The organism is Arthrobacter sp. UYEF20 (assembly GCF_040546335.1).
In the GTDB taxonomy this organism is placed as follows: domain Bacteria; phylum Actinomycetota; class Actinomycetes; order Actinomycetales; family Micrococcaceae; genus Arthrobacter.
Genome location: NZ_JBEPNP010000008.1, coordinates 1 through 57,671 on the forward strand (window position 1 = coordinate 1; position 57,671 = coordinate 57,671).

The 57,671-nt window shown below is 68.2% G+C and carries 38 protein-coding genes, 1 tRNA gene and 1 pseudogene (1 of these 40 running past the window's edge); 17 read left to right on the forward strand and 23 right to left on the reverse strand.

Annotated features, from left to right (window positions below):
- Positions 1-295: 295 nt before the first annotated feature.
- Positions 296-2,038 carry a phospho-sugar mutase gene (locus tag ABIB26_RS10700; RefSeq protein WP_354242449.1) on the forward strand — a complete coding sequence of 581 codons (1,743 nt, stop codon included), beginning with the start codon at positions 296-298 and terminating at the stop codon, positions 2,036-2,038.
- A 21-nt stretch (positions 2,039-2,059) separates the two neighbouring features.
- Here the strand turns inward: ABIB26_RS10700 and nirD are convergent, their stop codons facing one another.
- On the reverse strand, positions 2,060-2,437 hold the full coding sequence (nirD, locus tag ABIB26_RS10705; protein WP_354242451.1) for a nitrite reductase small subunit NirD: 378 nt from the start codon (positions 2,435-2,437) through the stop codon (positions 2,060-2,062).
- A 269-nt stretch (positions 2,438-2,706) separates the two neighbouring features.
- On the opposite strand from nirD, the gene nirB reads away from it, so the two are divergent.
- The 6 genes from nirB to ABIB26_RS10735 all read left to right on the forward strand — a co-directional run bounded on the left by nirB (position 2,707) and on the right by ABIB26_RS10735 (position 9,707).
- Positions 2,707-5,376, forward strand: coding sequence for a nitrite reductase large subunit NirB (gene nirB / locus ABIB26_RS10710; protein WP_354242453.1), 2,670 nt, complete (start codon positions 2,707-2,709; stop codon positions 5,374-5,376).
- A gap of 2 nt (positions 5,377-5,378) precedes the next feature.
- Positions 5,379-6,413 (forward strand): uroporphyrinogen-III C-methyltransferase, encoded by a 1,035-nt coding sequence (gene cobA, locus ABIB26_RS10715; RefSeq protein WP_354242456.1) that lies wholly within the window; start codon positions 5,379-5,381, stop codon positions 6,411-6,413.
- Positions 6,414-6,427: 14 nt separating this feature from the next.
- Positions 6,428-7,573 carry a uroporphyrinogen-III synthase gene (locus ABIB26_RS10720; protein WP_502913656.1) on the forward strand — a complete coding sequence of 382 codons (1,146 nt, stop codon included), beginning with the start codon at positions 6,428-6,430 and terminating at the stop codon, positions 7,571-7,573.
- A gap of 147 nt (positions 7,574-7,720) precedes the next feature.
- Positions 7,721-8,581, forward strand: coding sequence for an FAD-dependent oxidoreductase (locus ABIB26_RS10725; RefSeq protein WP_354242459.1), 861 nt, complete (start codon positions 7,721-7,723; stop codon positions 8,579-8,581).
- Between the two features lie 110 nt (positions 8,582-8,691).
- Positions 8,692-9,429, forward strand: a complete 738-nt coding sequence (gene deoC / locus ABIB26_RS10730) for a deoxyribose-phosphate aldolase (protein ID WP_354242462.1) — start codon at positions 8,692-8,694, stop codon at positions 9,427-9,429.
- Positions 9,430-9,482: 53 nt separating this feature from the next.
- Positions 9,483-9,707, forward strand: a complete 225-nt coding sequence (locus tag ABIB26_RS10735; protein WP_354242464.1) for a hypothetical protein — start codon at positions 9,483-9,485, stop codon at positions 9,705-9,707.
- Positions 9,708-9,999: 292 nt separating this feature from the next.
- Here ABIB26_RS10735 and ABIB26_RS10740 read toward each other — a convergent pair whose 3' ends face one another.
- Positions 10,000-10,827 (reverse strand): metal-dependent hydrolase, encoded by an 828-nt coding sequence (locus ABIB26_RS10740; protein ID WP_354242853.1) that lies wholly within the window; start codon positions 10,825-10,827, stop codon positions 10,000-10,002.
- Positions 10,828-10,833: 6 nt separating this feature from the next.
- A complete protein-coding gene (gene mfd / locus ABIB26_RS10745; RefSeq protein WP_354242467.1) occupies positions 10,834-14,562 on the reverse strand; it encodes a transcription-repair coupling factor in 3,729 nt (1,242 codons plus the stop codon).
- A gap of 260 nt (positions 14,563-14,822) precedes the next feature.
- Between mfd and ABIB26_RS10750 the strand changes: the two genes are divergently transcribed.
- From ABIB26_RS10750 to ABIB26_RS10770, 5 genes and pseudogenes are all read left to right on the forward strand, one after another.
- Positions 14,823-16,352: an SDR family oxidoreductase gene (locus ABIB26_RS10750; protein WP_354242469.1), complete on the forward strand. Its 1,530-nt coding sequence runs from the start codon at positions 14,823-14,825 to the stop codon at positions 16,350-16,352.
- Positions 16,353-16,398: 46 nt separating this feature from the next.
- Positions 16,399-16,896, forward strand: coding sequence for a DUF2505 domain-containing protein (locus ABIB26_RS10755; protein WP_354242472.1), 498 nt, complete (start codon positions 16,399-16,401; stop codon positions 16,894-16,896).
- A 4-nt stretch (positions 16,897-16,900) separates the two neighbouring features.
- Complete coding sequence (locus ABIB26_RS10760; RefSeq protein WP_354242475.1) at positions 16,901-17,122, forward strand: SCO4848 family membrane protein; 222 nt, start codon at positions 16,901-16,903, stop codon at positions 17,120-17,122.
- A gap of 145 nt (positions 17,123-17,267) precedes the next feature.
- Entirely contained in the window at positions 17,268-17,714 is a 447-nt protein-coding gene (locus ABIB26_RS10765) for a VanZ family protein (protein ID WP_354242477.1), read from the forward strand.
- 27 nt (positions 17,715-17,741) lie between these two features.
- Positions 17,742-19,054: pseudogene (locus tag ABIB26_RS10770) on the forward strand (UDP-glucose dehydrogenase family protein).
- Between the two features lie 23 nt (positions 19,055-19,077).
- On the opposite strand, the gene sufU reads toward ABIB26_RS10770, so the two are convergent.
- From sufU to ABIB26_RS10860, 18 genes are all read right to left on the reverse strand, one after another.
- Positions 19,078-19,533 carry a Fe-S cluster assembly sulfur transfer protein SufU gene (sufU, locus tag ABIB26_RS10775; protein ID WP_354242479.1) on the reverse strand — a complete coding sequence of 152 codons (456 nt, stop codon included), beginning with the start codon at positions 19,531-19,533 and terminating at the stop codon, positions 19,078-19,080.
- A 12-nt stretch (positions 19,534-19,545) separates the two neighbouring features.
- The gene (locus ABIB26_RS10780) at positions 19,546-20,853 is read right to left on the reverse strand and encodes an aminotransferase class V-fold PLP-dependent enzyme (RefSeq protein ID WP_354242481.1); all 1,308 of its coding nucleotides are present in this window, start codon (positions 20,851-20,853) and stop codon (positions 19,546-19,548) included.
- 914 nt (positions 20,854-21,767) lie between these two features.
- Positions 21,768-24,446, reverse strand: a complete 2,679-nt coding sequence (locus tag ABIB26_RS10785; protein WP_354242483.1) for a LuxR C-terminal-related transcriptional regulator — start codon at positions 24,444-24,446, stop codon at positions 21,768-21,770.
- A 59-nt stretch (positions 24,447-24,505) separates the two neighbouring features.
- Positions 24,506-27,244, reverse strand: a complete 2,739-nt coding sequence (locus ABIB26_RS10790) for a helix-turn-helix transcriptional regulator (protein WP_354242486.1) — start codon at positions 27,242-27,244, stop codon at positions 24,506-24,508.
- Between the two features lie 335 nt (positions 27,245-27,579).
- Positions 27,580-30,294 (reverse strand): LuxR C-terminal-related transcriptional regulator, encoded by a 2,715-nt coding sequence (locus ABIB26_RS10795; RefSeq protein ID WP_354242489.1) that lies wholly within the window; start codon positions 30,292-30,294, stop codon positions 27,580-27,582.
- Complete coding sequence (locus tag ABIB26_RS10800; protein ID WP_354242492.1) at positions 30,272-33,028, reverse strand: helix-turn-helix transcriptional regulator; 2,757 nt, start codon at positions 33,026-33,028, stop codon at positions 30,272-30,274. Before ABIB26_RS10800 ends, ABIB26_RS10795 begins: the two co-directional genes overlap by 23 nt.
- Before the next feature lie 204 nt (positions 33,029-33,232).
- Entirely contained in the window at positions 33,233-33,820 is a 588-nt protein-coding gene (gene pth, locus ABIB26_RS10805) for an aminoacyl-tRNA hydrolase (RefSeq protein WP_354242494.1), read from the reverse strand.
- A 142-nt stretch (positions 33,821-33,962) separates the two neighbouring features.
- Entirely contained in the window at positions 33,963-34,565 is a 603-nt protein-coding gene (locus ABIB26_RS10810; RefSeq protein ID WP_354242497.1) for a 50S ribosomal protein L25/general stress protein Ctc, read from the reverse strand.
- 252 nt (positions 34,566-34,817) lie between these two features.
- Positions 34,818-35,798 (reverse strand): ribose-phosphate diphosphokinase, encoded by a 981-nt coding sequence (locus tag ABIB26_RS10815; protein WP_354242500.1) that lies wholly within the window; start codon positions 35,796-35,798, stop codon positions 34,818-34,820.
- A gap of 5 nt (positions 35,799-35,803) precedes the next feature.
- Entirely contained in the window at positions 35,804-37,294 is a 1,491-nt protein-coding gene (gene glmU, locus ABIB26_RS10820; RefSeq protein WP_354242503.1) for a bifunctional UDP-N-acetylglucosamine diphosphorylase/glucosamine-1-phosphate N-acetyltransferase GlmU, read from the reverse strand.
- A gap of 336 nt (positions 37,295-37,630) precedes the next feature.
- Positions 37,631-37,702, reverse strand: a tRNA-Gln gene (locus tag ABIB26_RS10825).
- 891 nt (positions 37,703-38,593) lie between these two features.
- Positions 38,594-40,423: an ABC-F family ATP-binding cassette domain-containing protein gene (locus ABIB26_RS10830; protein ID WP_354242506.1), complete on the reverse strand. Its 1,830-nt coding sequence runs from the start codon at positions 40,421-40,423 to the stop codon at positions 38,594-38,596.
- Between the two features lie 76 nt (positions 40,424-40,499).
- Positions 40,500-41,462, reverse strand: coding sequence for a 4-(cytidine 5'-diphospho)-2-C-methyl-D-erythritol kinase (locus ABIB26_RS10835; RefSeq protein ID WP_354242509.1), 963 nt, complete (start codon positions 41,460-41,462; stop codon positions 40,500-40,502).
- Between the two features lie 94 nt (positions 41,463-41,556).
- Positions 41,557-42,396: a 16S rRNA (adenine(1518)-N(6)/adenine(1519)-N(6))-dimethyltransferase RsmA gene (rsmA, locus tag ABIB26_RS10840; protein ID WP_354242856.1), complete on the reverse strand. Its 840-nt coding sequence runs from the start codon at positions 42,394-42,396 to the stop codon at positions 41,557-41,559.
- A 281-nt stretch (positions 42,397-42,677) separates the two neighbouring features.
- Entirely contained in the window at positions 42,678-43,880 is a 1,203-nt protein-coding gene (locus ABIB26_RS10845; RefSeq protein WP_354242512.1) for an IS30 family transposase, read from the reverse strand.
- Between the two features lie 82 nt (positions 43,881-43,962).
- Positions 43,963-44,286, reverse strand: coding sequence for a transposase (locus ABIB26_RS10850; protein WP_354242859.1), 324 nt, complete (start codon positions 44,284-44,286; stop codon positions 43,963-43,965).
- Between the two features lie 162 nt (positions 44,287-44,448).
- Positions 44,449-45,603 carry a resuscitation-promoting factor gene (locus ABIB26_RS10855; RefSeq protein ID WP_354242515.1) on the reverse strand — a complete coding sequence of 385 codons (1,155 nt, stop codon included), beginning with the start codon at positions 45,601-45,603 and terminating at the stop codon, positions 44,449-44,451.
- 305 nt (positions 45,604-45,908) lie between these two features.
- A complete protein-coding gene (locus ABIB26_RS10860) occupies positions 45,909-46,796 on the reverse strand; it encodes a TatD family hydrolase (RefSeq protein WP_354242518.1) in 888 nt (295 codons plus the stop codon).
- A 245-nt stretch (positions 46,797-47,041) separates the two neighbouring features.
- Here ABIB26_RS10860 and ABIB26_RS10865 point away from each other — a divergent pair, with 245 nt between their 5' ends.
- Genes ABIB26_RS10865 through ABIB26_RS10875 form a run of 3 tightly spaced genes read left to right on the forward strand, consistent with a single transcriptional unit; the run spans position 47,042 to position 52,170 of the window.
- A complete protein-coding gene (locus ABIB26_RS10865; RefSeq protein ID WP_354242862.1) occupies positions 47,042-48,190 on the forward strand; it encodes an AAA family ATPase in 1,149 nt (382 codons plus the stop codon).
- Between the two features lie 12 nt (positions 48,191-48,202).
- Positions 48,203-49,639, forward strand: a complete 1,437-nt coding sequence (locus tag ABIB26_RS10870) for a DUF58 domain-containing protein (RefSeq protein ID WP_354242520.1) — start codon at positions 48,203-48,205, stop codon at positions 49,637-49,639.
- Positions 49,636-52,170, forward strand: a complete 2,535-nt coding sequence (locus ABIB26_RS10875) for a transglutaminase TgpA family protein (protein ID WP_354242523.1) — start codon at positions 49,636-49,638, stop codon at positions 52,168-52,170. Before ABIB26_RS10870 ends, ABIB26_RS10875 begins: the two co-directional genes overlap by 4 nt.
- Positions 52,171-52,521: 351 nt before the next feature.
- Here the strand turns inward: ABIB26_RS10875 and ABIB26_RS10880 are convergent, their stop codons facing one another.
- Both ABIB26_RS10880 and rsmI read right to left on the reverse strand, forming a co-directional pair.
- Positions 52,522-54,021 carry an NAD-dependent succinate-semialdehyde dehydrogenase gene (locus ABIB26_RS10880; RefSeq protein WP_354242525.1) on the reverse strand — a complete coding sequence of 500 codons (1,500 nt, stop codon included), beginning with the start codon at positions 54,019-54,021 and terminating at the stop codon, positions 52,522-52,524.
- Between the two features lie 217 nt (positions 54,022-54,238).
- Positions 54,239-55,060 carry a 16S rRNA (cytidine(1402)-2'-O)-methyltransferase gene (gene rsmI, locus ABIB26_RS10885; RefSeq protein WP_354242865.1) on the reverse strand — a complete coding sequence of 274 codons (822 nt, stop codon included), beginning with the start codon at positions 55,058-55,060 and terminating at the stop codon, positions 54,239-54,241.
- Between the two features lie 223 nt (positions 55,061-55,283).
- Here rsmI and ABIB26_RS10890 point away from each other — a divergent pair, with 223 nt between their 5' ends.
- A complete protein-coding gene (locus tag ABIB26_RS10890) occupies positions 55,284-56,996 on the forward strand; it encodes a dolichyl-phosphate-mannose--protein mannosyltransferase (RefSeq protein WP_354242528.1) in 1,713 nt (570 codons plus the stop codon).
- Positions 56,997-57,054: 58 nt separating this feature from the next.
- Positions 57,055-57,671: the 5' end (the start) of an AMP-dependent synthetase/ligase gene (locus ABIB26_RS10895; protein ID WP_354242530.1), read on the forward strand. Its footprint extends 1,213 nt past the window's final position; the window shows 617 of its 1,830 coding nt (coding positions 1-617); its start codon is at positions 57,055-57,057; its stop codon lies beyond the right edge, outside the window.

The following is a 57,671-nucleotide window of genomic DNA, read 5'->3' on the forward strand; positions in this document are numbered from 1 at the left end:
GTGAAACGCCGGCGTGCTGCAGTCATGCTGATCTCTACTTTCAGTAGACCCCCATTTTAAGAGGGCCCACTGTCCGAGAACTCCGCGGCAGCTCAGTTACGTGTCCGGAAAAATCGGTGTCAAGGGTGGGTGCGCCCCCGAGTTGGCAGCTCGCGGCAGTGCCAGATGCGAACATTGCCGCGTACTGCCAACTCGGGCACGGGGTTCGGCCCACGCCCCCGGCGTGACCGAACCGTAAGGCCCACCCGCTCGTCGGGGCGACGATTCCTCCGCGATTGCGGATAGTTTGGTACCCATGACGTCTTCTGATGCCGGACTTTCACGACTGTTGAGCGATGCCCGCGCCTGGGCTGCCCAGGACCCGGATCCGGCCACCGCCGCCGCCCTCACCGGACTGGTCCAGCTCACGGACGACGGCGACGCCGCTGCCCGGCAGGAACTGGCGGACAGCTTCAGCGGCACCCTGCAGTTCGGCACCGCAGGCCTCCGGGCAGCCCTCGGACCGGGCCCGAACCGGATGAACCGCGCAGTCGTGCGCCGCGCCGCGGCCGGCTTCACCGCCTTCCTGGCCGGCGCCGTCGCGCAAGCCGCCCCCGGCACCCGGCCGCGCGCCGTCGTCGGCTACGATGCCCGATACAACTCCGATGTCTTCGCCCAAGAGACCGCGGCAATCCTCACCGCCGCCGGCGTTGAAACCTTCCTGATGCCGGCCGCGCTCCCGACGCCGCTGCTCGCCTACGCGGTGCGGGCCCTGGAGTGCGACGGCGGCGTGATGGTGACGGCCAGCCACAACCCGCCGCAGGACAACGGCTACAAGGTCTACCTCGGCCGGCATGCCGTCGAGGAGAGCGGCCGGGGCGCCCAGATCGTCGCGCCCTACGACGCCCTGATCGCGGCGGAGATCGACGCCGTCGGCACCCTGGACTCCGTGGTCCTGGCCACGGACGGCTGGACGGTGCTGGACCGCTCCATCGCCGCCGGCTACGTGTCCGCCGTCGCAGCCCTGGCGGTTCCCGCGCGCTTCCCGGCCCGGGACCTCAAAATCGTCCTCACCCCGATGCACGGCGTGGGCGGGGAGACGGCGGTGGCGGTGCTCAACGCTGCCGGCTTTGCCGACGTCACCCTGGTCACCGAGCAGGCGGAGCCGGACCCGGACTTCCCCACCGTGAACTTCCCGAACCCCGAAGAGCCCGGCGCCCTGGACCTGGCCCTCGCGACCGCGGCGCGGGTGGACGCCGACATTGTGATCGCCAACGACCCCGACGCCGACCGCGCCGCTGTTGCCGCGAAGGATCCGGACACGGGCGCCTGGCGCATGCTGCGCGGCGACGAGGTGGGCGCCCTGCTCGGCGCGCACGTCGTGGCCCGCCTGGCGGCCGCCGGTGATGAGGCGTCAACGGGCGTCTTCGCGAACTCGATCGTGTCCTCGCGGCTGCTCGCGAAGATCGCCGCCGCGGCGGGCTACGCCCAGGAGGAAACCCTGACCGGCTTCAAGTGGATCGCGCGCGTCCCGGGCCTGCTCTACGGCTACGAGGAGGCACTGGGCTACTGCGTCGCACCGACCCTTGTCCGGGACAAGGACGGGATTTCCGCCGCGGTGCTGATCGCGGAATTCGCCGCCGTGGCCAAGGCCGGGGGCAAGACCATCTTCGACACCCTGGATGAGCTGTACCTCGTGCACGGCCTGCACGCGAGCGACCAGCTCAGCATCCGGGTGGCGGACCTGGGCCTGCTGGACGCCATGATGAACCGGCTGCGCGTCTCCCCGCCGGAATCCTTCGGCGGCTCCGCCGTCGAAACGGTCACGGACCTGGCCGAAGGCAGTGAGCAGCTCCCGCCGACCGAAGGCCTGCTGTACCTGACGAAGGACCTCAGCCGGGTCATCATCCGGCCCAGCGGGACGGAGCCGAAGCTCAAATGCTACCTGGAGGTCATCCGCAGCGTCGGCTCCGCGGCCGAGCTTCCCGGGGCCCGGCTCGAGGCGCGCGCCGCCCTGGACGGCGTCCTCGCCGACGTCCGCGAGGCCCTGGGGCTCTAAAGCTTCCCGGCACCCAGCGGCCTAGAGTTCCACCTCAATGTACCCGCCCACAATCCGGGTACCGAAGGTGGCGAGACGGAGTCCCGGGGTGCCCAGGCACTCCCCCGTTCCGAGGTCGTAGACCTCCTTGTGCAGCGGCGAGGCCAGCGTGGGGCGTGCCCCGCGGGAACCCGTGATGCCGCGGGCCATGACATGCGCCCCGGTTGCCGGGTCTTCCTGCCCGACGGCGAAAACCTCACCGGACACGGTGCGGATCACGGCCACCTGTCGGCCGGCAATCAGCGCCGCCTCGCCCCAGGCCGGCTCCAGCTCCTCCACGGCGCACACCCGGTGCCAGCCGGTGCCATAGCTGGGGTGTTCAACAAAGTTCCGTGCTGCGCTCTCAAGTACGGCAGTCATAGCGGCCCCTCTCTGATCCATCTCTCACGGGCTCGGCCGCTCCTGCGGCCACATACCCAAGCTAGGGCCGCGGTGTTTCAGCGGCGTGCAGCGAATGTGTCCGGCGGGTAAAAGAGAACTCACGCGTGCGGAAACGCGTTCGTGATGCAGAAGTTAAGATCACGAAACAAAAGGGAAACTGACGCGAAACTGCGGTTGCCTAGTCTGGAGGGACACTTCGATTCAGAAGGTCGCGGAGCACCGACTGCGGCCCATGCGAAAGGCCCACAGTGACCGGACAGACTTCAAGCCCCCAGAACCAGGGCACAGAGCGCGCCTTTTCACCGCGCCGCATCGTGGTTGCCGGCGGCGGTCCTGCCGCCCACCGCTTCGCCGACGCCATGCACTCCCGGGGCCTCGACGGCTGGCACCTGACGGTCCTCACCGAGGAAGCGCACCTCCCCTACGACCGCGTCGCGCTGAGCAGGGCCCTCACGGACAGCGGCGCCGACCTCACCCTCGGCAGCGCTTCCATGTGGGATCACGAGGCGCTCACGCTGCAGACCGGCGAGCGCGTCACCGGCGTCGACACCGCCGGCAAAAACGTCACCACCGCGGCCGGCACCGTGTACCCGTACGACGAGCTGGTCGTCGCCACCGGCTCCGACGCGGCCCGCCTGCCCATCCCCGGTTCCGAACTCACCCACGTTTACCGCACCCTGGAGGACGTCCGGGCCATCAACAAGGCGATCGCGGAGCTGACGGCCAAACTCGGCCGCCGGGTCAACGCCGTCACCATCGGCGGCGGCCTCCTGGGCCTCGAGTCCGCGGCCGGCACCGAGCAGCTCGGCGCCAATCCCATCGTCATCAACGGCTCCCCCTGGCTCATGAACACCCAGCTGGACGAGGGCGCCGGGCAGGCCCTCGGCCGCCTGATCGAGGCCAAGGGGTTCACCGTCCACGGCGGCGTGTTCCCCTCCGAAGTAATCTCCGACGAGCGCGGCCAGGTCACCGGCGTGCTCATGGCCGACGGCCGCACCATCGACGCCGACCTCGTGATCGTCGCGATCGGCGTGAAGCCCCGCGACGAACTGTTCCGCGCGGCCAACGGACCGGAAACCGAAGGCACCGCCCCGCAGTTCCAGCTCGGCCCGCGCGGCGGCGTCGTCATCTCCGACGACTGCTCCACCGAGGTGCCCGGGATCTGGGCGATCGGCGAGGTGGCCAACTTCGGCGGCATGTGCCTGGGCCTCGTGGCACCGGCCAACACCATGGCGGAGATCGTCGCGGACCGGCTGCACGGGGGCGTTGCGACCTTCCCGGGCTTCGACACCGCCACCAAACTCAAGCTCTCCGGCGTCGACGTCGCCAGCTTCGGTGACGCCTTCGCCAGAACGGAGCACGCCCTCGAGATCGTCTACGCCGACCCCGCCCGCGGTGTCTACCAGAAGATCGTCACCACGGACGATGCCAAGACCCTGCTGGGCGGCATCTTCGTCGGGGACGCCACCCCGTACACTTCCCTGAGGCCCATGCTGGGCCGCGAACTGGCCGCCGAACCCGGCGCCTACCTCACCGCGGCCGGCGGCGGGGAGGCCCCGGACACCGAACTCCCGGACGACGCCATCCTGTGTTCCTGCAACAACGTGGCCGCCGGCAGCATCCGGGATGCCATCAACGGCTGCGGCGCCTGCGGCGGCAACGCCCCCGTCCGGGAGCTCGGCGAGCTGAAGGGCTGCACCCGCGCCGGGACCAGCTGCGGTTCCTGCGTGCCGATGCTGAAGAAGCTGCTCGAAACCGAACTGACCAAGTCCGGCGTCGCCGTCTCGAAGGCACTCTGCGAACACATCGGGCTGTCCCGCCAGGAACTCTTCGAGACCATCCGCGTCCTGGAACTCACCTCCTTCGAGGAGGTCATGGCCAAGTACGGCACCGGCGCAGGCTGCGACATCTGCAAGCCGACCATCGCCAACATCCTGGCCAGCCAGAACAGCGCCTACGTCCTCGACGCCGGCCGCGGCACCCTGCAGGACACCAACGACCGGGCCCTGGCCAACATGCAGAAGGACGGCACCTACTCGGTGGTCCCCCGCATCGCCGGCGGCGAGATCACGCCGAAGAAGCTTGGTGTGATCGCCGCCGTCGCCGAGAAATACAAGCTGTACACGAAGATCACCGGCGGCCAGCGGATCGACATGTTCGGCGCCCGGCTGGAGCAGCTTCCGGAGATCTGGAAGGAACTGGTGGACGCCGGCTTCGAGTCCGGCCAGGCCTACGGCAAGAGCCTGCGCACCGTGAAGTCCTGCGTCGGTTCCACCTGGTGCCGCTTCGGTGTCCAGGACTCGGTGGCCATGGCCATCCAGCTGGAGCTGCGCTACCGCGGCCTCCGCAGCCCGCACAAGCTGAAGATGGGCGTCTCCGGCTGCGCCCGCGAATGCGCCGAGGCCCGCGGCAAGGACGTCGGCGTCATCGCCACCGCGGACGGCTGGAATCTGTACGTCGGCGGCAACGGCGGTGCCACCCCGGCGCACGCCCAGCTGCTGGCCAAGGACCTCGACGACGAAACGCTGCTCAGGTACATCGACCGCTACTTCATGTACTACATCCGCACGGCCGACCGGCTGCAGCGCACCGCCCGGTGGCAGGAGGAGCTCGACGGCGGCATCAAGCACGTCGAGGACGTGGTGGTGCACGACACCCTGGGCATCGCAGGCGAACTCGAAGCCGCCATGGCCAGGCACGTTGACACCTACGTGGACGAGTGGGCCGACACCCTGAAGGATCCCGAGCGGCTGCGCCGGTTCCGCTCCTTCGTCAACGCCCCCGACCAGAAGGACGATTCCATCTCCTTCGTCCCGGACGAGCGCGGTCAGATGCGCCCGGCCACCGCAGAAGAAAAGGGGAAGGTCCTGATCGGCGCTTCCATTCCGGTCCGTGCCCGCGACGAGAACGAGGTATAGCCATGCAACTCAACATTGATCTCAGCGGCCGCGAAGTTCTCGTCACCGGCTCCGACCCCGCCGCCCGTCAGGCGGTCCGGCGCTATGAAGTCGCCGGCGCCATTGTCTCCCGGCTCACCACTCCCGGCGGCTCGTCCAACGACGGCCCCCTGCCGGAACGGCCCTTCCTCGTGGCCGCGGTCGACGACGGCCAGCCCGGCTGGGATCCCCTGCTGGAGCGGTGCCGGGCGGCCGGCATCCCCGTCTCCGCCGAGCCCGCCGCGGGTCCCGCCGGCCACGTCACTCTCGTGGGCGGCGGCCCCGGAACCACCGAACTGCTGACCGTGGCGGCCGCCAAGGCACTGCGGGACGCCGACGTCGTGTTCTACGACCGGCTCGCCCCCTACCAGGAGCTTCCCTCGCTGAGCACGGCCGAACTGGTGGACGTGGGCAAGCGGCCCGGCCACCACCCGGTCAGCCAGTCCGGGATCGAGGAGCTCATGGTGCAGGCGGCCCTGGGAGGCCGGAACGTGGTGCGGCTCAAGGGCGGCGACCCGTACGTGTTCGGCCGTGGCGGCGAGGAAGTGGCGGCCTGTGTGAAGGCCGGCGTGCCCGTCCGGGTCATCTCCGGCGTCACGAGCGCCATCTCCGTCCCCGCCGCGGCCGGGATCCCGGTCACGCACCGCGAGGTCAGCCACCTGTTCACCGTGGTCTCCGGCCACGCCCCGCTGACCGAGAAGGAACACACCCACCTTGCCGGGCTCGGCGGGACGATCGTGGTCCTGATGGGCATCGGCACCCTGCACCAGCTCGCCGCCGGGCTGCGCCGCGCCGGGATGCGGGCGGACATGCCGATGGCCGTCGTCGAACGCGGTTACCGTCCCGGCCAGCGCACCACCATCGCCGAACTCGGCACCATCACCACCGCGGCCGCAGACTGCACCAACCCGGCCGTGCTGGTGATCGGCGACGTCGTCCGCGTGGCCGAGGCCAACCGGGGCTGCGCCGAAGCCACCGCCGAACTGGACCGCCTCGCCGCGTCCCTGATGGGGGCGTGAAAGCCGTGAGTGCGTTGAACGCAATCGCCCCCGCCGCCGTCGTCCCCGAGGAGACCCTGGCGAAGGCGGACCTGCCCCTCGAGGGGTTCCGGATCGGTGTCACCTCGCACCGGCGCTCGCAGGACCTGATCGAGGCCCTGGAACGGCGGGGCGCGGAGGTGCTGCACGCGCCGGCGCTGAAGATCGCGCCGGTGCAGGAGGACCTGCGGCTGATCGAGGACACCCGCGCCATCATCGAGGCCCGGCCCGAGCTCTGCATCGCCACCACCGCCTACGGGATGCGCCGCTGGTGCGAGGCTGCGGACACCTTCGGCATCGGCGAACAGCTCCTCGAAACCCTGGGCGCCACCCGGATGTTCGTCCGCGGCCCCAAGGCCCGCGGTGCGGTCCGCGCGGCCGGACTGGCCGACGTCGGGATCAGCAGCGACGAAACCACCGCGACCCTCGTGGACATGCTCCTTGCCGAAGGCGTGCGCGGCAAGACCGTGGCCGTCCAGCTGCACGGCTACACCGATGTGCGCCAGCTGGAGCGGCTGCGGATGTCCGGTGCCACCGTCCTGACCGTCACCCCGTACCGCTGGGTCAAGCCCGACGGCGCCGACCGGCTGCCGCGGCTGATCGAGGCCGCCTGCAGCGGCAACCTGGACGTGCTGACCTTCACGAGCGCCCCGGCCGTGGACGCGATGTGGAGCACGGCGCACGAAATGGGCGTGTACAAACAGCTCGTGGAGAGCCTCAAAACGAACGTCGCCACCGCCGTCGTGGGTCCGGTCACGGCCCAGCCGCTGCTCGACGCCGGCGTGCAGCCGCTGGTCCCGGAGCGGTTCCGGATGGGCGCCCTGATCCGGCTGGTCTGCGAGCACCTGGCCCTGAACCACGTCCGCCGGCTGGACACGCTCTCGGGCAGCGTGGAGCTCCGCGGCCGCTCGCTGCGGATCGACGGCGAGGCAGTGGACATGGCGCCGTCCCCGCTGCTGCTGCTGCGGGCCCTGCTGGGCGCCGGCGGGGCCGTGCTCTCCCGGGAGGCGTTGTCCGAACTGCTGGAACTGCGCGGATCCGTCCACGCGCTGGACATGACGGTCAGCCGGCTGCGCTCCTCGCTGCCGGACGGCAGCCTCGTGGAAACCGTGGTGAAGCGCGGCTACCGGATCCGGGTGTGACGCCTTTTGTTACCGGCGGGTAAACATTGGCGTACGGGCACCGAAAAAACCGCAACACCCGGGAAACACGCCGGAAAAACAGTACGCCTACGCTGGGTGCATCAAGCACGAAGGCCACACCACCGGCCACCAGCGAAAGGGCCCACCATGTCCGCCACCTCCACCGCAAGGCCCGATTCCCAGACCCGGCCCCGGATCGTCATCGCCGGGGCCGGGCCGGCCGCCCGGGCCCTCGTCCGGCAGCTCACCCGGACACCCTTCGCCGGCGGAATCACGGTACTGAGCAACCGGGACAACGCCCCCGCCGAGCTCCTGGAGCTCGCCGCCCTGCCGCAGGTTTCGGTGCGATTCGGCCAGCCGGTCAGCTACATCGATCCCGGCAGCCAGCGAGTGACCACGGCGGACGGCCTGGAGTTCGGCTACCACCAGCTGGTCATCGCCACCGGTTCCTCCCCGGCTGGACCGCCACTGGAAGGCGCCGGCCGGTGCCTCAGCTACTCCACGATCGACGACGCCGCCCGGCTGGGCGAGGCCGTCAAGGACGTCACCCGGGTCCTCGGCAGGCGGCCCCTGGGCATCCTCGTGGGCACTGGAACTGCCGCCGGGCAGGCGGAAGCGGTGCTGCGCGCCCGGGGCGTCCGTCCCGTCCGCACCACGCAGCGACCCGCCGCCGTCATTCCGAACCTTGCCGGCTCACTGCTGCCGGCCGCCGGCGTCGTCTTCGAAGACGGTTCCCGCATGAAGGGCGACCTGGTGGTCCTGGCGGAGGAACGGATCCCCCGCGACGCCCTCTCGGTGAGCGCCGGGCTCAAGACCGCTCCCCGGGGCGGCATCGTGGTCGGCCAGGACTTCCGCACCTCGGTGCCGGGCATCTGGGCCATCGGGGATGCTGCCGCATTCGACGGCGTGCGGCTGGGACTGCTCGTGGCCGCCGCGTCCGCCGCCTCGGTCTGCGTCTCGCAACTGCTCCAGGCCACCCTGGATGACCCCCTGGTCAGGGCAGCCTAGCCGCACGCGCCGGAGCCGCCTAGCCGCTCGCATCCGGGCGGCTGGCGGAGCCGCCGGAGCGTGTTCCTGTTGTGGCAAGATGGACACCGAGAAGCCACGAAGGGACCACCATGAGCAACGAAGCCCCCACCGCCGCCGGAAGCGCCGCCCCCGCCAGCCAGGAGTCCGGGGACAGTACGGTCAGCATTGCCTCCTATATTGACCACACCCTGCTCAAGCCGGAGGCCAGCGAGGCCGAGATCCTCAAGGTCTGCGCGGAGGCCGCCGAATTCGGGTTCAAGTCTGTCTGCGTCAACCCCATCTGGGTCAAGACGGTCAAGACAGCGCTGAAGGGCTCCGGCGTGCTGACGTGTTCCGTGGTCGGCTTCCCGCTCGGCGCCACGCCGAGCGACGTCAAGGCCTTCGAAGCCCGCGGTGCAGTGCTGGACGGCGCGGAGGAAGTCGACATGGTCATCAATATCGCCGCCGCCCGCGCCAACGATCAGGGCGCTCTGGTCGATGACATCGCCGCCGTCGCCGAAGCCGTCCACGACGGTGGGGCCATCCTCAAGGTCATCATTGAAACCGCCCTGCTGGATGATGCACAGAAAGTCCTGGCCTGCGAGGCCGCGGTGGAAGCCGGTGCCGATTTCGTGAAGACCTCCACCGGTTTCAACGGCGGCGGAGCCACGGCCGAGGATGTCGCCCTGATGCGCCGCACGGTGGGCCGCACGCTCGGCGTCAAGGCCTCCGGCGGCGTGCGTTCCCGGGCCGATGCGCAGGCTATGATTGCTGCAGGTGCAACACGTATTGGCGCCAGCTCCGGCATCGCGATCGTCAAGGGTGAACAGGGTTCGTCCGCTTACTGATCCGCTCCGGCAGCCGCCACAGGTTTGAGCCCCCCGGGGCCGAGGAGGAACGAATGTCCAGCAACACCGCAAAGACCCCGCAGGCCGAGAACAGCCTCGGCTCCACCATTGTCATCTTCGTTCTCATGATGGCCTTGTTCCTGGGCTGCTTGTACTCGCTGAACTTCCTGACGCTCGGCAACCCGTGGCCCATGGCCGCCTGCCTGGCCCTGTTCGCCGGTTCGTTCTGGATCCCCCAGACCATCCTCGGCCGCTCGGACTCGGCCGGCGAGAGCTAGGCACCGCAACAATCAAACGAGTGAAGCTCCGGATTATCTTTCCGGAGCTTCAGTCATTTAAGGACCGCGGACCGACCCCGACGCGCCCGGCGGAGCCACCGCACGTGCCCCCGCATCAGGACATGCCCCGCGCGGGGGCCGGCCGATGGACATAGTCCGGATATGCCCTGTCCCCGGCGCGACGACTGGGCATGTCCTCCCGGCGCGAAGACTGGGCATGTCCCCCGGGCGCGAAGACTCACCGGGCGCGAAGACTGGGCCTGAACCCCCGGCGGACCAACGAGAATGCCCGCTAGCCGTGGGACGGCCCGAACACGCTGTTGACCAGCGCGCTAACGAGTGCGACGGCGGCCGGGAAGTGTGCCTTGCCGAGGGCCAGCGCCGCGCCGACCATGCCGATCATGGCGTAGGCGCTGACCGGGATCAGCACGAACCATTCCCGCCGTGACCCGGCGCGGCCCAGCAGGGGGATGGAGAATGCCCCGTTGGCCTTCCAGACGTCCTTGACCAGCGGCACCTTCCGGAGGAACTTCTGCGGTTTGATCACCAGCGGCCACAGCAGCGGCACTCCCCCGGTGGTGATCATGTCCCCCACAATGTGCACCAGCACCCCGGTGAGCATCGAGACCGGGAGCCAGGTCCACTGGTGCGGCGCGAGCCACGTCACCAGCCCGGCCATGGCCAGGGCGAAGACCCAGTTGCTGATCCAGCCGTACTTCGGGAAGAGCTTCAAGGCCTTGGCGGCGATATTGATCATGAACATGCACAGCAGGCCAGCGCCGAGGGAGAGCAGTCCCCAGTCCGTCTGCAGCTGGAGCTGCCCGGCCATGGCCGCGAGCAGCACGAAGCACGCCGCGCCGAGCAGGGAATGCGTGCCCTGCCGGTGCCCGCCACTGGCATTCTCGATGCCGACGGCGATCACATTGGACAGCGGCGGCAGCGAATGCGCAACCGTGCTGGAGCGGTGGTCCCAGTCGCAGACCAGGGCCGTCCCCGCCGTCGCCATCCCGCCGATCACGATCCCGGTGGCGTCCAGCGGGTACCAGCCCAGCGCGTAGGGCCCGGTCGAGGCAATAGCCACCCACGCCGCGGCTCCCGACGCGGCGTGGTGTCCTCCCATCACGGGCTAACTCCTCGTCTGTTCGGCAGCAACAGCGGCGTCGGAGAAGATATTGCGGATGACGCCGTTGGCCCACTCAAGGATCTCGGCGTCCTGCAGGTCCCGGCCGCCGATCCGCGCCGTCTTCGGCTTGGGGATGAGCACCGCGTCCAGGGCCGGCTTCGCCTGCGCGCCGGGGTACATCCGGGTGAGCCGCATGAGCTTGGACTCCGGCAGATCGGCCGGGGAGAACTTGATGAAGTTGCCCTGCAGGGCAACGTCGCTCAGGCCGGCCTCGCGGGCGCCCACCCGGAACCGGGCGACGTCGATCAGGTTCTTCGCGGGCAGCGGCAGCTCGCCGTAGCGGTCAATAAGCTCCGCGAGGACCTCGTCGATCGCCTCGTAGGTGATGGCGCCGGCCAGCTTCCGGTACGCCTCGAGGCGCAGCCGTTCGCCCGGCACATAGTCATGGGGCAGGTGCGCGTTGACCGGCAGTTCGATCTTCATGTCGGCGGCCTTCTCCTCGGCCTCGCCTCGGTACTCCGCCACCGCCTCGCCCACCAGCCGGATGTAGAGGTCGAAGCCGACGCCCTGGATGTGGCCGGACTGCTCGCCGCCGAGCAGGTTGCCCGCGCCGCGGATCTCCAGGTCCTTCATGGCCAGCTGCATGCCGGCGCCGAGTTCGTTGTGCGTGGCGACGGCCTTGAGCCGTTCCAGCGCCACCTCGCCCAGCGGCTTCTCGGCGGGGTACAGGAAGTAGGCGTAGGCACGTTCGCGGCCGCGGCCGACGCGTCCGCGCAGCTGGTGCAGCTGGGAGAGGCCGTACTTGTCCGCGCCGTCCACAATCAAAGTGTTGGCGTTGGAGATGTCCAGGCCGGTCTCGATGATGGTGGTGCAGACCAGCACGTCGAAGCGCTTTTCCCAGAAGTCCACGATGATCTGTTCCAGCCGGCTCTCGGACATCTGCCCGTGGGCCACCTCCACCCGGGCCTCCGGGACCAGCTCGCGGATCTTCGCCGCCGTGCGGTCGATCGTGGAAACCCGGTTGTGGACGAAGAACACCTGGCCTTCGCGCATCAGTTCGCGGCGGATCGCGGCGGAGGTCTGCTTGTCCGTGTACGGGCCCACATAGGTCAGCACCGGGTGGCGTTCCTCCGGCGGGGTGGCCAGGGTGGACGTCTCGCGGATGCCGGTGAGCGACATCTCGAGGGTCCGCGGAATCGGGGTGGCGCTCATGGCCAGGACGTCCACGTTGGTGCGCATCTTCTTCAGCGCCTCTTTGTGTTCGACGCCGAAACGCTGCTCCTCGTCCACCACCACGAGGCCGAGGTCCTTGAAGGCGAAGTCCTTGGACAGCAGGCGGTGGGTGCCGATCACGACGTCGACCGAGCCGTTCTTGACCCCTGCTGCGGTCTCCTTGGCTTCTTTGGCGCCCTGGAAGCGGGACAGCGGCTTGACCACCAGCGGGAAGCCGGAGAACCGCTCGGTGAAGGTCTCGTAGTGCTGCTGGGCCAGCAGCGTGGTGGGCACGAGGATGGCGACCTGCTTGCCGTCCTGGACCGCCTTGAAGGCCGCCCGGACCGCGATCTCGGTCTTGCCGTAGCCCACGTCGCCGGAGATCAGCCGGTCCATCGGGATCTCGCGCTCCATGTCCGCCTTGACCTCGTTGATAGTGGTCAGCTGGTCCGGGGTTTCCACATAGGGGAAGGCTTCCTCGAGTTCGCGCTGCCACGGCGTGTCCGGGCCGAAGGCGTAGCCGCGGGAGGCCATCCGGGCCGAGTACAGCCGGATCAGCTCGCCGGCGATTTCCTTGACGGCCCGGCGCGCCTTGGACTTGGTGCTGGCCCAGTCCGAGCCGCCCATCTTGCTCAGCGCGGGAACGTCCCCGCCGACGTACCGGGTGACCTGGTCCAGCTGGTCGGTGGGCACGAAGAGCCGGTCCCCGGGGGCGCCGCGCTTGGCGGGGGCGTATTCCAGCACGAGGTACTCCCGCATGCCGTCGCCTCCCCCTGCGATCTTGCGCTGGATCAGCTCCACGAACCGGCCGACGCCGTGCTGCTCGTGCACCACGGAGTCACCGGCCACCAGCTGCAGGGGGTCCACGGCGTTCCGCCGCTTGGACGGCATCCGGCGCATGTCCTTCGTGGAGCCCGGGGACGTGCGCCCCAGCAGGTCAGCCTCGGTCAGCAGCGCCAGCTTGAGCGTGTCCAGGACAAAACCGCGTCCGACGGCGGCAGTGGTCACCTCGATCAGCCCGGGCTGCGGGTCCTCGTCGAGCGATTCCACCCGGGCGCACGGGATGTCGTTGTCGTGGAAGAGTTCCGCGAGGCGCTGCGCGGGGCCGGGGCCCTCGGTGACGACGACCATCCGCCACTGGTCCCGGATATGGGAGCCGATGAAGTCCATCATTTCGGCCACGTCGCCCTGGTAGCCGCGGGGTTCCCGGGCGTGCAGGTTGAGCACGTCGACGTCGGGCAGCAGCTCCTCGTCGGTGGCCAGGGACGTAATGGACCACCAGGAGACGCCGTGCGCGAGGGCCGCAGAGCGGGTCTCGGTCAGCGAACGGAAGCTGGCGGAGTGCAGGGCTTCGGACGCCGCGGCACTCAGGTCAAGAGGTGCCGTGCCGCCGTCGGACGCCGTGGACCACGCCGCCTCCAGGAATTCCTCGTTGGTGGCGGCCAGGTCGTGGGCGCGGGCGCGGACCTTCTCGGGTTCGATCAGCACGGAGATGGAGCCGGCCGGGAGCTGGTCCAGGAACGGGACCATGGCGTCCACCAGCACCGGTGCCAGCGATTCCATGCCCTCGACGGCGATGCCACCGGCGATCTTTTCCAGCATGTCCGCGGCTGCGGGGAGCTGGGACTTCAGCGTCGCGGCGCGGGACATGACGGAGGGGGTGATCAGGATTTCCCGGCACGGCGGGGCGTGCAGTTCGGTGGGGTGGTGCAGCCCGGGCGCGGTCAGCGAGCGCTGGTCGGCGACGGCGAACCAGCGCATCTGGTCCACCTCGTCGCCGAAGAACTCGACCCGGACGGGGTGGTCCTCGGTGGGCGGGAACACGTCGAGCATGCCGCCGCGGACGGCGAACTCGCCGCGCCGGGTCACCATGTCCACCCGGGCGTAGGCGGCGTCGGCGAGGCTCTTCACGACGCTGCTGAAGGGGACCTCCTGGCCCACCTTCAGGGTGACCGGCACCAGTTCGCCCAGGCCCGCGACGATCGGCTGGACCACGGCGCGCACCGGGGCCACCACTACGCGCAGGACGCCGCTCGGGGACGATTCGGGGTGGGCCAGCCTGCGCAGCACGGCCAGCCGCCGGCCGACGGTGTCCGAGCGCGGGGAGAGCCGCTCATGCGGCAGGGTTTCCCAGCTCGGGAACTCGGCCACGGCGTCGGCCGGCAGGAAGGCGCGCAGGGCCGCGGTCAGGTCCTCGGCCTCGCGGCCGGTCGCGGTGACGGCAAGGACCACGGGGGTCCGGCGGCTGTCCCCGGCAGCGCCGGTGTCTGTGGCTGCTTCCTTGGCCGTCGCGTCCGCCGTTTCTTGGGCTGTTGCGTCCGCTGTTTCGTCCGCTAGGGCGGTGAGTCCGTCGGCCATTTCCGCGAGCAGCGCGGATCTCATCCCGGCCGGGGCGCTGATCTGGTAGTCCTCGCTGCGGGCGGCGAAACCGCGCGCGGCCTCGGCCTGGATCCGGGCGTAGTTCCGGTCTTCGGCGAGGACGCGGCGCAGACCGGTGAGAGAGGGGCCGTTGAGGCTCATGGCTGTTGCTCCTGATGGGATCACGGGGGTTGCAGGCAACACGAATACCCGAAATTCGTGAGAATCCCGGGCATTCCAAGCCTACCGCGGGGCCGGGGACGGGACCGCACGCATCCGCCAGGCACGCATCCAGCCTGCCGTCCACCGGGCGGCGCTACGCTGGCAGGACGGGGCCATGGCAGTCCGCAACCGCTGCGGCTCCGCACCGCAGACCTGCGCACTGACAAGCGCACTGACAAGCGCACTGACAAGGAGCCCCCATGAACGGCACGCCCCAGGCCGCGGACCCGAGCCCGGACCCCCGCCCGAAGACCGTGCTGGTCACCGGCGCGACCGGCTACATTGGTGGCCGCCTGGTCCCGCGGCTGCTGGAGGCCGGGCACACCGTCAAGGTCCTGGTCAGGACGCCGGCCAAGATCGCCGGGGTGCCGTGGCTGGATCAGGTGGATGTTGTCCAAAGCAGCCTCGACGACGGCGCGGCCCTCCGCGGCGCGCTCGACGGCGTCCACGTCCTCTACTATCTGGTCCATTCGATGGCGACCGGATCAGGGTTCGAGGCCAAGGAAAAGGCGATGGCCGGGACCGCCGCCTCGGCAGCCGCCGCTGCCGGGGTGGGCAGAATCGTCTACCTCGGCGGCCTGCACCCGGCCAACACGGAACTGTCCACGCACATGCGGTCCCGGGAGGCGGTGGGCAAGGTCTTCCTCGACAGCCCGGTAGACGCCGTCGTGTTCCAGGCCGGCGTGGTGATCGGTTCGGGGTCGGCCTCGTTCGAGATGATCCGGCACCTGACCGAGACGCTGCCGGTGATGCCTGCCCCGAGCTGGGTGCGGAACAAGATCGAGGCCATCGCCGTGCGCGACGTGCTGCACTACCTCGTGGGCGCCGCGTCGCTGGACGGCAAGATTGACCGGAGCTTCGACATCGGTTCGCGCCAGGTGCTCAGCTATGCCGGCATGATGAATGAATACGCCGCCGAGGCCGGCCTCCCCCGGCGCTGGGTTCTCGCCCTGCCCGTCCCTGCGCCCAAGTTGGCCGGGCTGTGGGTGGCGCTCGTGACGCCGATTCCGCTGTCCATGTCCCTGCCGCTGGTCGAATCGCTGCAGCACGACGCCGTCTCACGCGAGCACGACATCGATTCGTACATCCCGCTGCCCGACGGCGGCCTGACGCCCTACCGTCGCGCGGTGTCACTCGCCCTGGGCAAGGAGCGCGACGGGCAGGTGGAAACCACCTGGGCCAGCGCCGGCGCCGACGCCGATCCGCTCCCGTCCGACCCGGACTGGGCCGGGCACCGCGTGTACCTTGACGAACGCACCTACACCAGCCCGGTGGATCCCCAGTACGTCTGGACCATCATCGAAGGCATCGGCGGACGCAACGGCTGGTATTCGCTGCCGTTGGCCTGGCGCGTCCGTGGCTGGCTGGACAAACTCACCGGCGGAGCGGGACTGCTGCGCGGACGCCGGCACCCGCACCGGCTGGCCGAGGGGGAAGTGGTGGACTGGTGGCGGGCCGAACGGATAGAGCAAGGACGGCTGCTCCGGCTGCGTGCAGAAATGCGGGCACCCGGCCGGGCCTGGCTCGAACTTTCCGTGGAGCCCGACGGCGCAGGGAGCCGCTACCGGCAGCGGGCGATCTTCTTCCCCAAGGGCCTCAGCGGACGCCTCTACTGGCTCGCCGTATTACCGTTCCACAGCCTGATCTTCCCCGCCATGTCACGGAATATCACCGCCGCGGCCCGGGATCTCCAGACCCTCGAATCGGAGCCGGGCAGCTACACCCCTTAGAATATTGGGAGCCCGAATCGTCCAGTACAACAGCTTTGGAGATCCCATGCCCCTGAGTGCATCAACCACCCTGCCCCACAGTGTTGACCGCGTTACCGCTGTTCTCGTGAACGAGGACTTCCTGCGCGACACGAGCGAATACGTCGGCGGCAGCCTGGAATCGTTTGCCGTGGACGGGGACCCTGCCGGCGCATTCGTCACCACCACCGTCCGGACCATCCCCACCACCCGGATGCCGGACATCGCCCGGAAATTCGTCGGCGAAAGCCTAAAGGTCACCCAGATCGAAACCTGGGCAGCACCCGCCGCCGACGGTTCACGGCAGAGCAGCATTTCGATGAAGGTCGCCGGGGCCCCGCTGGACGTCAACGCCGTCCAGCGCCTCGTGTCCGAGGCCGGAAGCACCCGGATCGAGCTCGAAGGCACCGTCACGTCCTCGGTTCCGTTCCTGGGCGGCAAGATCGCCGAAGCGGCCGAGCCGATGGTCGGCAAGGCCCTGAACATCCAGTCGCAGCGGGCCCAGGCCTGGCTCGAAAGCCACTAGCAGGGTGGAACTGCCCGTTCTCCTTGCGATCGTCCTGATCGTGGCCGGCATCTGGTCCCTCGCCGTCTGGCCGCAGTTCCTGCGCCGGGTGATGAAGGACCCGCGGGCCCGCGACGCCGGCGGCAAGGCCACCCGTTTCCTGACCGTCCACATCGTCCTCGTCAGCATCTCAATGGTGCTGGGCGCGGCGACGGCGGCCATCGGGATTGCCGGGCTGCTGGCCTAGCCCGAAGTTACGCAGCCGAAACCGCGGCGGCGCGGCTGATGCCCGGAGCGCGGCGGCGCGGCAAACCCCAAGCGCGGTGCTGGCCTAGCGCTCGGGGCGCTAGACTCAGGGGAAATCCGCGCGACCCACCGAAAGGCGTTGCCCATTGCGACCCCGCCGCCGCGTGGCCAAGTGGGAATTCACCACCTACGCGATCATCCTGGCCGCCATAGCCCTGTGGCCCACCCCCGTGGACCGTGCCGGAGCCGGGCTGCTGGTGAAAGCGCTGAAGGAGCTGCACCGCTGGGGGTTCCCGGGGTGGATTGACTACGCCTTCGTGGAGTCGGCGTCCAATGTGATCTTGTTCGTTCCCTTGGGCGCCCTGGTGGTCTGGTTCCTTGGCCGGCGCTACTGGTGGGCAGGCGTGGCCGCCGGAATGCTGCTGTCCGGTCTGATCGAGCTCGCTCAGCTCCTCTTCCTGCCGGCCCGCTACCCCACACTTCTTGATGTCGCCGCCAACACCGCAGGGGCCACGCTCGGGAGCCTGCTCGCGCTGCTGGTCACCACTCTCCGCAAGCCCGTGCCAAACACGTCCCCAACCCGTACTCTGTGATCACACCCTTTGCGGGAGGACCACGGAATGCGGATCTCGGTTATCGGCTGCGGGTATCTTGGCGCAGTCCACGCGGCGTGCATGGCGAAGCTCGGTCACGATGTGGTCGGCGTCGACATTGACGAAATCAAAGTGGCGCAGCTGTCCAGGGGCAGGCGCCGTTCTACGAACCCGTATTGGACGAGCTGCTGTCCGAGCTTGAGGAATCGGGGCGCTTGAGGTTCACCACTGAAATGTCGCATGCCCATGGATCCGAGGTCCATTTCATCTGTGTGGGCACTCCGCAAAAGCGCGGCGAAAACGGCGCCGACCTGCGCTTCGTTGATGCCGCGGTGGCGGCATTGGCCGCCCACGTGTCCCCGGGCGACATCATCGCCGGCAAATCCACCGTGCCGGTCGGGACCGCGGCGCGGCTCGCCGACATCCTCGCCGCGACCGAACCGGGCGCCACGCTGGTATGGAATCCCGAATTTCTCCGCGAAGGCCATGCGGTTACCGACACGCTGAACCCCGACCGCTTTGTCTACGGCGTCCCGGACGGAAGCGAGGAACACACCGCGGTGGCTGTCCTGGACCAGGTCTACAAGCTGCCCCTCGCCAAGGGGACGCCGCGGCTGATAACCGACTATGCCACGGCCGAGCTCGTGAAGACCGCCGCCAACTCGTTCCTCGCCACCAAGATTTCCTTCATCAATGCGATGGCCGAGGTCTGTGAAGCCACCGGCGCGGATGTCACCCGGCTGGCCGACGCTATCGGCCTGGACGAACGGATCGGCCGGAAGTTCCTCGATGCCGGCATCGGCTTCGGCGGCGGCTGCCTGCCCAAGGACATCCGGGCCTTCATGGCCCGCGCAGGCGAGCTGGGCGCGGACCAGGCGCTGACCTTTCTGCGCGAGGTGGACGCTATCAACATGCGGCGCCGGACCCGCGTCGTCGAGCTGACCCGGGAACTTTGCGGCGGTTCGCTGATGGGCCAGCGGATCGCCGTGCTCGGCGCCGCCTTCAAGCCCGAGAGCGACGACGTCCGCGACTCGCCGGCGCTGAGCGCCGCAGCACAGCTCCAGCTTCAGGGAGCTGTGGTGACAGTCACCGACCCGCAGGCCCTCACGAATGCGGCCAAGCGTTTTCCGGAGCTCCCGCTGGAACCGAACCTGGAGGCCACCCTGCACCGGGCCGACGCCGTGCTGCTGCTGACCGAATGGAAGCAGTACCGCGAGCTGGATCCGCACGACACCCGGGCCCTCGTCTCCGCTCCGCGCATCCTCGACGGCCGGAATGTCCTGGATCCGGCCAAGTGGCGCGCCGCGGGCTGGACCTACAAGGGCCTCGGCCGGCCCTGAGCCGGGCCGCGGAGGCCGGGTCCCTAGTGTGTGACGGCCTGTCCGAGTGCGTCCTCGGCGGCGACCCAGGACAGCATGGCGCATTTCACCCGGGCTGCGTAGCGTGCTACGCCCTCAAACGCGGCGGCGTCCCCCAGCACTTCCGGATCCGCGGCCACTTTCCCGCGGGAGCGCAGCACCTCACGGAAGCTGCCGATCACGGCGCGGAACTCCTCGGCGGACATGCCCTCGGCGAGCTCCGTCAGCACGGAGGCGGAGGCCATGGAGATCGAGCAGCCGTCGCCGTCCCAGCGCACTTCCCTGACCTTGCCGTCTGCCACGGCGACCCGGACGGTGATTTCGTCCCCGCACACCGGATTGAGCTGATGCGACTGGCCGCTGCTCGCGCCGTCGGGGACGGGGACTCCGGCCAGCCCGCTGCCGTGTCGGGTCTTGGAGTGCTCCAGGATGATTTGCTGGTACAGCTGGTCGAGACTCATGTACTGCCGTCCTCAGGCTTGGAAGTAGCCGCGGACATCGGCGACGGCATTGAGAAACACGTCCACATCGTCCGTGGTGTTGTAAAGGTAGGTGCTGGCACGGGTACTCGCCGTCAGGCCCAGCCGGCGGTGCAGGGGCTGGGCACAGTGGTGCCCCACCCGCACGGCGATCCCGCGGCTGTCCAGGAACTGCCCGACGTCGTGCGCGTGGACGCCGTCGACGTCGAACGCGGCCAGCCCGATCCGCTCCTGGCCGGCAGCCGGGCCCAGTACGCGGATTCCCGGGATGGACTCCAGGCCCTCCACGAGACGCTGCCCGAGCTCGAATTCCCAGGCGTGGATCCGGTCCAGCCCGGTTTCGCTCAGGTAGTTCGCGGCCGTAGCGAGGGCCACGGCTTGCGAGATCTTCTGGGTTCCGGCCTCGAAGCGCTGCGGGCTGGGCAGGAATCCGGCGCGCTCCATGGTGACGGTGGTGATCATTGAGCCACCGGTCAGGAACGGCGGCATCGCGTTGAGCAGCTGGGACCTGCCGTACAGGCCGCCGATTCCGGTGGGAGCGAGCATCTTGTGCCCCGAGAAGACGGCGAAGTCCACGTCGAGTGCCTTGACGTCCAGGGGCAGGTGCGGCGCGGACTGGCAGGCGTCCAGCACCACGAGCGCCCCCGCCGGCCGGGCGAGGGCAACCAGCGCGGCTACCGGGTTGATGGTGCCGAGGACGTTGGAGGCGTGCGTGAAGGCAAGGATACGGGTCCGGCTGCCGATGATGCGTGCGGCGGCTTCGAGGTCCAGGGCGCCGGCGTCATCGACCGGAATATGGCGCAGGGTGGCACCGGTCCGTTCCGCGAGCTGCTGCCACGGGATGAGGTTGGCGTGGTGTTCCATCTCGGTGACCACGATTTCGTCGCCGGCGGACAGGGCAAAGCGGGCCGCTTCGGGGGCCGCCCCGGGCAAGGAGGCGTTCAGGAAGGAGTAGCTGAGCAGATTCAGGCCTTCGGTGGCGTTCGAGGTCCAGATGAGTTCATCCGGCTCGGCCCCGATGAAGGCTGCAACCGTTTCCCTGGCGTCTTCGAAGGCCTCGGTGGCCTCAACGGCGAGATGATGGGCGCCGCGATGGACCGCCGAGTTCCGCTGTTCATAGAATTCCTGCTCGGCTTCCAGCACGCTGAGCGGGTTCTGCGAAGTGGCCCCGGAATCCAGGTACACCAGGGGCTTGCCGTTGACGGACTGGCTCAGGATCGGAAAGTCATTGCGAATCCTCAGGACTTCCTCGTTTCCCAGCGCTGTGGCTGAGCGGAGGAGGCGGGCTGGTGTGGCAACCATGGGGAAAACTCCTGGGTCGGCGTTCGGCTGCGGCGCACGGTGCCCGCCGGCCGGAAGGTGGCAGGAACTATTACGTCACGCAGATTAACCCTAATTATCCCATGCGTCGAGGGTTGTCCCTGGCGGCCGGTACGGCGGCCCTTCAGTGGTCCCGGAAGTGGTCCCGGATGCGCTTCCGGATGTGGCCCCGAATGTGGTCCCGGACACGCTTCCGGATGTGGTCCCGGATACGCTTCCGGATGTGGCCCCTGTTCAATGCTTCCGGTTCCATGCTTCCGGTTCAATGCCTCCGGCTGCGCACGTGTCCGTGCAAGCGGGGCGACGGGCGGACCGGCGAACGGTGCGCGTCGCTGATAGACAGCGCTTAGGCCAGCCGCCGTCGGACAGCGGGGCGCCCCAACGGGTATCCCGCTGGGGCAGACCGGTTAAGGGAGCCGGCGGCGGCTGGGGGGAGAGCCTCGGTCTCAGAAGGCTCTGACGCCGCCGGCTCCGACCTTGGGGCACGGCTGCCGGCTAAGGCACCGTGCGATTCCAATGAAGGAGTACGGAGATGGGAGGTATTGGCGCGACCACTTTTAATGTTGGCAGTAGCTGCATCAGCAATCAAGCTAGGTTGGAACGACGCACTTTTGCTGGTGTAGCCCGCGGCCGATGCCCGCCCTGAAGTTACTCATTTGGGACCTGTGCGGTTTTTCTGGAACTGACTTACAAGACTGGAACTGACTTACAAGACTGGAACTGACTTACAAGAACTGACTTAATTGAAGCCCCTGGGCCAAATCTGTGCACGAGTAGCGTTTACCCGACTTCTGATTCCCTATCCCCCGTCCCACTACTTGGTGGTACTCCCGCGGAGCCTGCAGCGCACTTATGCAGTACGCAGACGGACCGAAGCTCATGCGTAGCCAGCACTATCACCCCAGCTCAGGGGCCTCTTCGGGCACAACCACGGGGCGATGGTTCTCCTGCTTAACATCGAGGAGCTCCGCGCGGCGGCTGACTCCGAGTTTGGCGAATATCCGGCTCAGATGCCCCTCGACCGTCCGCGGCGACAAAGACAGGGCCGTGGCGATGTCGGCGTTGCTGGACCCGCCGGCCACGAGCTCCAGAATCTCCGTTTCCCGTGCCGTCAGCCCGGGTCCCCGTTCGCTCCGGACAACGTCCATGTGCCCGGACATGCCGACATCCACCATCAGGTGATGGACTCTGCGCTGGGCCGCAGAGAGTCTCCACCGATCCGGGCTGTGTTCAAGGCACGCCGCCGCCTGCTGGGCGGCCTCAAAAGCCAGGAGCACGTGTCCGGCAGCCGCCGCTTCGTCGCTGATCCGGATCAGTCCGGCAGCGTCGGACGCTGACACGGCGAGGGCAAAAGCCTCGAGTAGCCGGGCTTCCGCCCCCTCCACTGCGCCGCTGCTGGAAGCCAACGCCGGGGCACTGCCGGTGTCCCCGCTCCGCAGGACCAGCCTCCTGATGTCCGTTTCAACTCCCCTGAGACCTTGGCGCTGCGCCTGGTCTGCCAAGTCTCCGAGGCCGCGCCGGCCGTCATCCCGGCCCGTGAGGCGTTCAACCGCAAGGCAATACGCGTCGGAGAGCAGTTGCAGGCTCTGCAGCCCGCTGTAGGAGGCAGTACGGAACTTCAGAGCCTGTTCCTGGGCCTCCCCCGGGTGCCCGGCCAAGGCGGCAGCATACCCGGTTACGGCGTGCGCGAAGGGCAGCATTTCCAGGGGATCGGCGATGATGAGTTCTTCCACGCCCAGTAACAGCTCCGCAAGGCTTTCAGGGATCCGTCCCTGACGCAACAGCGAGAACCCACGCATCACGTGCAGCATTCCCCCGCTGTACAGCAGGCGGGCAGGATGGACCGAGGCGTAGTGGTCCAGGGCAACGGCGAGCTCCGCCCACTCCCCGGCCCGAATAAGGCTCAGGCAATGGCGTGCCAGGAGCTCCTCACGGGCCAGTGGAAGGGTCAGGCCCCCGTTGCGGATGCCTGCCCACGCTTCGCGGTCCAGCCGCAGTCCATCCAGGAGGCGGCCCTGGGCGCTTCTCAATTCGGCGAGGAGCGAGAGCGCCGGAAGGCGGATATCCGGATTCATTGCAGCTGCGTCGATCAGAGCCTGCAGTCCTGCCTCGAGGTCCAAGAACGGCCCGTCCCAACGGCGGTACATGATGTCTGCCGCCATGCCGGCCGCCGGCGACTGCGACCACAAGGGCTCGTTCGAGGTCAGGTCCGGTCCGTTGCCGCGGGCCGTCTCAGTCCCGCTTCCGGGCAAGGTCACCTTCAGGGCAGCCGGGAGCAGGGCAGCGAGGCGCGCCGCAAGGTAGGACGCACGCCCGTAGCGCAGAGGCCACGCCGTCAGGAGGTAGCCGGCGGCATCTTCGGGCCGGCCCAGAATGTGATGCGCATAGGCCAGCTGTATTCTGGCTTCCGGCAGAAATTGCGCGTCCCGGACAGCCCAGGCAGCCTGGATCGCGGCAGCCGGGTCCAAATCGGTGTTGGCCGCCGCGGCGGCCTGTAGCAGCTGCCCAGGGGGGACACGCGCTCCGCAGTCCAAGGACCAGCGCAGCTGGTTCAAAAACGCCTCGGGACGAACCGCCCCTGCCGAGGGCAGCGCGAAGAGACTCGCCCGCAAGGCCGCACTCTGTCCCGCCGGGGCACGGCGGCGGATGATTTCGCCCAGCAACAGACTGGCCGGCCTGACGGTACGGTCATGTCCCGGGGAGACGGTGATGATTCCAGCCGCCTCCAATGCGTCAACGGCTTTGGGACTGCTGAACTTCAGAATCTGGCCCAGCGAGAGCGGGCCTGCCAGGGCCACTATGGTGGCGACGGTCCTCTCGTCCGGGGTCATGGAGCGCAGCTGCTGGTCGACGACGTCGGCTGCAGGCACCCCGGCCAGATCGGGATTGGCCTGCAGAAACCACACGCCGTGCCGAAGCACGAGGGCACCGCTTGTCCGCGCGTGCTCGATCAGGGACATGAGCATCAGCGGGTTGCCTTCCGCTGCCTCGGAGAACACCGCGCTCACCCAGGGCGAGACGTCCGCCCGGAGCACCTGTTCGCAGAGCTCGTGGACGCCCGGCCGGCTGAGCCGTGAGAGTTCGAACTTAGAAAGGAGCCCGTCGTCCCAAAGAGCCAGAAATTCCTCAGGAATCAACGGCCCCGGCCGGCTGGTGGCGAGGATGTCCGCGGCCCCTGTGGCTACGGCCCGCGCGAGCAGTTGTGTGGTCCCCCGGTCCAGGCACTGCGCGTCGTCGATCACGAACAGGGGCCGGATTGCCTCGGACCTGAGCCGGCCCGTCATTGCCCGCAGGACGGCAGCATAGGAATCCAGTTCATGGTCCGGCAGTTCCGAGAGATAGGGCGCCAAGGCCCCAAACGGCACCGCGGCCAGGGCACGGGTAGCTATGAGGCGGATCACCGTCCCGCGGGGACGCAGGTCGCGGATTACCGCCTTGAACACGGCCGTCTTGCCGGTTCCGGCGGCCCCGACGATCAGGGCACCGGATCTGGACTCGTCGCGTAGGCAGCGCACCACATCCTTGACCAGGCCGGACAGCCCGATCAAGGGGGCGGTCTCAGCGAGGCTTTCCATCCCGGGCACCTCCCCGGCTACCCGGTCGAACCCGGGCAGCCCGTAGTGCTGGCCCGGTTTCAGCCGAGACGCGCGCTTTCCGTCGGTGTGGAGATGACATCTTTGAGTTCCGATCTGCTGGCCACATGGAGCTTTGAGTACACCTGGTAAAGGTGACCCTCAACCGTGCGGACCGAAACATGCATCTGTTCCGCGATTTTGCGGTTGGAGGTTCCCGCAGCTGCCCTGACAGCGACTTCACATTCCCTGGCCGTCAACGTCGACGTCGTGAGCGAGTGAAGACCGTTTTTCGGACTGCCAAACCTGTCGTCGAGGGACTGCTGCGTACGCTGACCGGTCCGCAACGCGATCCGGTTTCCGGCGTCGTTGGCGCAGCTGACGGACTTGCGGGCCGCGTCCCTGGCGAATATAGCGTTGCCGGCGGCGTCGGAGTCTTTCGAGACGGCCAGCAACTGCTCGCTGTCCGACGCCTTCACGCCGTCAGCCAGCCGCGAGCACAGGCCTGAGAAGTGCCCGGTGACCCTTCCGGCCAGACTTCCGAGCTTCAGTGCCATCTGACGGTCTCCGAGCCGGGCCGCGGCGGACAAGAACAGCAGCCCGGGGGCCAATGCCGACGCTTCCGTGTCGCTGTCTGCCTCTGCCGCGAGCGCCCGGATTGCCGTCGCCCGCTGTCCGAGTTCAGCCAAGGCACACAGCTCGAAATACCGTGTCATCCGGGTCACCAGCCAGGACGCGTGTGGCTGCAGCTGTGCCAGCTCGAGCAACTGAAGGCTGGCTTTCTCCTCGTCACCGTGGAGTGCGGCGGCGTAGGCGAAGGCTGCCATGGCCAGACCGGCCACTGCATCGGGGTCCCGAGCCAGAAGTTGATCCATGCCGGCTTGGAGCCGTGGGAGCGCTTCGTCGAGAAGTCCGGCATGAAGTTCGATGACTCCCTGCCCGACCTCGAACATCCCGCCCATCCGTTCCTGGGGGTCAGCCGTGCCGGCGGAACCCGCCAGGAAGGCGGATGCCTCCCTGAACTTGGCCGAGAGCAGCATCAGGAGCAGGAAGCGGCCCCTGATCTCCCGCATGGCCCGGTCCGCGAGGGGCACGGTAGCTGCCGACGCCAGGATCTGCTTGCCGAGCCCGAGGGCACCGATAACGTTTCCGGTGACAGCCATCGCCTCGCAGCGCAGGCTTGCCATCAGAATACGTGCTTCGGTGTCCAGGCTGCCGCCGTCCGGGACATCTGTGATGGACAGGGCATCGTGGTAGCGCCCTTCGAAAACAGCGAGCTCAGCCTCAGCATGATGCAGCCGCTGCCAGGCCGAATCCATCCCGGCGGGGTCCCCGTCGGGCTCAGCAGCGAGCCTCCGTCCGATCTCCTGCAGCCTGGCTTTGGCGCCTGCGGCCGTCAGGATGCTTCGCTTGTCCAGTTCGGCCCGGAAAAGCTGCAGCGAGATCCAGTCAGCCAGCGGAATTTCGTCGCCGGCCGAGTGATCCAGTGCGGAAAGAACACGACGCGCGGAGTCATGATTGTCGGACAAGACGTAGGCATGGACCGATTCGACAGCGGTCCGGGAGACTGAATCGCCACCCCGGATCTCGTGAATGAATCTCAGCGCCGCGGCCGGATCGGACGAGCTGTTCGCCATACGTGCCGCGGCCAGGGCCACCTCCGGGCTAATCTGCTCGCCACAGTCCAGTGCCCAGGCGACGCCGGCTGATCCGCTGGCGTCGCTCTGCTCCGAATCCTGGAGAACCGCCGTCAGCCGCCGGCGGAGCTCGGCGCTGCGGCCGGGGGGAACCACACTCGCAACGATCCCTGCCGACAGCCGGTTGGCAACGCTGACCATGGGCGGGTGATCATGGCTGACACGGATCATAGCCCGCTCCTGCAGGGCATCCATGTCCTGGGGGTTCGCGATACTCATGAGCGTCTGTAGCGGGATGGCTCCGGCCAGGGCCAACAGTTCAAAGACATCGCGCTGGCCCGAGCTGAGCCGGTTCAGGCGGGCCTTCACCACATCGCGGATTTCCCCCGTCAGGGCGATGGGGCCGTTGCTCAGGACCCAGGCACCGTTCTGGCGGACGATCGTTCCAAGATTGATCTGCTCCCTCGCGAGCGAGTGCAGAAAAAGTGCGTTTCCCCCGCTGGCGCTCCACAGCGCCCGGGCGGCGGTGTGTGAGAACTGACCGCCGTATTCGTGGCTGAGGGAGGCCGCAACCTCGGCGAAGTCGAACGGCGCGAGGTCCATCCGGCGCAGCAGGTCGTCCTTCCAGAGACCCATGATGTCCCCGCCCACGTGGGGAAGGTCCACACACGCGGCCAGCAGGGTGACATGAGTCCCGGCGCTGAGCTGGGCCACCATCATGCTGGACAGATCGTCCAGGTCGTGCGCGTTGTCGACGAACAAGACGATGCTCCGCCCTTGGGCCTTGTTGTGGAGCACCTGGGTGAGCCCCCGCAACACCATGAGGGGGTGCTCGAGGTGGGAAGCGTCGAGGTCGTTGAGCAGAACGCTCAGGGCGCCGTAGGGAAGTTTTGAGGAAATGGAGCTGCCCCGGACCTGGACCACTGCGTATTCCGGGCCGAGCTGCTCGAGAGCGCGTTGGGCGATGAAGGACTTTCCGGCACCGTGCTCCCCGACTAGGACGACGCCGCAGCCGGAGCCTGCTGTCAGCGTCTCGACGACGTCCGCAACGATCTTGTTGCGGATGAAGGGTTTCTCGTAGCGCCCCTGGGCGAAGCGCTGTGGCGGATTTATCGCATCTGTTTTGCCGCTGCCCGCGGGCAGCCCGACGTCCTGCTGAAACATGAGTGAGACCTTCGCAATCAATGGTTGACCAGTGATATATCCAAACTATGGAGCGCGGGACTCTTCGGGATGCGTAAGTAGTACTCGAATACGTGGTGGGTACTTGGCCCGGATCTACGTGGATGTACTCAGATCGGTCGAGACACCCGGGTGCGGAAACCAAGTAGTCGGCAAGGCACCCGAGTGCCGGTGGCCGTAGCGTCTGCACACCCGACGGCGCCGACGGCGTGTCAGGCCGGGTAGACGGCGTGTCAGCCCCGGGTACACGGCGTGTCGGCCCGGGTAGACGGCGTAAGGCGCAAGCTGGCGTCCGGCGATGCTGGCGTCCGGCGACACTAGTTTCCGGGGATGCCGGGGAGCTGGTCGCGGCCTTTGACGTTGAGTTTGGCGTAACTCCGGTACAAGTGGCCTTCAACCGTGCGGATGGATACCTGGAGCTCGGCGGCGATCCTCCGGTCGCTGAACCCGCGGACGGCCAGGGCCACGATGTCCCGTTCCCGGCGCGTCAGGAGTCCGAGGGAATCATCGATGCCTTCCGGCTCCTGTCCGGGGGCATTGTCTGCCCGCTCCAGGCACCTCTTTCGGTGCGACATCGCCATGCGTTCCCGCAGGGCGTCGCCGGCCCTCCGGTAGGCGTGTGCGGCAGCATCATAGGCAAGAGCAGCGAAGCCCCAGAGTTCGGCGTCTTCACAGCTCTTGGCGGCCGACAGGTGGTCGGCGGCCAGGTCCGTGCTGACGGCGGCCGCGTAGTCGCAGATCGCTGCCGGTCTTCGGCCCTGCAGCTGGGGCTTCAGCTCGAGCAGCCGGGCCGCGGCGTTACGGTCCCCCAGGGCGAGACAGAATGCGAGCGCGTCGAACTCCAGCCCCGTCGTGTTCTGCCCGGGATCGGGCTGACCCAGCAGCCGAAGCTCAGCGATGGCCTCCGGATGGTTTCCAAGGCGAGCCTTGCCGTACACCACGGCCATCTCGGCGAGCGTGCGCAGGTAGCGCGAGGCAGCCAGCCGCACGGACCCATAGTCCACGAGAAATGAATCGGCTCTCTCCTTGGCGCCGACTTCCGCGGCGGCTGCGAATGCCATCGCCGCAGTCAGGCCGAACAGCTGCTGGGGATCCTCGAGCCGCAGCGACTCGAGGGCGCCGCTCAGCGTGTTCAGGGCCTGGGCGGCCTTCCCCTGGTACAGCAGGATGATGCCGTGCGCCGCATGGACGCCGCCGCCGAAAGAGATCATGCTTGGCCCGGTTCCGGCGGCAAAGCGAGCCAGCAGCGTTTCGGCGGCCTGCCAGTCGCCGCCGTGAATCACGGCTGCGGCGGACCGCACAACGAGGAAGCCCGTGAGGAAGTGCAGTTCGTCGTGCCCGGCACCAGCGGCACTCAGCGCGTTGGAGGCAACCTCGAAGGCACTGACGGCTTTGCCCGCGACGAGGAGCCGTTCGGACTCGAGGGAGAGCCTGAATGCCTCGTCCAGATGGTTAACCGGCGGCTCGGGAGGGGGTGCGCCTGCTTCCGGGGGCGTTTCCCCGCCAAACTCCCCGGCCAGTGCCAGGACCATGCTCTGGATGGTCATGTACCGTTCCTGCGTCGCGGCCAGGATCCGCCCGGCGTCGGCCGGTTTCTCCCGGGCCAGCCGCTCGCCGGCCTGCACGAGCCCGCCCGCCCGGGCCATGATGTCCGCCGGTGTGTGGCCCTGCGCGGACAGCACGGCGGCCCACAGCAGGGTTCCGGTCAGCAGGCTTGAAACGCTGTGCCCCGCACCGAAGTCAGCCTCAAGGATGTCCCGTGCGACGGCGTAATCACCGGTGTTGTAGTGGGTCCGCGCCGTCACTGACCGTGCCGCTATTTGCAGTTCGGGATCCTGGACCAGGGACGCGGCCTTGCGGGCCAGATCATCCTGGTAGAGCCGGCTCGCCAGCACCGCCGCCCTGAGCAGCTGCCGGTCCTCCATCTCCGCTCCGCATTCCATTGACCAGCTGACCTGCCGCAGCAGCCCTTCAGCCGATGTCGGTTCCGTGTCCATGCGCCGCAGCAGGCTCTGCCGGAGCTGCAGGCTACGGGCAGGGGAGATCAGGTTGCGCAGCGTGTCACCATACACGGCGTGCCGCAGCCTCAGTTCGGGATCGGGAGCGGCCGAGACCCGGATCAATTCGTGCACGATCAGTGCCGCCACGGCGTCTTCGCCGACCACGGCCTCAATCAGTTCCCTGGACACCGGCTCGGCCAGCGCCACAAGGTTCAGCGCCTGCCGTTCCTCCGGCGACCGCCGCAGCAACTGGCGGCGGACGACGTCGGTCAGACGGTCGCCATGACTGTTCGGGGGCCGTGTCAGCAGCCAGACTCCGTTGCGCTGAAGGAGCGTCCCGTCGTTCTTCGCGTCGTCGATCAGGGAATTGAGCAGCAGCGGGTTGCCTTCGGATGCCTCCCAGAGCAGTTCGGCGACGTTCGGAAGGACCTGGGGGCCCAGAGTTTGCTCCAGCATTTCCGTCGTCTGGGGCTGCGTCAGGGGACGCAGATCGTGCCGCTCGGCGATGCCTTCGAACCATAGCTGCAGCAGCGGTTCGGGCAGCCCGGGCCGTGCGGCTGCCCCCACCAGCAGCTTCACCCAGCCGGCGGCGGCAAGTTCCACCAGGATCCCCGCCGTTGCCTCGTCGAGGTCGTGGGCGTCGTCCACTATCAGCAGCAACGGTTTCTGGGTTGCGCGCCGCTCCTCCTCGAGGTGGGTCCACAACGTCCTGAGGACGGCCAGTTGAGAGGTGGCCTCCTGCACCGGGAGGCCAACGATGAACGGACCCAGCACTCCGTAGGGGACGTGCGTCAGCGAGGGGCTGCCGTGAATACGAATCGGCGTCACTTCCGGTCCGAGCTCCGCAACGACTGCTTCCATGAGGGTGGACTTTCCGATGCCGCTGTCCCCAAGCAGCATGACGGCGACGTGGGTGCCGCCCCGGATGGCCGCCACTGCTGATCTCAGGTCTTCCGTCCGCCCGGTCAGTACGGCTGACACCTCTGCACCGGGCGACGTTGCGCGGGCCCTAGATGAGTCCAAGCAGATCACTCCGCGAAGACACTCCGAGCTTCGTGAACACCTGGTACAGGTGGCCCTCCACGGTCCTCACGGAAATGCCGATATCAAGGGCAATGTCCCTGTTTGAGACGCCGTTGCCGGCGAGGGTGGCTATTTGCCGTTCCCTTTCCGTCAGCAGCGGGCCCTTGTTCCGGGGCGTAATCGGCAGGGCCGGGACGGACTCTGAAAGTCTTTCCAGCATGGTGTGAGCTGTGCTGGCGGTTCCGCTCAGTCCCGCGGCCTGGGCGAAGTCGAAGGCCAGGGCGGCGCACCTGGCCTGGACGGCGTCCAGTTCCAGGTTGGCGGAGAGCTCGGCGGCCGCCAGCATGATCGCGGCGTCCTTCTTCCGGCTGCCCTCGGCGACCGTCCGGGACAGCTCCGCCAGGGGACCCTGCCGTCTGGCGGCGATGTCCTCCAAGAAGAGGAAGTCTTTGGCCGTTCCGTTGACGGTGGCACCGAGCATGCAGATGCCGGCCAGGGTGAAGCGGCCGGCGCGGAAGTGGCCCTCCGCCGTGTGCACCAGCCGGTCCCGTGCTTCCGGGTCCCCCAGCCACCGCGAGGCCATGTCCATGCAGAACTCGGCGGAGGTGCGGATCGCGAACCGTGCCGGGCCGTCCGCGGACCGCGCCCGGTCGAGGTAGATGGTCGCCTGCATTGGATTGCCCGTCTGGGCGTAGGCAAAGGCGGTTGCGGCGTAGGCCTGCCGCAGGGAGTGCAGACTGGACCGCACCTCCAGCTGGGCAATTGCGGCAAGCAGCGGATCCAGCGCCATGTAGCCGCGGCCGGCGTAGACATACGCGAGCCCGACAGCCAGATCCGTGGCAGCGCTTCCGGAATGCAGCCCGTGCCCCGCCCGCCCGCTGGCGTCCTTGAGCATATCGATGCTCTGGCGCCAGTACCCGGCCAGCAGCAGCACGTTGAACGATCTCCAGGCGAAATTCTCCCGGATCCGGGGGACGTTGGACCATTCGCCCAGCTGGCCGCCGATTTCGCGCATGAGTCTTCGCGCGTCGAGCTCCTTGCCCGTCATGCAGAGGGCTTCCATCAGGATGATCGCGCACCTGAGCCTGTGCACCGGATCGGTGCCTTGCCCCTCGGCGCCTTGCCCCTCGGTGGTTGCCGCTGCCGTGAGCCGGTCCATCATCGGCTCGAAATCACCGATGAAGGAGAGAAAGTTGAACTCACAGAGGTCCAGGCACCGTCCCGCCCGGGCCAGCTCCTCCTCGGGCTCAGGGAGCTCACTCAGGCTGAGCTCCTGCAGGCGAAGCCGGGCCTGCCGGATCAGCTCAGGGACCTTGCCGGACCGGTCCTCCAACCACGACATGCCATCAGCCTTGGCGGCGACGAGCTCCGCAAACACCGCCGCGCCCAGGGCGTTGATCTGTTCCTCCGAAATATCGTCGAGGGCCGCCATCGCCTGCAGCGGCAGACCCAGCTGCAGGTACGCCGCCGATTTCTGCAGCTGCCCTTCGGCCCATTCCCGGTCACCCGGGGACAGGCTGCCGGCGCATTCGAGCGCGAACTTCGGGTCAAAAAGTTTCACAGCCGCCTCGGCTGCCGCCAGCGCGTATGCCGGCGCGAGCAGGGCCTGGCAGTCGTGGGTCCAGGCCGCGTAGGCGAGCAGGTCCTCGACGGTCAGTTCGCCGAGCTCGTCCGGCCGATGACCGGGCACCTTGTCCCGCAACTCCAGGCGGCGTTCCACGCTGAGCCAGTTGCGGACGATGTCACCCAGATAGCGGTCGCCCAGGGTCACGAAGTGGCGGTCGGTACGGTCGACGATGATCTGGCCCGCGTCCTCCATGTCCGCGATGACGCCCGCCCCGTACATCCTCGCGAGCCGGGACAGCGCCATGGTCCGGGCGCAGGACAGGACTTCGATGACTTCCCGGGCCACCGGAGTTTCGCGGGCATAGCGGGCCCTGACAATGTCTTCCAGCCCGGTGCGTCCGTCCAGGACCACTTCGTCAAGCAGGGTCCAGACGGAACCGGACAGCACGAGGTTTCCGCGCTCGATCTGCTCCGAGACCACGGCCTGGAGCAACGTCGGGCTGCCGCCGACGAGCTGGTGCATCTGGCTGGCGAGAGCGCTCGAGACGCGGTGACCCAGCGCCGTCTGCAGCACGTCCAGGGTCTCGAGTTCCGTAAGGTTCGCGAGCCTCACCTCGGCCAGCTGGCCGGAGGTGATGAGCCAGTAGAAATCAGGGGGCAGGTCGCTGGTGCGCTGGGCCGTCGCGATCAGGCGGGCCGTCCCGGTCTGGAGCAGGTTGAGCAGGACACCGGTGCTCAGTTCCTCCAGCGCACCGGCATTGTCCAGCAAGATGACGCACGGGCGCCCGGCGGCGTCGTCGCGGATCAAGGAGGTAATCCCGTGCAGAATGGCGGTCGGGGAGCCAAGGGAGCTCTGCGGCAGGCGCGCCAGCGTGAACGCCAGGCAGCCGTACGGGGTAGCCGACCCCGGTCCCGAGCTCCGGAGCTGCAGGGTGTAGATGTCCGGACCGAACCCGGCCAAAGCGGTGCGGCCCACCAGCGACTTGCCGACGCCGCGGTCACCGGTAATGACCACGCCTGTCCGGCCGTCGGCAAGCAATGCTTCGCGGACGCGGTCGGCGTCGGCAGCGCGCGCCAGACCGGACCACCTGTGCCGGTTGACCGGACCGGCAGCGTGCTCTTCGGCGGGTGCCAATGTAGTGGAAACATTTCCCCAGCCCAGTGAATCCCTCGACATCTAGTTTCCTTCGTACCGCTTTGCGGACAGCAACCCAGATTGCCCGCTTAGAAGTAGCGTATCCCTATCCCCCGACATGAGAGTAGAGAGATCATAGCGGGAATCCCGGATGCTTGAAAGGAATGCCCGCGGCGTGGCTGCCGGCGGAGCTGGGCGACCGCCCGGCGGTCCGGGCAGGAAACCCAAAAACGGGACCTACGGGGCCTATGGGGCTTTCGCGGGATGGAACTGCTGCTGGGCTGCGAGCAGGCCGTCCCGGACCAGGACCTCCACCGCATCTGCCGCGGAATCGAGCAGGAACGGCAGTTCCTTCTTCTCGGCGGCGGAAAAATCCTTCAGCACGTAGTCCGCGGTGTCCATCCGCCCGGGTGGCCGTCCGACGCCCACCCGGATCCGTGGATAGTCCTTCGTGGCGAGGGCCTTGGAGATATCCCGCAGTCCGTTATGGCCGCCTTCGCCGCCGCCGATCTTGAGTTTGACAGTGTTGAAGGGGATGTCGATTTCGTCGTGTACCGCGATGACGTGGCCGGGATCGATGTCGTAGAACCTGGCGAGCGCCGAAACCGGGCCCCCGGAAACATTCATGTAGCTCAGCGGCTTGGCCAGCACCAACCGGGGCCCGCCGATGCCCAGCCGCCCTTCGAGGACCTGGGCCCGCGACTTGTGGGACTTGAAGCGGCCGCCGAGGCGAGAGGCGAGTTCGTCGAGGACCATCTGCCCGACGTTGTGCCGGTTGTGGGCATACTCGGCTCCCGGGTTGCCCAGCCCTACGATCAGCCAGTTGTCAGTCATGGATCAGTCCTTCTGTGGGGCGGTCCGGTTCCAGGGGCGTTGGCGGCCGGAGCGGCGCCGACTGTCCGGTTCCAGGCGGTCCGACGGCGGAGACGACGGCGGCCGGGCCCCAGAGGGACCCGGCCACCGGAAATCGCCGGAACTACTCGGCTGCGGCCGAGACCGAGGAACCCTCGGTGGTGCTGGCTGATGCTTCTTCCTCGGAGACCTCGGTGGCCTCGGAGATGTGAACAACGAGGGACTCGGCGTCGGCCAGCAGGACGGAGCCCTTCGGCAGGACCAGGTCGGAGGCGTGGATGTGCTCGCCGGCGGTGCGGCCCTCAATGCTGACCTCGATGGCGGTGGGCAGGTGGGTTGCCTCGGCCTCGAGCGAAACAACAGTCATTTCCTGGTTGTACACGTTGCCCGGGGCCAGCTCGCCGGTCAGGTGCACGGGAACGTCCACGGTGACCTTCTCGCCCGTGCGGACGGTCAGGAGGTCGAGGTGCTCGATGATCTGCTTGATCGGGTCGCGCTGGATGTCCTTGACGAGGGCGAGGTGCTGTTCGCCGTTGATGTCGAGGGTCAGCAGTGCGTTGGCGCGGCGGACGGCCAGGGTGGTGGACTTGGCCGGCAGGGTGATGTGGATCGGCTCGGCGCCGTGGCCGTAGATGACGGCCGGGATCAGGCCCTCCATGCGGGCGCGGCGGGCGAAGCCTTTGCCGAATTCGGTGCGTACTTCTGCTGCGAGCTTCTGCTCAGCCATGGGTGTCTCCTAGTGGACTAGCGGTGTTCAGCAAGGGCGGAGGTCTGTTTGCGACCTTCAACGCCGGGTGGCCGCGAGGCCGCCCTTCCGAAGGGAGATTCAGACCCAGTCGATAACGGAGACCAGCAGTCCGGTTCCCGATTAATTTCCATTAATTACGGAATACCGGCGCTCTCCCTCGCCAAGGTTTCGGTACAAGGCTACCAGCGCCGGGCGCGGTTTATGAAACCGGGCCCGGCGCAGGCAGCGGTGCTAGGCGTTGCCGTCGAAGAGGCTGGTGACGGAACCGTCGTCGAACACTTCGCGGATGGCCCGGGCGATCAGCGGGGCGATGGACAGCACGGTGAGCTGCGGGAAGCGCTTGTCGGCGCTGATCGGCAGGGTGTCCGTGACGACCACCTCGCGGGCGCCGGATTCGGCGAGGCGCTTGGCGGCCGGATCGGAGAACACGGCATGGGTGGCCGCGATGATGACGTCCTTGGCACCGGCGTTCTTCAGCACCTGGACCGCCCCGGAGATGGTTCCGCCGGTGTCGATCATGTCATCGATCAGGACGCAGGTGCGGCCTTCGACCTGCCCCACCACGGTCTTGGACACGGCCTGGTTGGGTACGGTGAGGTCGCGGCTCTTGTGCACGAACGCCAGCGGCGCCCCGCCGAGCCGCTCGGCCCACTGCTCGGCAACCCGGACGCGGCCGGTGTCCGGGGAGACAACCGTGATGTCGTCGGCAGCGACGCGGGTGCGGATGTAGTCCGCGAGCAGCGGGATGGCCATGAGGTGGTCCACCGGGCCGTCGAAGAAGCCCTGGATCTGCGAGGTGTGCAGGTCAACGCTCATGATCCGGTCCGCGCCGGCCGTCTTGTACAGATCCGCCACGAGCCGGGCGGAGATCGGTTCGCGGCCGCGGCCCTTCTTGTCCTGGCGGGCGTAGGGATAGAACGGCGAGACCACGGTAATGCGCTTGGCAGAGGCCCGCTTCAGCGAATCGATCATGATCAGCTGTTCCATCAGCCAGTTGTTCAGCGGGGCCGGGTGGGCCTGGATGACGAAGGCGTCGGTGCCGCGGACGCTTTCGCCGGCCCGCACATAGATCTCGCCGTTGGCGAAGTCATAAGCATCCAGGGGCAGCAGCTCGGTGCCGAGCTCCTTGGCGATCTCCTTCGCCAGCTCGGGATGTGCGCGCCCGGCGGCAAGCACCAGTTTCTTCTCGCCGCGTGCCGTAATTTCGCTCATGTTTGCTAGCCCTCTTCTGTCGATGCCGGAGTAGTGGAGGATGGTGGGGTGGCGCCGGCGGCCTCGGCCAGCGCGGCCGAGACGGTACCGGGACGGTTCGCGAGGACCCAGCCGTCGGTGTTCCGCTGCCTGGCCTCGGTCACGGCAAGTGCGCCGGCGGGGACGTCGCGGCGGATGATCGCGCCGGCGCCGCTGTACGCGCCGTCGCCGAGCTGCACGGGGGCGACGAAGACGGTGTTTGAGCCGGTGCGGACACCGGAGCCGATGACCGTGCGGTGCTTCTTCTCGCCGTCGTAGTTGGCCGTGATGTTGCCGCAGCCGATGTTGGTGCCCTCGCCGATCTCGGCGTCGCCGGCGTAGCCGAGGTGGGAGAGCTTGGAGCCGCGGCCGATGGTGACGTTCTTGGTCTCGTAGAAGGCGCCGATCTTCCCGGTCTCCCCCAGGACGGTGCCGGGGCGCAGGTAGGTGAACGGGCCCACACTGGCGTTCGCGCCGATTGTGGAGCCGGAACCATGGGTGCGGATCACCGTGGCGCCCTCGCCCACGCGGACGTCGGTCAGGGTTGTGTCGGGGCCGACGACGGCGTCCCGCGCCACCGTCGTGGCGCCGTGCAGCTGGGTGTTGGGCAGCAGGCGGACGTCCTCGTCGAGGGTCACGGTGGAGTCGATCCAGGTGGTGGACGGATCCACGACCGTCACTCCGGCGCGCATCCAGGCTTCGACGGTGCGCCTGTTGAGTTCGGCGCCGAGGGCCGCGAGCTGCACGCGGTCATTGGCGCCTTCGACCTGCCAGCGGTCTTCCGTGACGACGGCGGCCACCCGGCCGCCGGCTTCACGGGCCAGCGCCAGTACGTCGGTGAGGTACTTTTCGCCCTGGGCGTTATCGGTGGTGACGTGTGTGAGCGAGTCACGCAGCACGGCGGCGTCGAAGGCGTAGATGCCCGAATTGACCTCGCGGATGCCGTGCTCGGCGTCGGTGGCGTCCTTGTGCTCCCGGATGCCGGTGACCGTTCCGTCCGCGGCGCGAAGGATGCGCCCGTAGCCGGCGGCGTCGTCCAGCACGGCGGTGAGGACCGTGACGGCGTTGCCGTCTGCTTCGTGGGAGGCCACCAACTCGGCCAGCAGCGCCCCGGTCAGGAGGGGAACGTCGCCGTAGGTGACGACGACCGTGCCGCTCAATGGTCCTTCGGGGTGAAGCCCGTCGAGGGCCTCAAGGGCGGCTTCCACGGCGCGGCCGGTGCCCGGTACCTCGTCCTGGTCGACGATCAGGGCCTCAGGGTCCAGCGCCGCGACGTGGGAGGCCACGAGATCGCGTTCGTGCCGGACAACGAGCGCCAGCTGCTGCGGGCGGATGGCGCGGGCGGCGGCGAGCGCATGCCCGACGAGGGAGCGGCCGCCGATCGCGTGGAGAATCTTGGGGGTACGGGATTTCATCCGGGTACCGGCACCTGCAGCTAGGACGATGACGGCGGCTGGGCCGGTATTCTCGGGGCTCACGTACGGGCTCTCCTTGCTCAGTGGCGTGGCTCAGCGCCTCTGTTCGGTGGATCTGAGTTGCCCCGCGGCCAGGCCCTGTTGTTGCACCTGGCCTGCCGGATCCGCGCGGCTTGTCCGGACCAGAATCCGGTCACGGCGTCAGCTTCATCCTACTGGACCAACGCGGACCCCGCCCGTCGGGGGCTGTTCCACGCCGGGCGATGCGCGGCGGTTCCGGCCCGTCGGGGCTGTTCGGCGTCGGGCGGACCCCGCCCGTCGGGGGCTGTTCCGCGCCCCGCCGATGCGCGGCGGTTCAGGCCCGGTGGGGCTGTTCCGCGCCCCGCCGATGCGCGGCGGTTCCGCCCATAGGATTCGAACCTATACTCCACGGCTCCAAAGGCCGGGGTGCTGCCATTACACCAGGGCGGACCATGCCCAGGCGTTCAGCCGGTGGCACGAGAACCAATTCTGCCACGAAGGTTGAGCCTCGTGCGACTCGGCCGCCGGGAGCCCGGCCGAACCCGGCGCAGACTGCCGTGCGGTACCGCGCGCAGGGCATGACGGTGCTGTGAGCAAGCGCACTAAGGGCATCCGGTGGGGGCGGCAGGCCAGCGCTGTCCCCGGCCCGGTGCGGGGCTCGCTTGGTGCCGCGGGACAGAGAGTCTTCGGCGCGCTTCGGGACATGCCCTCCCCTGGCCCCGAGGAATGGACATAACGCCATCATGCCCATCCTTGGCCTGCGCCGCGGGACATGTCCTCCGGGATTTCGGCTCTCCGAGGAGCATGTCCATTCCTGTCGCGCACCGAGGGACATGTTCGCCCTTAGCCGGCACCGAGGCTATTGAGCAGCCTGCACGAAGGTGTCGAGCACTCCGCGGGACATGTCCATCCCTGGGCCCGAGGAATGGGCATAACGCCATCATGCCCATCCTTGGCCTGCGCCACGGGACATGTCCTCAGGGATTTCGGCTCTCCGAGGAGCATGTCCATTCCTGGCGCGCACCGAGGGACAAGTTCGCCCCTGGGCCAGCACCGAGGCTATTGAGCAGCCTGCACGAAGGTGTCGAGCACTCCGCGGGACATGTCCATCCCCGGTGCCGAGGAATGGGCATAACGCCATCATGCCCATCCTTGGCCTGCACCGCGGGACATGTCCTCCGGGATTTCGGCTCTCCGAGGAGCATGTCCATTCCTGTCGCGCACCGAGGGACATGTTCGCCCTTAGCCGGCACCGAGGCTATTGAACAGCCTGCACGAAGGTGTCGAGCACTCCGCCGTGCCGCAACACACTGGGCATGTCCCATCCGGGTCGCCAGGAGATTACTCCCCGAGGATTTCGAGGGCTCCCAGCCATTCGAGTTCGAGGGCTTCGCGTTCTCCGGCGAGGTCCTTGAGCTTCTTGTTCAATTCGGCGAGCTGTCCGGCGGCCGAGGCGTCGGCGGCGGCGGCGGTCATCTGGGCGTGGAGCTTGTCTTCCTGCTGCTTGAGCTTGCCCAGCTGGCGGTCAATCCGGTTCTTGGCCTTGCGGGCGTCGCGCTTCTCGGCTTCGGAGGGGCCGGCGACCGCGGGGGCCGCGCCTCCGCTGGCGGCGATGACGGGGTTGCCGCCGCCGGTGATCGTGGAGCCGGCGAGGGCCCCTTCCCGCAGCTCGAGGTACTGGTCCACGCCGCGCGGCAGCGCACGGATCTTGCCGTCGCCCAGCAGGGCCATCTGGTGGTCCGTGACGCGCTCCAGCAGGTAGCGGTCGTGGCTGACGACGACCAGCGTGCCGGGCCAGCCGTCGAGCACGTCCTCGACGGCGGCAAGGGTGTCGGTGTCGAGGTCGTTGGTCGGCTCATCCAGCATCAGCACGTTCGGCTCCCCCACGAGCAGGCGCAGGAGCTGGAGGCGCCGGCGTTCGCCACCGGAGAGATCCCTGACCGGGGTCCACTGCTTCTCGTTGGTGAAGCCGAGCTGTTCCACGAGCTGGCCCGCACTGAATTCCTTGCCGCCAACGTTGAAGGACCGCTTTTCGCGCTCGATCACCTCGATGACGCGCAGGTCCGAGACGTCGTCGAGTTCCTTGACCTCCTGCGTGAGGACCGCGGTGACGACTGTCTTGCCGCGCTTGACCTTGCCGGAGGTGGGCTGGATCTCTCCGTTGAGCAGCTTCAGCAGGGTGGTCTTGCCGGCGCCGTTGACGCCCACGAGCCCCAGCCGTTCACCGGGCGCAAGCCGCAGGGTGATGTTGTCGAAGAGCTTCTGGCCGGGTTCGCCGCCCAGAAAGTCCAGCGAGACGTTCTCAAGGTCCAGCACATCCTTGCCCAGACGGGCCGTGGCCATCTTGCTCAGCGCCATCGAGTCGCGCGGCTCGGGGACGTCGGCGATCAGTTCGTTCGCGGCCTCGATCCGGAACTTCGGCTTGGCGGTGCGGGCCGGGGCGCCGCGGCGCAGCCAGGCCAGCTCCTTCTTCACGAGCTGCTGGCGCTTGCTTTCCACCACGGAAGCGGAGCGGTCACGTTCGGCGCGGGCCAGCACATAGGCGGCGTAGCCGCCGTCGAACGGGTCCATGATGCCGTCGTGGATTTCCCAGGTCTTGGTGCAGACTTCGTCCAGGAACCAGCGGTCGTGGGTGACCACGAGGAAGGCGCCCTGGTTGGCCCGCCAGCGGGTCTTCAGGTGCCGGGACAGCCACGCGACGCCTTCGACGTCGAGGTGGTTGGTGGGCTCGTCGAGCATGATGACGTCGTGGTCCTCGATCAGCAGCTTGGCCAGCGCCACCCGCCGTTTCTGCCCGCCGGAGAGCGCGTGGACGTTGGCGTGCCAGTCGACGTCGGACACCAGTCCGCCCATGACTTCGCGGATCTGGGGGTTGCGGGCCCATTCATAGTCGGCCTGATCCCCTACGATCGCGGCGCCGACGGTGAGGTCGCCGTCGAGCACATCGCTTTGGTCCAGGTAGCCGGTGTTGACCTCGCTGCGTTTAGTCACCCGGCCGGAGTCCGGCGTGGCGCGCATGGCCAGCAGCCGCATGAGGGTCGACTTGCCGTCGCCGTTGCGGCCCACCATGCCGATCCGGTCGCCCTCTTCAAGGCCGAGGGTAATGCCATCGAGGACGGTACGGGTTGCATACGAGACCGTGAGGTTCTCGCCGCCGAGCAGGTGTGCCACTGGGAACTGCTTTCCTAGATAAGAATATGGTCAAGCGAAAAAGATCATGCGGATGGCACCGAAGCCAGTGTAGTTATTAAAGGAGCGTATCGGAGATGATGCGTGCCCCGTGAACCGGGCCGTGGACGGCCATGGCCTCGAGGCCATGGTGGCGCAGGTCCTCGGCCAGGCCGGCTGCGGCCGCGGGACTGTGCGCGAGGAAGGCCACGGTGGGTCCGGAGCCCGAAACGATGCCGGCGATTGCGCCGCACGATTCGCCGAGCCCCAGGGTGTCCCGGAGCTCCGGCGCCAGCTCGATGGAGGCCCGCTGGAGGTCATTGACCAGGACCCGGCTGAGGGCATCCGCGTCTCCGCTGCGCAGCGCCTTGAGGATCATGGCGTCCACGGCCGTGGGTTCCTCCGCGACAAGTCCTTCCGCCGCGCGCAGCCGGTCCAGGGTCCGGTAGACCTCCGGGGTGGGCAGGCCGAAATCGGCAGTGACGAGCACCCAGTCCGTCTGGGCCTTGACCAGGGCCGGGGACAGGTCGTCGCCCAGGCCCAGTCCCACGGCCGTGCCGCCAAGCAGGGAAAACGGCACGTCGGCGCCGAGTTCAGCGGCCAGGTGCGCCAGCTCATCGCGGGAGAGCCCGCTGTTCCACAGCGCGTCGCAGGCGAGCAGGGTGGCGGCGGCGTCGGCCGAGCCGCCGCCCATGCCGCCCGCCACGGGAACGCGCTTCGTGATTTCGAGGTGTACCCCGGTGGAGTGCTCCGAGACATCGGTCATGATGGCGGCGGCCTGATAGGCCAGGTTGCGCTTATCGAGTGGAATGTCGACGCCGTCGAGGTCCAGCGTGCTTGCCGGACTGAGGCTGACCGTGATCTCGCCGGTGTCTGTGCTGGTGGCGGCGACCTCTTCGTAGAGGGACACGGCGAGGTACACGCTGGCGACGGAGTGGTAGCCGTCACCGCGCCGGGGTCCGACGTCGAGTGAGACGTTTACCTTGCCGGGAGCCTTGACCCGGACGGTCCTCGCGGCAAAGCGCCCTCTCACTGCGTTCATGGCTCCACGCTATGGCATGGCAGTGCCAGGCTCCAAGCGTTGACCGAATACATCGCGTCCGCCCAGGGGCCGTCCGGGGATTCAGGCGGCGTATTCAGGCCTCGGGCCGAGCGCGCGCTTCGGCAATCCGGGAAAACGCCGCGATGTCGATCACTTCGCCGCGGGCGGTGGGGTCGACGCCGGCCGCCCGCAGGCAACGCTCGGCCTCGGCCGCGCTTCCGGCCCAGCCCGCCAGCGCCGCGCGCAGGGTCTTGCGGCGCTGGGCGAAGGCTGCGTCGATCACGGCGAAGACCTGTTCCCGGGTCGCCGTGGTGACCGGCGGCTCCCTGCGCGTGAAGGCGACGAGGCCGGAGTGGATTTTGGGCGCGGGCCAGAAGACGTTCATCCCGATCACGCCGGCCTTGCGCATGCTGCTGTACCAGGCCGCTTTGACGGACGGCACGCCATAGGTCTTGGAGCCGGGTCCGGCCGCGAGCCGGTCGGCAACCTCGTCCTGGACCATGACGAGTCCGTGCCGGAGGCTGGGGAAATGCTGCAGCAGATGCAGGACCACCGGGACGGCAACGTTGTAGGGAAGGTTGGCCACGAGCGCCGTCGGCTCCACGGGCAGCTCCGTGACCCTCATGGCGTCGGCGAGGACCAGGTGGAAGTTCTCCACGGCCTCGGGGCGCCACTGGCTCACGGTGGCGGGAAGCTTCGCGGCGAGGACCGGGTCGATTTCGACGGCTACGACGGCGCGGGCGGCGTCGAGCAGGCCGAGCGTGAGCGAGCCCAGCCCGGGTCCCACCTCCAGCACGGTCTCGTCCGGGTGGATGTCCGCGGCTGCCACGATCCGGCGGATGGTGTTGCCGTCAATGACGAAGTTCTGGCCCAGGGTCTTGGTGGGACGCACCCCGATTTCCTCGGCCAGCCGGCGGATGTCGGAGGCACCCATGAGGGGTGCAGGCTTGGTTCCGGGCACGGTTCCGGACGCGCTGGCGCGCTCGGTTCCGGCCACGTTGGCAGGCACGGAGGGGGTCGGTTCAGTCACCTAGGTATCCTATCCCGCCGGCTTGAGTCCGCTGCGCCCGCCGGGCAGCCGGGTGCCCGGCGCCGGTCCCCCGGTCGCAGCCCCGGGCGGCCCGCGCGCAGCCCCCGGGGCCCGCGACGGTCGCCCGGCAGCACAAAGGCCGGGTCCGGAGCTTGGATTCTAGGGGTCGTTGCAACACCTGTTGGTTAGGTGGTTAGTAGTAAATCACGTAAACGCTCGGCTGGAGTATTCCAGCCGAGCGTTTTGCGTGGGCGTCCGTTGAGTTCCTGCGCGACGTGTTCGAGGTCTTCAGGCCCGTAGACGGACAAGTCGGTGCCTTTGGGGAAGTACTGGCGCAGCAGCCCGTTGGTGTTCTCGTTCGAGCCGCGTTGCCAGGGGCTGGCGGGATCGCAGAAATAGACGGGCATGTCGGTGGCAAGGGTGAATGATCGGTGGGTGGCCATTTCCGCGCCCTGGTCCCAGGTCAGGGAGCCTCGCAGGTGCTCCGGCAGGGTGGCCATGGTCTTGACGAGTCCGTCGCGGACTGTTTCGGCGGTGTGGTCATGTGGCAGGTGGACGAGCATCACGTAGCGGGTGGTGCGTTCGACCAGGGTCGCGATCGCTGACTGGTTGTAGGCGCCGGTGATGAGGTCCCCTTCCCAGTGGCCTGGCACGGCGCGGTCCTCGATCTCGGGCGGGCGCTCGGAAATCATGACCATCGGGTCCACGAACCGGGGGGTGCGCAGCTCGCCGGTGCGGTGGGGTTTGCGGCGGGTCCGGCCGGTGCGCAGCGCTGCCTGTATCTCGCGTTTGAGTCCGCCTCTGGCCTGGACGTAAAGGGCTTGATAAATCGTCTCTGGGCTCACACGCATCTCCGGTTTGTCGGGGAACTCTTCGACCAGCGTGTGGCTGATCTGCTCCGGAGACCAGCGTATGAGCAGCTTGTCCTTCACGTAGTCGCGCAGGTCCGAGTCGCCAGCGAGCTTGGCCGTCTTGGGCCGCGCCCGCCGGGCAGCAGCCTTCCGATGAGCCCCGGGGGGCAGGTACCCCATCCGGGGATCGGTATTTCGGCCCAGCTCGCGGCTGATAGTTGAGGGCGATCGTCCCAGGGCGTGGGCGATCGCCCTGATCGAAGTGCCGGCGGCGTGCAGGTCCCGGATCAGCTCCGGTTCCTGCACGGTCAGGAACCGCGGATCGATAGATTTCTCCAGCGCTGATACCGGTACGGGGACCAGGGTCGTTCCGGTCGTGCCGGCGGGAGGGGTCATGGTGGTCACACCACGTTTGTAGTCGACGATTCGGCCATCCGGGTAAATGCGTCGGCCGCCGGACTTACGGATTCCCTGGTCCCACTCTTCGGCGGTCCGGAGATGTATCCCGACCGCTGCGCCAGCTTTCCGCCGACTCACGCCGGTCTTGCGCAGCCGGAAGTACTCATCCCGCCCTGGGTGAGGACCCGTCCCCGTTTTGCCATAGCTTTTCAGCCCCGCTTTACGGACCCAAACCGGCACGCGTTGCGGGATTCAGTCCCAACTCCCGTGCGGCCTGCGTCGTGCTCTTGACGCGGTCGAACACGACGAAGAACTCAGCCTTCTGTGCAGGCGTGTATTTTCTCTGGTCAGCTTCCCGATCCCGTGGGACCCGCTCAGGGAGCCGAGATTTATGGACCCATTGGTAGCACGTCATCTGATTGAAGCCGAGCTCCGCCGCGGCCTCGCTCACACTCCCACACCGGTCCAACACCGAAAAGAACTGAGCCTTCTGCTCCGGCGTGTATTTCCTCCGGCTGGCAGCTTCTTTCGTTAAAGACAACACGGTCGTTGCAACTCCCAAAAATTCTGGGTGTTGCAACGACCGCTAGAACCCGCCGAGTACCGGACCCGGCCTTTGCCGGGAGTCGCAGCCGTGGTCAGACGCTGCGGCAGCCGTTGTGAATCATGTGCTGTCAGCCGGAGCTGCCAGTCTGAGGGGGAGGTCTTAGCGGGAGGCGGCCCAGCCGCAGCCCCACGGCTGCAGGCCACGCTGTGCGTATATCCGGTTGGCGATGTCGATCTGCTGGGCCTTGGAGGCAAGGCTGGCGTTGGGGGCGTACGCTCCGCCGCCGGCACTGAGCCAGGTCCGGACGTCGAACTGCAGGCCGCCGTAGTAGCCGTTGCCGTTGTTGATCGACCAGTTGCCGGTGGACTCGCACTGGGCGATCTTGTTCCACATGGCTTCGTTCATCATCCCCGGGGCTGCCGCACCGGTGTTGCCAGCCTGGGACGCGGGCTTGGGCTTTTCCTTGGTGCCGACCGTGACCTTCTCGGTGACCGGCGGGACGCTGACTGACTCTGACACGAGGGTCCGGGACGCTTCCCGGCCGTCCACGAGGACCAGCTTGAAGCTCTTGCTCTTGGCGCCCGCCACGCCTGCCTGCGTCACGTCCTTCTCGCCCTTGAGCATCTCCGCGCTTTCGGTGGTGAGGGTCTCGAACGGCACGGGCTCGGTTACGTCCGCCGTCTTGCTGACGTCGACGCGGGAGACCTTGACCACCATGTCATTGACGACCGGTGCGTTGCCGGGCTGTGAGCTCCGGTCGCTGGCGCCGAGGGACAGGCCCGCGGCAGCGAGGAGCTGGGAGACGGTGGCTGCCGTCGTGGTGGTCTGGGCGGCCTTGCCGTCCGCGACGATGCTGACCGTCTTCGGCGTCGAGATGGCCACGAAGGAGCCGGAGACGGACAGCTGGGCGTCCTTCGGGACGGACACTTCCGAGGCGCTGGCGACCCCGAGTTCCGTCACGAGGCCCTCGACGGTGGGCGAGGTGGTGTTGATGGTCCGCTCGGCACCGTCCAGGCTGACCTTGACGGCCTTGGCGAGGTTGACGTTGATGACCGATCCGTCCTGCACATGGGCGTCCGCCGAGGGCGACACCCTGTCGGACGGCTGCAGTTCAACCTTGGCGCCCTTGACGACCTGGCCGACGGTGCCGCCGAATGTCTGCACGGAGCTGACTTTTCCGTCGACGTTGAGCGTGACTGTCTTGTTGTTGCCGACGAAGGCCACAAGGCCGAGCACGAGTGCCACAAGCACCACGAGTTGCGTGCCGACCTTGACGAAGCTGAACTTGCCGTCCGAAGTGAAGAACTTGACCACGATTGCCCGTATCTCTTGGACCATCCGGGCACGGGGAAAAGCGCACAGGATCAGCCGCCGCAAACACCCCAGGGGCAGCTCCGGAACGGGTCCGGCTGTTCGCGGCAGATGTGTGCACTGCCACACTCACAAGCAAGAGCGCGCATGTGGCTCCTTGGCCACAATGCACGCCCTGCAGGAGTGAAATTTTCCGGAGGCCTTCCCCGACCCCGGCTAATAGTTGACCACTGTAACCGTAGCGTTATAAACCCACCAAGATTTTATGCATACCAGGTATGCTCGAAGGCCCGCGACGGGCGGCACTTTCAGGCCCAAGATCCGTATGCCCGCACGGTATTTTCGCTGATTTGGGTGCAGAGCTCCGAGAGCTCGCTTCCAGTCAATTCCGCCATGGCCCGGACCGTGTACGGCACCATGTAGCTGGCATTGGGGCGGCCGCGGTGCGGGTGCGGCGTGAGGAAGGGGGCGTCGGTTTCGACGAGGATCCGCTCCGGCTCCGCGATCGCCAGGGCGTCGCGCAGATTCACCGCGTTCTTGAACGTCACGGTCCCCGCGAAGGACATGTACCAGCCTTCGTCATTGCAGATCCTGGCCAGCGGCTCCCCGCCCGAAAAACAGTGGAAGACCACCCGCTCGGGTGCGCCTTCCTCGCGCAGCACCTGCACCACGTCCTCGTGGGCGTCCCGGTCGTGGATCTGCAGGGTGAGTCCGAGCCGCTTGGCGATGTCGATGTGCCGGCGGAAGGAGTACCGCTGGTGGGCCAGCCCCTCGCCCTCGGTGCGGAAAAAGTCCAGGCCCGTCTCCCCGATGGCACGGATCCGCGGGTGCGAAGCCAGTGCCTCGATCTCGGCGAGCGCGTCCTCGAGCCCACCGCGCGCGGCGTAGCGGGGCGCGTCGTTGGGATGGAGCGCGACGGCGCCCAGCAGCCGTGCGTCCAGCTCCACGGCCCGGACGGTGAACCGGGAGGATTCGAGGTCGCATCCCACCTGCACGGCACCCTGGACCCCGACCGCCTCGGCCGCGTCCAGGGCGTCCGTGACGCTGACCGTCAGTTCGGCGTCGGGGAAGTCCAGATGGGTGTGGTTGTCCATGACCGGGACCGGAAGGGGTTCCGGCGCGGGCGGGTATCCTTGCCGGCCGGCACCGTCGCTGCCCGGGGCGCGGAAGGGGGCCGGAGTGAGGGGTTTGCGCATCCGTCTACCTTAACCGGGAGCCGCGGGCCGGCTTAACGGGCTCGCTTACCGGCAGGCTTAACCTGCGGGTTAACCGGGGCGGGTTAATTCGTGTCCCGGCCGGTGCCGGAGATTTACCCGGAACTCTCTGTCAGCCCCGGCAGTTCTGTTAGTACTCTGTTATAAATACAGGCGAACAGCCGATGACGAGCCCGGCAATCCGCGCCGATCCGTCCCGGCAACGCACCAGGGCTGAAAGGCTGCCGATGGACTACCACCGCACCTCCGTAGACGAAGTTCTCCCTGAAGGCCAGGGCTTCCAGGATGGCTCCGCCGTGGAGGGAAACGCAGCTGCCAGGAGCCCGGCGCGGTTGCCCGCAGCCATGGTTGCGGAGGAGTTTCGCGCCGCCAGCGAGCGTATCTTGCAGGCCATCAACACCGTGATCGACGGCAAAGCGGATGCCGCACAACTGGCTCTGACCGTGCTCCTGGCGCAGGGGCACCTGCTGCTTGAGGACGTCCCGGGCGTCGGCAAGACCCTGCTGGCCAAGACGCTGGCCCGCACCATCGACTGTTCGGTGAGCCGGATCCAGTTCACGCCGGACCTGCTGCCCTCCGATGTCACCGGGGTGTCCATCTACAACCAGGCCTCCCGGTCGTTCGAGTTCCGGCCGGGTGCGGTGTTCGCCAACATCGTCATCGGTGACGAGATCAACCGTGCCTCGGCCAAGACGCAGTCGGCGCTGCTGGAGTCCATGGAGGAACACCAGGTCACCGTGGACGGCAAGTCCTACAAACTGGATGAGCCCTTTATGGTGGTGGCCACGCAGAACCCCATCGAGATGGAAGGGACATACCCCCTTCCGGAGGCCCAGCGCGACCGCTTTATGGCGCGGATCTCCATGGGCTATCCGGACAAGGACTCCGAGATGGAAATGCTGGAGACCCATCAGGCGACGTCACCGCTGACGCGTGTGACGGCTGTGGTCACCGCCGGTGACGTGGCCGCGATGATTGCCACCGTGCAGCAGGTCTACGTCTCAAAGTCGATCAAGGAGTATACGGTTTCGCTGGGACGCGCCACCCGGGAGAGCGGGATGCTCCGGCTCGGCGCCAGTCCCCGGTCCCTGCTCCAGCTGCTCCGGGCGGCCAAGGCCACGGCGGCCCTCGCGGGCCGGGATTTTGTGCTGCCGGACGACGTCGTCAGCGTTGCCGAGCCGGTCCTGGCCCACCGGATCATCCTGGACCGGAAGGCCGCCAGCACCGGCGAGACGCCGCAAACGGTGGTCCGGGCCATCCTGGCCAGGATCCCGGTCACTCCCGAGGTGGGTGCGGCCCCCGCGTCCGCCAACGGCCGGAAGCCGGGCCCCGCCCCGGTGGCCGGGCCGGCGTCCCAGTTGCCGACTCGCCGCTAGGGTGGCCCCGCCGTGGCGTTGATGGACCGGTTTCCCAGAAACATCTTCAGCACCCGCGGCTGGGGCCTGCTGGGGGCAGGTGGCGTCTTCCTTTTGGCGGCCCAGGTGATGGGACGCCGCGACCTGCTGGCGCTGGCCATCCTCGTGATCGTGCTGCCGCTGCTCTCGCTGGCCGGGACCCGGGTCCTCAAGCCACGGTTCCGGGTCTACCGGGAGTTCAACCCGTCAACCGTCGAAACTGCTGCCACCACGACGGTCCGCCTGGCCGTGGCCCGGATCGGGGCCGGATCCGGACATGCCCTGATGGAAGAGCACCTTCCGGCCCGGTTCGGGGAATCGCCCGCCTTCCGCTTTCCGGCGCGTTCCGCGGCGGGCGGGACCAGCCGTTACGAATACCATCTGCGGTCCGGGAAACGCGGCCAGTTCCGGATCGGACCGGTCACGGCCGAATTCAGCGACCCCTTCGGGCTCTCGGTGCAACGTCACGCGATCGACGACGGCGATACCCTCACCGTGACTCCGGCCGCCGTCGATCTGCCGGTGACAGGCCTGGCCGGCGCCCGCGGCCACGACGGCGTTACCGCCACCAGGCTCCGCGCCAACCCGAGCGACGACGACGTCATGACCCGCGAATACCGCCACGGTGATCCTATGCGGCGCGTGCACTGGGCCGCCACCGCACGTCATGGTGAACTCATGGTCCGCCAGGAGGAATTCGTCACGACCCCGGAGGCGACCATCATCTTGGACCAGCGGCTTGCGGCGTTCCCGCATGGCGCCCACTCCCATGCCAATGCCTCCGGAGTTGCGGACGCGGACGGTCATGAACTCAGCACGAGCGAGGCCTTCGAATGGGCGGTGACGGCCGCGATGTCGATCGGCGCCCACTTGTCCGAACGCAATTACGCACTGCGCTTCCTGGACGCCGCGGGCGAACCTGCCTTCCTCCGGTCCCCGTCAGCCCCCGAACCCGAGACCGAGGAATACATCGGCGCCACCGGGCTGCAGTCCGTGGCCGAGAGCCTGGCCGCCATCCAGCTCAGCGGGCCCCAGCACTCGCGCCGAGAGACGAAGGATGCTGCCCGGCGCGGGACTCCCGCCGGAACCGAGGCCGGGCCGCAAGCGTTCGACGACCGGCTCATGGACAAGCTGGCCGCGCACCGGCTGCGGGGGCCCGTCCTGGCCATCCTGGGGAACCTCTCCCTCAGTGAGGCCCGGGATCTGGCCCCGGCGGCCGGCTTCGGGGCCAATGCCTTTGCCCTCGTCATCACGGAGCAGGCGCAGGACTCCGGCGCGGTCCTTGAAGCGTTGCGGCGCGGCGGCTGGCGGGCGGTGGCCGTCTCCGCCTCGACGGCGCTCCCGGCTGCCTGGACAGCCTTCGACCAGGACGGGGCGGTTCCTCCTCCGGGCACTGCCGACGTGCGGCGTGGCGTTGGGGCCAGGCCATGACACTCATACCGCAGCGTCACTCCGGCGCAGACACCGGCGTGTCCGGGCCCGGCGGACAGGCGGCCGTCCTTGCCCCGGCCGATCCTCGGCGGCGGGAACGAGTGGGAGCGCAACCGTGGGTAATGGCCCTGGCGATCGCCACGGCCGTCGCGGGGGCCGCGCTTGGCCTCAACGGGGTCCTGAGGGGTTGGGTCTGGTACTCCCCGGTGCTTTCAACGGTCTTTATCGTCTCGCTGGCCATGGCGGGCCTCCGGGCACTTCGGTGGCGCGGTGTGTTCGTGGGTCTGGGCGGCCTGGCGTCGCTCGTCATGATCCTGACGTTCACCTTCTTCCGCCCGCACAGTTTCATCGGTTTCATCCCCTCCGGCGCCACGATGACCCAGCTGGGCCGGTATCTGCGCCGCGCCAGCGAAACGGTCCTCGCGGAGAGCTCCCCCGTGGCCCCCAACGCCGGAATCGTGCTGCTGATCTGCGCCGTCCTCGGTCTGCTGGTGATGCTGGTTGACGCCCTGGCGCTCCCGCTGGCGCTGCCCGCCACGAGCGGACTCGGAATCCTGGCCATCCTCGTGGTCCCGGCGATGGTGAAGCCGCAAAGCGTCGGCGCGCTCGGCTTCGCGGGCGCCGCCGTCGGCTACCTGATGATCCTGGCCAGCAGCCAGTGGTTCGCTCCGGACCCCCGGACCCGGGCGGACACCGCACGCAATCCCGGACAGCTCCGGCGGGCCTCGCTGACCGGAGCCCTGGCGCTGACCGTCACGCTGCTGCTCCAGCTGGTGATCCCCGGCTTTGACCAGGGCACCTTTCCCCAGGGCTCGCGGTTGAACCCGTTCAGCGCAGCCACCGGACTCAACCCGATGATCAGCCTCGGCAACAGCCTGCGCAGTCCGGCCGGGGACGCACGCATCACCTTTGCCACGAATGCACCGTCCGCGCCATACCTCCGGTCCGTGACCGTGGACAGCTTCAACGGCGATTCCTGGGCTCCGGATGACCGGGAGGATACCCGCCGGGCGGGCACCGGAAGGATGGACTCGGGACTCGAATCCATCGCGACGGAGCTCCGGGTGGTCACCGCCGTCAACACCGGCCAGTTCACCAGCCCCTACCTCCCTGCGCCCTACGCCCCCGAGGCCGTCAACGGCCTGACCGGGCGCTGGAGCTGGGACCCGGCAACGCTCAGTATCAAGGGAGTCGACACTAATTCCAGGAACCAGCAGTATGTGGTGCTCTCCGTTGCCCCGCAGCTGACGCCGGATCTGCTGGCCCAGGCACCCGCCCCGGCCCGGGGAGTCCCCGAGCTGTTCCTCCGGACGCCGAACAACGTTCCGCAGATCGTGCGCACGACGGCCGAAGCGGTGACCTCCGGCAGCCCGACTGCCTATGCGAAGGCAATGGCGATCCAGAAGTATCTGCGCTCCTCCGAGTTCACGTATTCTCTGCAGTCCCCCGTGCAGGGCGGCTACGACGGCAACGGGCTCTCCGTGCTGGCGGACTTCCTCACCCAGAAGAGCGGCTACTGCATCCACTTCGCCTCGGCCATGGCTGTGATGGCCCGGCTGGTGGGAATCCCCAGCCGGATTGCCGTCGGCTACGCCCCGGGCCGTCCCACCGGCGGAACGGTGTCGATCGCGGGCCAAGGGGCGCTGCCGGAGTTCGAGGTGGACGCCCGCGACGCCCATGCGTGGCCGGAGCTCTACTTCCAGGGCGCGGGCTGGGTGCCGTTCGAACCGACGCCGTCCCGCGGGGTGGTGCCGTCCTACGCCACGGAAAGCGCCCCTCCCAGCGGCGCCAGCACCAACGAAAGCAACGACGGCCTGATTCCGCCCGACGAGGGCAATCCCACCCCGCTGCCCGGCGTCGCGCCGGTCCCGCTCCCGGGTGGGGAAGCGACGACGGATGCGGGCAACCAGGTGCTGCCCGCACTGTATGGTGCCGGTGCGCTCCTGTTGCTGGCGCTGCTGGCGACCTCCCCCCAGCTGGCGCGCAGCGGCCTCCGGCGCCGGCGCCTGAAAGGGGGCGGCGGATCCGACGGCGATGGATCTGAGCTGCCGGCCTATGCGGAATTTCGCGATCTCGCAACGGACTATGGAGTGGCGCCGCAGACCAGCGAGACGCCGCGGCACTTCAGCGCGCGCCTGCGCGCCTCGGCAGCGCTGGGAGAGCCGGACGGCGCTGACGCTGCCGGTCACGCGGCCGTGGTTTCCCTCACCGGCGACTTCGAACACCACCAGTACGGCCGCCCTGGCGGCGCCGGAGGCGGGACCACCAGCGGCTCCGGCCACGGCCCCGCCCGCGCGGCTGCCGCCAGGATCGCCGCGGTCCAGGCGGCACTGCGCGTCAATGCGCGGCCGCTCGTGCGCCTCCGTGCGGCCTGGCTACCGCCGTCGGTCATGGCGAGCTGGCGCAAGTCAATCTCCGTAGCCTTCCGCGCCGTGTCGCGGGCAGCACAACGCACCCGGCGCGGCGTCGCGGGTTCCTGGTTGAGGACCCGCGACGTGTTCCGCCGGGTACGCCGTGTGAGCCGGAGCTAGCGGTCATTTTCGTTAGCTCGTCGGGGTTGAGGCCCAGTCTTCGCCCCCAGGAGGACATGTCCAGTTTTCGCGCCCGGGACAGGGCATGCCCAATCTTCTCTTCGCGCCCGGGAGGACATGCCCAGTTTTCGCGCCCGGGACAGGGCATGACAGGGATATGTCCATGCGCCGGCCCCCGCGCGGGGCATGTCCTGTCCGGTGGTCACTTTCGCTGAGGTCCTCGGGGTCAGGCTGCCGGTGCGTGCTCGTGGCTGGACCTGACCCCCGACGAACTAACGAACTTGCCCCCTGGGCCGGCTTCCTAGCCTGCGTGAGATCTAGTGCAGCGTGGGATCTAGTGCAGCGTGGGACCTAGCCGGCATAGGGATCGGCGATGCCGATGTACTGCGTGTACAGGTATTCCTCGATGCCTTCGAGACCGCCTTCACGTCCGAGCCCGGACTGCTTGACGCCTCCGAACGGTGCGGCTGCATTGGAAATGACGCCGGCGTTCAGGCCCAGCATGCCGGTTTCGAGGTGTTCGCCCATCCGGATGCCGCGGTTCAGATCGCGGGTGAAGACGTAGGCCACGAGACCGTATTCGGTGTTGTTCGCGAGCCGGACGGCCTCGTCCTCGGTGTTGAAGGTGATGATCGGGGCCACCGGGCCAAAGATCTCTTCGGACAGGATCCGAGTCCCCTCCCTGACGCCCTTCAGGATGGTCGGCTGGTAGAAGTAGCCGGGACCTTCCACCGGGGCGCCGCCGACTACGGCTGTGGCGCCGGAGGCGAGGGCATCGCTGACCAGCTCGTGGACCTTGTCCCGGCTCTTCGCATCAATGAGCGGGCCGACCTTGGAGTCAGCTTCCGTTCCGCGTGCAGTGGTCATCTCCGCCATCTTCGCCGCGAACTTGGCGGCGAACTCATCGGCGACGGACTCGTGGACGATGAAGCGGTTGGCGGCGGTGCAGGCCTCGCCCATGTTCCGCAGCTTCGCGATCATGGCCCCGCCGACGGCGGCGTCGACGTCGGCGTCCTCGAAGACGACGAACGGGGCGTTGCCGCCGAGCTCCATCGAGGTCCGGAGCACGTTTTCGGACGCGTCGGAGAGCAGGCGGCGGCCGACTTCGGTGGAGCCGGTGAAGGAGAGCTTGCGGAGCCGGGCATCCTTGATCAGCGGGCCTGTCGTTGCGCCCGCGGTAGAGGTGGGGATGACGTTCAGGACTCCGGCCGGCAGGCCCGCCTCCATCATCACGGCTGCGAACAGCTGCGAGGTCAGCGGGGTGAGGTTGGCGGACTTGAGCACCATGGTGCAGCCCGCCGCCACGGCCGGGGCAATCTTGCGGGTGGCCATCGCCAGCGGGAAGTTCCAGGGGGTGATCAGCAGGCACGGGCCCACCGGCTTTTTCGTCACCAGAAGCCGGGACTTGCCGTCCGGGGACACGGAGTAGCGGCCGAAGGCACGGACGGCCTCCTCGGAGAACCAGCGCAGGAACTCAGCCCCGTAGGTGACCTCGCCACGGGCCTCGGCAAGCGGCTTGCCCATTTCCAGGGTCATCAGCAGGGCGAAGTCCTCGGCGCGCTCGGTCACCAGCTCGAAGGCCCGGCGCAGGATCTCGCCCCGCTCGCGCGGCGGCACCTTGGCCCAGGAATCCTGTGCCGCGGCCGCGGCATCCAGTGCCGCGGCGCCGTCCTCGGGCCCCGCGTCGGCGATGCTCAGCAGCACCTTGCCCGTGGCCGGATCCTCCACATCGAAGGTCTTCCCGGACGCGGCCGGACGCCACTGGCCGCCTATCAGCAGGCCGGTCGGGACGGACGCCAGCAGCGCGCTTTCGCGCTCCGCGGTCACAATGGGCTGGGCAGTTACAGTCACGGTTGACTCCCTCGTCAGCAATTCGGGGTGAACTAGGATCGGGTTCAGCGCTGTGGAAACCGCGCTGGATTTACTGCCACGGTACTGCCGGATTCTCCGGAGTGTCTACGCATGTCCGCACTACGTCCGGCCGGATGCCCTGTGCAGCTGCACAGCCGCACAACTACACAGCCGACCGGGCGACCGGCCGGATCCACACGGCGGGGTGGCAGCCGGGCTAACGCGCAGCCAGCACCGCCGAGTAGAGCTCCCGCTTGCTCACCCTGGCCTCTTCGGCCACCGCTGCGACTGCTTCCTTGAGCCGGATCCCCTGCGCCATCAGCGCGTTCACCGCGGCCACGTGGTCTTCCGGTTTCCCGGGTTCCCGTTCCGGGGCGCCCCCCACCACGACGGCGATTTCGCCACGCACCTCGTTGCTCTCGGCCCATTCCAGCAGTTCGCGCAGGCTGCCGCGGATGACTTCCTCGTAGGTCTTTGTCAGTTCCCGGCAGACGGCGGCCCGGCGGTCGGCGCCGAAGCGTTCGCGCAGGGCACGGAGCATCGGCTCCAGGCGGTGGGGTGCTTCGAAGAACACCATGGTGCGCCGCTCGGCATCGAGATCCGCCAGCCGGGAGGACCGTTCGCCGGCCTTGCGCGGCAGGAACCCCTCAAAGCAGAAACGGTCGGTGGGCAGCCCGGAGAGCGCCAGCGCCGTCAGCACGGCGGAGGGCCCGGGGACGGCCGTGACCGTCAGCCCGGCCGCCACGGCTCCCTCGACCAGGCGGAAGCCGGGGTCCGAGACAGACGGCATCCCGGCGTCGGTCACCATCACCAGGGTCTTCCCGGACCGGACCTGGTCCAGCAGCTCGCCGGTCTTGGCTGCCTCATTGTGCTCGTGGTAGCTGACCACCCGCCCGCCCACGGTGACGCCGAGGTTCTGGACCAGCCGGTGCAGCCGCCGGGTGTCCTCGGCGGCGACGATGTCCGCCGTCGTGAGCAGTTCGATCAGCCGGGACGAGGCATCGCCGACGTTGCCGATCGGGGTCGCCGCCAGCACGATCCGGCCCGGACCGCCGGGCGACGCTGCGGCTGCCGCGGCTGTGTCCTGCCCGAGGCCAGGGGCGGTGTCCGCGGCTGAGTCCTGCCCGGTGCCAGTCCCGGCGCGGTCGGCCGGAATTCCGGCGCTGTCGGGATGATTCGGGGAGGTGCTGAGTTGAGGGTCCACATGACCAGCCTACTGCGGGCGGCAGGGCGGCCCGACGGGCACAGCCGCGAAAGGTAGCATGGGCAACGTGACGCAGACCCCCACGCGGCCCGCCGAGGCCGGATCAGCCGGACCGGCGGCCCCAGCTGCACCTTCCGGACGCAACCTGGAGGGGCATCGCTGGGTCAGCCGCCCCTCGGAGGCCAACACCCCCGAGGCTCTCAAGGAGCGCCTGATCGGCGGCGTCCGCAGCTGGCGGGACTTCCCGCCGTCGCTGCGCCTGTGGTTCTGGCTCATCCCCATCCTCACCGCCGCCCTCGGCGGAGTCCTGCGCTTTGTCCGGCTGGACACGCCCCGCAACCTCGTCTTCGACGAGACCTATTACGTCAAGGACGGCTATTCGTTCCTGATCAGCGGCTACGAGCGTGCCTGGCCGGAGAAAGCCAACGATTCCTTCATCGCCGGCAACCCCGGAGTCCTGCTGGACTCGCCCGAATATGTGGTCCACCCGCCGGTCGGCAAATGGATGATCGCTGCCGGCATGTGGCTTTTTGGCCCGGACAACCCCTTCGGGTGGCGCTTCGGAGCGGCCCTGACCGGCACGCTGTCGATCTTCCTGCTGGCACTGATTGCGCAGAAGCTGTTCCGCTCGCTGGCCCTCGCGGCTGTGGCCGGGCTGCTGCTGGCGGTGGACGGACACCATCTGGTGATGTCCCGCACCTCATTGTTGGACATTTTCCTGATGTTCTGGGTCCTGGCCGCGTTCGGCGCCCTGCTGATGGACCGCGACGACGGCCGGCGCCGGCTCGCCGAACGGCTCGGCAGGCAGGCCGCGGCCTCCGCCGACGGCCGGCCCTCCCCGCGCCAGCTCGTCTCCGGCCCGTGGCTGGGCATCCGCTGGTGGCGCCTTGCGGCAGGAGTGTGCCTGGGACTGGCGGTCGGGACGAAATGGTCCGGCCTGTTTTTCCTTGCCGGCTTTGGACTGATGACTGTCCTCTGGGACCTCAGCGCGCGGCGGATCGCCGGGATCCACGGCTGGATCAGCGGCGGCATCCTCAAGGACGGCATCCCGGCCTTCCTGAGCGTTGTCCCGGTCGCGGCTCTCACCTACGCCGCGAGCTGGACCGGCTGGTTCCGGTCCCAGGACGCCTATTTCCGGCACTGGGCGGAGACCAACCCGTCGGCGGACTGGGGGTGGCTGCCCAACGCCGTCAGGTCCCTGGCCCACTACCACCTCGAGGCGTACAAGTTCCATCAGGGGCTCAGCTCGGATCATCCCTATGAAGCGAGCGCCTGGAGCTGGCTGGTGCTGGGCCGGCCCACGTCGTTCTTCTACGAATCCCCCAAACCGGGCAGCCCCGGCTGCGGGACGGGCAGCTGCACCATGGCTATCCTCTCGGTCGGCAATCCGCTGATCTGGTGGAGCGCCGCCGTCTGCCTGGGCATCCTGCTCTTCTGGTGGGCCGGCCGGCGCGACTGGCGGGCCGGGGCCGTCCTCGCGGGAGTCGCGGCGGGCTACCTGCCCTGGTTCATGTATCCCGAACGCACCATGTTCTACTTCTATGCCGTGTCCTTCGAGCCCTACCTGGTGCTGGCCCTCGTCTATTGCCTGGGCCTCGTCCTGGGCAAACGGACGGATCCGCCCTGGCGCCGCCGCTCCGGGTTGTACCTCGTCACGCTGTTCGTGGTCACGGCCGTCGTCGTGTCCGCGTTCTTCTACCCGGTCTGGGCTGCCGAGACCATCACCTACCAGGACTGGCGGTTCCGGATGTGGATGCCGTCCTGGATCTAGGGCAGGATGACAGGGTAAGTCCGCCGCCACCTGCGCGGACCCGGACGGAGAGACGGCTGTGAGAGAAGCAAGTACGGGACTGCTCGCCGAACTGGACCCGGACAGCAACGTGACGGACCTGCTGCTGGCACAACATGCCAAGGATCCCGTCCATGCGCTCTACTCCCGCAAGGGACCGGCCGGCTGGGCCGATGTCTCCACGCAGCAGTTCCTGGACCAGGTCACGGCCCTCGCGAAAGGCCTGATCGCCGGCGGCCTTGCGCCGGGGGAAACCGTAGCCGTCCTGTCCGGTACCCGCTACGAGTGGACGGTGGTGGACTTTGCCATCTGGTTTGCCAGCGGTGTGACCGTCCCCATCTATGAGACGTCCTCCCCCAGCCAAGTCGAGTGGATACTCCACGACTCGGGCGCCCGGCGCGTCTTCGCCGAAAACCAGGCCAGGGTCACCCTCGTCCAGGACGTTCTGGACTCCTCCGAGCTGCTCGGGGACCGTCTGGTCCCGGTGGTCCGGATGGAGTACGACGGCGGCGCCCCCAACCTGGCCAGCCTCGCCGCTGCCGGCACCGGTGTGGGCGACGGGGAGCTCGAACGGCACCGGGCCACGGCGGGACTGGCGGACGTGGCCTCGCTGGTCTACACCTCCGGAACCACGGGCCGGCCCAAGGGCTGCGAGAT

Excerpts from the sequence above, each read along its gene's own strand:
- sufU (WP_354242479.1), bottom strand. The coding sequence starts at position 19,533 with ATGAGTCTCGACCAGCTGTACCAGCAAATCATCCTGGAGCACTCCAAG.
- mfd (WP_354242467.1), bottom strand. The coding sequence starts at position 14,562 with ATGAGCCTCAACGGCCCCTCTCTCACCGGTCTGCGCCGCGTCCTCGCC.
- ABIB26_RS10750 (WP_354242469.1), top strand. The coding sequence starts at position 14,823 with ATGAACGGCACGCCCCAGGCCGCGGACCCGAGCCCGGACCCCCGCCCG.
- ABIB26_RS10735 (WP_354242464.1), top strand. The coding sequence starts at position 9,483 with ATGTCCAGCAACACCGCAAAGACCCCGCAGGCCGAGAACAGCCTCGGC.
- pth (WP_354242494.1), bottom strand. The coding sequence starts at position 33,820 with ATGACTGACAACTGGCTGATCGTAGGGCTGGGCAACCCGGGAGCCGAG.
- ABIB26_RS10725 (WP_354242459.1), top strand. The coding sequence starts at position 7,721 with ATGTCCGCCACCTCCACCGCAAGGCCCGATTCCCAGACCCGGCCCCGG.
- ABIB26_RS10875 (WP_354242523.1), top strand. The coding sequence starts at position 49,636 with ATGACACTCATACCGCAGCGTCACTCCGGCGCAGACACCGGCGTGTCC.
- nirD (WP_354242451.1), bottom strand. The coding sequence starts at position 2,437 with ATGACTGCCGTACTTGAGAGCGCAGCACGGAACTTTGTTGAACACCCC.
- ABIB26_RS10740 (WP_354242853.1), bottom strand. The coding sequence starts at position 10,827 with ATGGGAGGACACCACGCCGCGTCGGGAGCCGCGGCGTGGGTGGCTATT.
- ABIB26_RS10815 (WP_354242500.1), bottom strand. The coding sequence starts at position 35,798 with ATGAGCGAAATTACGGCACGCGGCGAGAAGAAACTGGTGCTTGCCGCC.
- ABIB26_RS10785 (WP_354242483.1), bottom strand. The coding sequence starts at position 24,446 with ATGGAAAGCCTCGCTGAGACCGCCCCCTTGATCGGGCTGTCCGGCCTG.
- ABIB26_RS10890 (WP_354242528.1), top strand. The coding sequence starts at position 55,284 with ATGGGCAACGTGACGCAGACCCCCACGCGGCCCGCCGAGGCCGGATCA.
- ABIB26_RS10780 (WP_354242481.1), bottom strand. The coding sequence starts at position 20,853 with ATGGTTGCCACACCAGCCCGCCTCCTCCGCTCAGCCACAGCGCTGGGA.
- cobA (WP_354242456.1), top strand. The coding sequence starts at position 5,379 with ATGCAACTCAACATTGATCTCAGCGGCCGCGAAGTTCTCGTCACCGGC.
- ABIB26_RS10790 (WP_354242486.1), bottom strand. The coding sequence starts at position 27,244 with ATGTTTCAGCAGGACGTCGGGCTGCCCGCGGGCAGCGGCAAAACAGAT.
- deoC (WP_354242462.1), top strand. The coding sequence starts at position 8,692 with ATGAGCAACGAAGCCCCCACCGCCGCCGGAAGCGCCGCCCCCGCCAGC.
- ABIB26_RS10865 (WP_354242862.1), top strand. The coding sequence starts at position 47,042 with ATGGACTACCACCGCACCTCCGTAGACGAAGTTCTCCCTGAAGGCCAG.
- ABIB26_RS10810 (WP_354242497.1), bottom strand. The coding sequence starts at position 34,565 with ATGGCTGAGCAGAAGCTCGCAGCAGAAGTACGCACCGAATTCGGCAAA.
- ABIB26_RS10835 (WP_354242509.1), bottom strand. The coding sequence starts at position 41,462 with ATGAACGCAGTGAGAGGGCGCTTTGCCGCGAGGACCGTCCGGGTCAAG.
- rsmA (WP_354242856.1), bottom strand. The coding sequence starts at position 42,396 with ATGGGTGCCTCCGACATCCGCCGGCTGGCCGAGGAAATCGGGGTGCGT.
- ABIB26_RS10700 (WP_354242449.1), top strand. The coding sequence starts at position 296 with ATGACGTCTTCTGATGCCGGACTTTCACGACTGTTGAGCGATGCCCGC.
- ABIB26_RS10800 (WP_354242492.1), bottom strand. The coding sequence starts at position 33,028 with ATGTCGAGGGATTCACTGGGCTGGGGAAATGTTTCCACTACATTGGCA.
- ABIB26_RS10860 (WP_354242518.1), bottom strand. The coding sequence starts at position 46,796 with ATGCGCAAACCCCTCACTCCGGCCCCCTTCCGCGCCCCGGGCAGCGAC.
- ABIB26_RS10755 (WP_354242472.1), top strand. The coding sequence starts at position 16,399 with ATGCCCCTGAGTGCATCAACCACCCTGCCCCACAGTGTTGACCGCGTT.